The organism is Filomicrobium insigne, from assembly GCF_900104305.1.
In the GTDB taxonomy this organism is placed as follows: Bacteria; Pseudomonadota; Alphaproteobacteria; order Rhizobiales; family Hyphomicrobiaceae; genus Filomicrobium; species Filomicrobium insigne.
The window spans coordinates 401856-458814 of the sequence record NZ_FNJC01000003.1 but is presented as its reverse complement, the minus strand read 5'-3'; the positions used below and the strand labels follow the sequence as shown (position 1 = coordinate 458814).

Annotated in this window: 52 protein-coding genes and 4 tRNA genes (2 of these 56 only partly in view); 21 read left to right on the top strand and 35 right to left on the bottom strand. The window is 57.2% G+C overall.

Annotation, left to right across the window (positions count from 1 at the left end; translation table 11 throughout):
- Positions 1-780, top strand: the 3' portion of a protein-coding gene (locus BLS30_RS12325; RefSeq protein WP_244512425.1) for a L,D-transpeptidase. 21 nt of this gene lie to the left of the window's left edge; only the last 780 of its 801 coding nucleotides appear in the window; its start codon lies beyond the left edge, outside the window; the stop codon is at positions 778-780.
- Positions 781-787: 7 nt separating this feature from the next.
- Here BLS30_RS12325 and BLS30_RS12320 read toward each other — a convergent pair whose 3' ends face one another.
- Entirely contained in the window at positions 788-2053 is a 1266-nt protein-coding gene (locus tag BLS30_RS12320; protein WP_076605412.1) for a DUF1134 domain-containing protein, read from the bottom strand.
- 113 nt (positions 2054-2166) lie between these two features.
- Complete coding sequence (locus BLS30_RS12315) at positions 2167-3000, bottom strand: polysaccharide deacetylase family protein (protein WP_170832466.1); 834 nt, start codon at positions 2998-3000, stop codon at positions 2167-2169.
- A 499-nt stretch (positions 3001-3499) separates the two neighbouring features.
- Between BLS30_RS12315 and BLS30_RS12310 the strand changes: the two genes are divergently transcribed.
- A complete protein-coding gene (locus BLS30_RS12310; RefSeq protein ID WP_090229099.1) occupies positions 3500-3898 on the top strand; it encodes a hypothetical protein in 399 nt (132 codons plus the stop codon).
- 36 nt (positions 3899-3934) lie between these two features.
- Here BLS30_RS12310 and BLS30_RS12305 read toward each other — a convergent pair whose 3' ends face one another.
- On the bottom strand, positions 3935-5713 hold the full coding sequence (locus BLS30_RS12305; RefSeq protein WP_170832465.1) for a tetratricopeptide repeat protein: 1779 nt from the start codon (positions 5711-5713) through the stop codon (positions 3935-3937).
- 157 nt (positions 5714-5870) lie between these two features.
- Positions 5871-7358: an NAD(P)H-hydrate dehydratase gene (locus BLS30_RS12300; protein WP_244512424.1), complete on the bottom strand. Its 1488-nt coding sequence runs from the start codon at positions 7356-7358 to the stop codon at positions 5871-5873.
- A 252-nt stretch (positions 7359-7610) separates the two neighbouring features.
- Here BLS30_RS12300 and BLS30_RS12295 point away from each other — a divergent pair, with 252 nt between their 5' ends.
- On the top strand, positions 7611-7949 hold the full coding sequence (locus BLS30_RS12295) for a P-II family nitrogen regulator (RefSeq protein ID WP_046478891.1): 339 nt from the start codon (positions 7611-7613) through the stop codon (positions 7947-7949).
- A gap of 82 nt (positions 7950-8031) precedes the next feature.
- Entirely contained in the window at positions 8032-9441 is a 1410-nt protein-coding gene (gene glnA / locus BLS30_RS12290) for a type I glutamate--ammonia ligase (protein ID WP_046478894.1), read from the top strand.
- Between the two features lie 94 nt (positions 9442-9535).
- Here the strand turns inward: glnA and BLS30_RS12285 are convergent, their stop codons facing one another.
- Both BLS30_RS12285 and BLS30_RS12280 read right to left on the bottom strand, forming a co-directional pair.
- On the bottom strand, positions 9536-9850 hold the full coding sequence (locus tag BLS30_RS12285) for a hypothetical protein (protein WP_046478895.1): 315 nt from the start codon (positions 9848-9850) through the stop codon (positions 9536-9538).
- Between the two features lie 754 nt (positions 9851-10604).
- Entirely contained in the window at positions 10605-11897 is a 1293-nt protein-coding gene (locus tag BLS30_RS12280; protein ID WP_090229094.1) for an O-acetylhomoserine aminocarboxypropyltransferase, read from the bottom strand.
- Positions 11898-12685: 788 nt separating this feature from the next.
- Here BLS30_RS12280 and BLS30_RS12270 point away from each other — a divergent pair.
- The 5 genes from BLS30_RS12270 (at position 12686) to egtD (ending at position 18303) form a co-directional block, all read left to right on the top strand.
- The gene (locus BLS30_RS12270) at positions 12686-14272 is read left to right on the top strand and encodes an AMP-binding protein (RefSeq protein WP_090229092.1); all 1587 of its coding nucleotides are present in this window, start codon (positions 12686-12688) and stop codon (positions 14270-14272) included.
- Positions 14273-14480: 208 nt separating this feature from the next.
- Positions 14481-14699 (top strand): hypothetical protein, encoded by a 219-nt coding sequence (locus BLS30_RS12265; protein WP_152025012.1) that lies wholly within the window; start codon positions 14481-14483, stop codon positions 14697-14699.
- A gap of 334 nt (positions 14700-15033) precedes the next feature.
- Positions 15034-15792, top strand: a complete 759-nt coding sequence (locus BLS30_RS12260) for an arginyltransferase (RefSeq protein WP_090229090.1) — start codon at positions 15034-15036, stop codon at positions 15790-15792.
- 214 nt (positions 15793-16006) lie between these two features.
- Positions 16007-17320 (top strand): ergothioneine biosynthesis protein EgtB, encoded by a 1314-nt coding sequence (egtB, locus tag BLS30_RS12255; protein ID WP_090229088.1) that lies wholly within the window; start codon positions 16007-16009, stop codon positions 17318-17320.
- 2 nt (positions 17321-17322) lie between these two features.
- Positions 17323-18303: an L-histidine N(alpha)-methyltransferase gene (gene egtD / locus BLS30_RS12250; protein ID WP_046478907.1), complete on the top strand. Its 981-nt coding sequence runs from the start codon at positions 17323-17325 to the stop codon at positions 18301-18303.
- Between the two features lie 72 nt (positions 18304-18375).
- Here egtD and BLS30_RS12245 read toward each other — a convergent pair whose 3' ends face one another.
- From BLS30_RS12245 to parC, 3 genes are all read right to left on the bottom strand, one after another.
- On the bottom strand, positions 18376-19527 hold the full coding sequence (locus tag BLS30_RS12245) for a PcfJ domain-containing protein (RefSeq protein WP_170832464.1): 1152 nt from the start codon (positions 19525-19527) through the stop codon (positions 18376-18378).
- 468 nt (positions 19528-19995) lie between these two features.
- Positions 19996-20442 (bottom strand): hypothetical protein, encoded by a 447-nt coding sequence (locus BLS30_RS12240; protein WP_244464931.1) that lies wholly within the window; start codon positions 20440-20442, stop codon positions 19996-19998.
- Positions 20443-20691: 249 nt separating this feature from the next.
- On the bottom strand, positions 20692-22944 hold the full coding sequence (gene parC, locus BLS30_RS12235; protein ID WP_090229083.1) for a DNA topoisomerase IV subunit A: 2253 nt from the start codon (positions 22942-22944) through the stop codon (positions 20692-20694).
- Between the two features lie 180 nt (positions 22945-23124).
- On the opposite strand from parC, the gene BLS30_RS12230 reads away from it, so the two are divergent.
- Complete coding sequence (locus BLS30_RS12230; protein WP_090229080.1) at positions 23125-23823, top strand: CAP domain-containing protein; 699 nt, start codon at positions 23125-23127, stop codon at positions 23821-23823.
- A gap of 15 nt (positions 23824-23838) precedes the next feature.
- Here the strand turns inward: BLS30_RS12230 and recO are convergent, their stop codons facing one another.
- The 21 genes from recO to BLS30_RS12125 all read right to left on the bottom strand — a co-directional run bounded on the left by recO (position 23839) and on the right by BLS30_RS12125 (position 41652).
- Positions 23839-24576, bottom strand: a complete 738-nt coding sequence (gene recO / locus BLS30_RS12225; RefSeq protein ID WP_046478917.1) for a DNA repair protein RecO — start codon at positions 24574-24576, stop codon at positions 23839-23841.
- Positions 24577-24658: 82 nt separating this feature from the next.
- Positions 24659-25942, bottom strand: coding sequence for an NADH-quinone oxidoreductase subunit NuoF (nuoF, locus tag BLS30_RS12220; protein WP_090229078.1), 1284 nt, complete (start codon positions 25940-25942; stop codon positions 24659-24661).
- A 75-nt stretch (positions 25943-26017) separates the two neighbouring features.
- Positions 26018-26683: an NADH-quinone oxidoreductase subunit NuoE gene (gene nuoE / locus BLS30_RS12215; protein WP_090229451.1), complete on the bottom strand. Its 666-nt coding sequence runs from the start codon at positions 26681-26683 to the stop codon at positions 26018-26020.
- A gap of 322 nt (positions 26684-27005) precedes the next feature.
- Positions 27006-27341, bottom strand: coding sequence for a hypothetical protein (locus tag BLS30_RS12210; protein ID WP_046478922.1), 336 nt, complete (start codon positions 27339-27341; stop codon positions 27006-27008).
- Positions 27342-27473: 132 nt separating this feature from the next.
- Complete coding sequence (locus tag BLS30_RS12205) at positions 27474-27869, bottom strand: DUF4267 domain-containing protein (protein WP_046478924.1); 396 nt, start codon at positions 27867-27869, stop codon at positions 27474-27476.
- Positions 27870-27950: 81 nt separating this feature from the next.
- Positions 27951-29141 carry an NADH-quinone oxidoreductase subunit D gene (locus tag BLS30_RS12200; protein WP_046478926.1) on the bottom strand — a complete coding sequence of 397 codons (1191 nt, stop codon included), beginning with the start codon at positions 29139-29141 and terminating at the stop codon, positions 27951-27953.
- Between the two features lie 9 nt (positions 29142-29150).
- Positions 29151-29609, bottom strand: a complete 459-nt coding sequence (locus tag BLS30_RS12195) for a GFA family protein (protein WP_090229448.1) — start codon at positions 29607-29609, stop codon at positions 29151-29153.
- A 26-nt stretch (positions 29610-29635) separates the two neighbouring features.
- Complete coding sequence (locus BLS30_RS12190; RefSeq protein WP_090229076.1) at positions 29636-30085, bottom strand: thioesterase family protein; 450 nt, start codon at positions 30083-30085, stop codon at positions 29636-29638.
- Positions 30086-30090: 5 nt separating this feature from the next.
- Entirely contained in the window at positions 30091-30711 is a 621-nt protein-coding gene (locus BLS30_RS12185) for an NADH-quinone oxidoreductase subunit C (protein ID WP_046480592.1), read from the bottom strand.
- 63 nt (positions 30712-30774) lie between these two features.
- On the bottom strand, positions 30775-31350 hold the full coding sequence (locus BLS30_RS12180) for a NuoB/complex I 20 kDa subunit family protein (protein WP_046478930.1): 576 nt from the start codon (positions 31348-31350) through the stop codon (positions 30775-30777).
- On the bottom strand, positions 31341-31706 hold the full coding sequence (locus BLS30_RS12175) for an NADH-quinone oxidoreductase subunit A (RefSeq protein ID WP_046478933.1): 366 nt from the start codon (positions 31704-31706) through the stop codon (positions 31341-31343). Before BLS30_RS12175 ends, BLS30_RS12180 begins: the two co-directional genes overlap by 10 nt.
- 297 nt (positions 31707-32003) lie before the next feature.
- Positions 32004-32080: transfer RNA gene (locus BLS30_RS12170), tRNA-Asp, on the bottom strand.
- Positions 32081-32184: 104 nt separating this feature from the next.
- Complete coding sequence (locus BLS30_RS12165) at positions 32185-32382, bottom strand: hypothetical protein (RefSeq protein ID WP_046478935.1); 198 nt, start codon at positions 32380-32382, stop codon at positions 32185-32187.
- A 375-nt stretch (positions 32383-32757) separates the two neighbouring features.
- Positions 32758-32832, bottom strand: a tRNA-Val gene (locus BLS30_RS12160).
- 187 nt (positions 32833-33019) lie between these two features.
- Positions 33020-33292 carry an HU family DNA-binding protein gene (locus BLS30_RS12155; RefSeq protein WP_046480594.1) on the bottom strand — a complete coding sequence of 91 codons (273 nt, stop codon included), beginning with the start codon at positions 33290-33292 and terminating at the stop codon, positions 33020-33022.
- 267 nt (positions 33293-33559) lie between these two features.
- On the bottom strand, positions 33560-35989 hold the full coding sequence (gene lon / locus BLS30_RS12150) for an endopeptidase La (RefSeq protein ID WP_046478938.1): 2430 nt from the start codon (positions 35987-35989) through the stop codon (positions 33560-33562).
- Positions 35990-36340: 351 nt separating this feature from the next.
- Positions 36341-37594, bottom strand: a complete 1254-nt coding sequence (gene clpX / locus BLS30_RS12145) for an ATP-dependent Clp protease ATP-binding subunit ClpX (RefSeq protein ID WP_046478941.1) — start codon at positions 37592-37594, stop codon at positions 36341-36343.
- A 491-nt stretch (positions 37595-38085) separates the two neighbouring features.
- Positions 38086-38733: an ATP-dependent Clp protease proteolytic subunit gene (locus tag BLS30_RS12140; RefSeq protein ID WP_046478944.1), complete on the bottom strand. Its 648-nt coding sequence runs from the start codon at positions 38731-38733 to the stop codon at positions 38086-38088.
- Positions 38734-38945: 212 nt separating this feature from the next.
- Positions 38946-40304, bottom strand: coding sequence for a trigger factor (gene tig / locus BLS30_RS12135; protein WP_046478948.1), 1359 nt, complete (start codon positions 40302-40304; stop codon positions 38946-38948).
- A 135-nt stretch (positions 40305-40439) separates the two neighbouring features.
- Positions 40440-40524 (bottom strand) — tRNA-Leu (locus tag BLS30_RS12130).
- Positions 40525-40824: 300 nt separating this feature from the next.
- Positions 40825-41652 (bottom strand): outer membrane protein, encoded by an 828-nt coding sequence (locus BLS30_RS12125; RefSeq protein ID WP_046478951.1) that lies wholly within the window; start codon positions 41650-41652, stop codon positions 40825-40827.
- 242 nt (positions 41653-41894) lie between these two features.
- Here BLS30_RS12125 and BLS30_RS12120 point away from each other — a divergent pair, with 242 nt between their 5' ends.
- Both BLS30_RS12120 and sseA read left to right on the top strand, forming a co-directional pair.
- On the top strand, positions 41895-42944 hold the full coding sequence (locus tag BLS30_RS12120; protein ID WP_046478953.1) for a cysteine synthase A: 1050 nt from the start codon (positions 41895-41897) through the stop codon (positions 42942-42944).
- Between the two features lie 79 nt (positions 42945-43023).
- Positions 43024-43884 carry a 3-mercaptopyruvate sulfurtransferase gene (gene sseA / locus BLS30_RS12115; protein ID WP_082101132.1) on the top strand — a complete coding sequence of 287 codons (861 nt, stop codon included), beginning with the start codon at positions 43024-43026 and terminating at the stop codon, positions 43882-43884.
- A gap of 28 nt (positions 43885-43912) precedes the next feature.
- Here sseA and BLS30_RS12110 read toward each other — a convergent pair whose 3' ends face one another.
- Together BLS30_RS12110 and BLS30_RS12105 are read right to left on the bottom strand one after the other, a co-directional pair.
- Positions 43913-44794 (bottom strand): lysophospholipid acyltransferase family protein, encoded by an 882-nt coding sequence (locus BLS30_RS12110; protein WP_076605342.1) that lies wholly within the window; start codon positions 44792-44794, stop codon positions 43913-43915.
- Between the two features lie 150 nt (positions 44795-44944).
- Positions 44945-45868, bottom strand: coding sequence for a pirin family protein (locus tag BLS30_RS12105; protein WP_090229070.1), 924 nt, complete (start codon positions 45866-45868; stop codon positions 44945-44947).
- 504 nt (positions 45869-46372) lie between these two features.
- On the opposite strand from BLS30_RS12105, the gene BLS30_RS12100 reads away from it, so the two are divergent.
- From BLS30_RS12100 to BLS30_RS12090, 3 genes are all read left to right on the top strand, one after another.
- Positions 46373-47230, top strand: a complete 858-nt coding sequence (locus BLS30_RS12100; RefSeq protein WP_046478958.1) for a glycine/sarcosine N-methyltransferase — start codon at positions 46373-46375, stop codon at positions 47228-47230.
- Entirely contained in the window at positions 47227-48063 is an 837-nt protein-coding gene (locus BLS30_RS12095; protein WP_090229067.1) for an SAM-dependent methyltransferase, read from the top strand. The genes BLS30_RS12100 and BLS30_RS12095 overlap by 4 nt, the downstream gene beginning before the upstream one ends.
- A 203-nt stretch (positions 48064-48266) precedes the next feature.
- Positions 48267-48683 carry a response regulator gene (locus tag BLS30_RS12090; RefSeq protein ID WP_052743922.1) on the top strand — a complete coding sequence of 139 codons (417 nt, stop codon included), beginning with the start codon at positions 48267-48269 and terminating at the stop codon, positions 48681-48683.
- Here the strand turns inward: BLS30_RS12090 and BLS30_RS12085 are convergent.
- Positions 48680-49384, bottom strand: coding sequence for a cytochrome b/b6 domain-containing protein (locus tag BLS30_RS12085; protein ID WP_052743921.1), 705 nt, complete (start codon positions 49382-49384; stop codon positions 48680-48682). The two genes, BLS30_RS12090 and BLS30_RS12085, sit on opposite strands and share 4 nt — an antisense overlap.
- Positions 49385-49814: 430 nt before the next feature.
- Between BLS30_RS12085 and BLS30_RS12075 the strand changes: the two genes are divergently transcribed.
- Genes BLS30_RS12075 through BLS30_RS12060 form a run of 4 tightly spaced genes read left to right on the top strand, consistent with a single transcriptional unit; the run spans position 49815 to position 54416 of the window.
- Positions 49815-50267: a c-type cytochrome gene (locus BLS30_RS12075; RefSeq protein ID WP_046478962.1), complete on the top strand. Its 453-nt coding sequence runs from the start codon at positions 49815-49817 to the stop codon at positions 50265-50267.
- A gap of 14 nt (positions 50268-50281) precedes the next feature.
- Positions 50282-51631: a cbb3-type cytochrome c oxidase subunit I gene (locus BLS30_RS12070; RefSeq protein WP_046478964.1), complete on the top strand. Its 1350-nt coding sequence runs from the start codon at positions 50282-50284 to the stop codon at positions 51629-51631.
- A 46-nt stretch (positions 51632-51677) separates the two neighbouring features.
- The gene (locus BLS30_RS12065; RefSeq protein ID WP_090229445.1) at positions 51678-52493 is read left to right on the top strand and encodes a CbbQ/NirQ/NorQ/GpvN family protein; all 816 of its coding nucleotides are present in this window, start codon (positions 51678-51680) and stop codon (positions 52491-52493) included.
- Between the two features lie 6 nt (positions 52494-52499).
- On the top strand, positions 52500-54416 hold the full coding sequence (locus BLS30_RS12060) for a nitric oxide reductase activation protein NorD (RefSeq protein WP_090229062.1): 1917 nt from the start codon (positions 52500-52502) through the stop codon (positions 54414-54416).
- Positions 54417-54627: 211 nt separating this feature from the next.
- Here BLS30_RS12060 and BLS30_RS12055 read toward each other — a convergent pair.
- Positions 54628-54702 (bottom strand) — tRNA-Lys (locus tag BLS30_RS12055).
- A 201-nt stretch (positions 54703-54903) separates the two neighbouring features.
- On the opposite strand from BLS30_RS12055, the gene BLS30_RS12050 reads away from it, so the two are divergent.
- Positions 54904-55830: a DMT family transporter gene (locus BLS30_RS12050; RefSeq protein WP_244464932.1), complete on the top strand. Its 927-nt coding sequence runs from the start codon at positions 54904-54906 to the stop codon at positions 55828-55830.
- Between the two features lie 62 nt (positions 55831-55892).
- On the opposite strand, the gene BLS30_RS12045 is transcribed toward BLS30_RS12050, so the two are convergent.
- Entirely contained in the window at positions 55893-56267 is a 375-nt protein-coding gene (locus tag BLS30_RS12045; protein WP_046478970.1) for a hypothetical protein, read from the bottom strand.
- A gap of 410 nt (positions 56268-56677) precedes the next feature.
- Between BLS30_RS12045 and BLS30_RS12040 the strand changes: the two genes are divergently transcribed.
- Positions 56678-56959, top strand: partial view of a two-component system sensor histidine kinase NtrB gene (locus BLS30_RS12040; RefSeq protein WP_280140633.1) — the start only. It continues 1191 nt past the right edge of the window; only the first 282 of its 1473 coding nucleotides appear in the window; its start codon is at positions 56678-56680; its stop codon lies off the right edge, out of view.

Sequence of the window (56959 nt, the reverse complement as noted above, 5' to 3'; positions counted from 1 at the left end):
GCCTATGTCGCGCTCGTCACTTTAGGTTGCGGCGTTTCAGATGCGGCAGAACAGGTTGTCGCGAACGTTGCACCCGGTAGCGGTCTGTCCATTTCAGAGGACCCACCTGCTCCCTCGGGCAAGTCTTCCGCCGAGAGTAATGCGGTTACGGCGGTCATTACTCCGCCAGCGCCAAAGCCAGCGGATATCAAGCCGCTGCCCCCAAGCCTCAAGGTGGCCATCAACCTTTCAAGACAGCGCATGACCGTATCCTCGCATGGCGAAGTCATCCATAGCTGGCCGATCTCGTCGGGCCGCGAAGGCTACCGGACGCCGACGGGCACCTATAAGCCGCAATGGATGACGCGCATGCACTACTCCAAGAAGTATGACAACGCGCCGATGCCGCATTCGGTCTTCTTCCATCACGGCTACGCAATCCACGCGACCTATGCCACGGGCGCTCTTGGCCGCCCGGCTTCCCATGGCTGCATCCGTTTGGCGCCATCGCATGCGAAGACATTTTACAAACTCGTTGAGAAACACGGAAAAGCCCGCACGCGCATCTCGCTAAGTGGCGTTGCCCCGGCCTCTGTCGCGAAACGGCCGAGCACCACGCGGCAGGCTAAATCGACATGGAGTTCTGCCAGTCCCTCCGCCTCAACCGGCAGGCAGGCACGGCGTTCCGCGTCGCGGCAAGTCTACCGCGCGCCGTCTCAGGGCTACGTTTGGCCCGGCGATCCGACGCCGCGTTACTACAAACCGCGCTACGGCTCCCGAACCTATTCCTACGGGTACTAGAGGGCGATCAGAACGGGTTCCACGTCGGTTCAGACGTAAAGCGGACGTAGCCGACATTGGCGCCGACGCGGAGACCTAAACCGGTTCGGATCGGCGCCATGATCGTCGGTCCGCCCTTCAGTAGGGTGACGCCAACGCCGCCGACCAAATAGGCCGAGCCATCAACGCCGATGTACCTGCGGAACAACTTTGACGGATCGTGCATGTTGTAGATGAGGAACATGGTCCGCGAGGACTCTGCGCCGAAGTCATAGCCGAGCGAGGGACCGTGCCAGTGCACCGTCTGAGTTCCGCCCGTTCGCAGATAAAGCATTCCCTTGCCGTAGCGTAGTCCGGCGAGCAGAGCGCCCCCGCCCTCGGTTCCCAGAACGTAGGCTGTCGGACGCCCCCAGTTCCGGAACGTGTGCTCGATAACTGCTGCCAAGTTCGCAGAGATAGACCCGAAAAAACCACGGCTCGCATCGCGAATTTCTTCAATCGTGTAACCATCATCCGGATTTTCGAAGGCATCCGGTGGAAGTCCCGCCGGCGGCAAATTTTCTTGCGTGTATCCGGGTACACTTGCGTCCGGTCGGCGTTCCAGAAACGCGGTGTCCGGCACACGCGACGTGTCCCCGGCGGACGAGTGGGACGGATCGGATTGCGTTGTCGTGTTCCAGGGCGCCGGTGCCGCGCGCTCCTGCATCTTCGGCGCCGGCGCTTTTTCAGCAGTCCGCTGTTGCGGAGCAGCCCTCGGAGCTGGCTCCTGAGATGGTGCGATCAAAGGCGTACCCGTTTCGCCGCCTGCGACCAGTGGGGCGGAGGGTTTGGCTTTGGCGGGGTTCAACTCCCCATCAATCTTACCCAAAATGTATTTCGACTTTGCCTTCATGACCGCGAGCAATTCCAAGCTCGTGGCCTTTAGTTCGTTGAGCTTGCTACAGTCGGGGGCGACGTTTTCGTCGGTGCTACCAAGTTCATCGACCTTGGCAAGGAGATCGTTGGCTTTCTGATCGAGGCCCGCGATGCGCGCGTCATGCAGATAGTCCATCGCCATCTGCTCGTAGGCGGCATCCGTCCACCCTTTGCGAGCTTTGAGTTGGCGCAGCTTGGCCGACAGTTCCGGCGCGGCAGAGCTATTGTAGGACCGCATCGCCGCACCCGCCTCATCAACCGCTGAGGCGAAATCGTCTCTCGTGCATGTATTGGCGGAGCTCGCGCTCGGCACGATGCACACGAGCGCGAAGATAACGGTGGCGAGCCCGCCGCATACGCCACGCAGCAACTTCTTCATTGCCGTCAACTCTCCCATCCGCGCTCATTATAACGCCGACTTGTACTTAAAAGCGGCGCGGGTCGTCTTGCGCGTTTATTCCCAAGCGACCCCAAAACGCAGTGGAGGGGCCGTCAGTTGCCTGTAATTGTCCGGACCACGCTCGACACCGGGCGGCTCGATGCGGTGGGTCCGGCAAATTCCTTAGCGATCTCCGTATCATACTGTTCCAGCGACACCACTCGATCCTTCGCCGTCAAGTGAACGACGCGATAGCCCTTTTCCTTGAGCTTTTTCAAAAGCTCCGGCATCGCCTTTGCCGTCGACTTCTGGAAATCATGCATCAAGATGATGCCCTTGCCCTGCTTCTCGAGCTTATCGAGAACCGCCTTGATCACGCCCTCGGGCTTACGGTGCTTGAAATCGAACGAATCCAGATCCATCGAAAAAATGGCGATGTTACGCTCAGCTAGGTAGCCGACCATTTCCTTCGGGTCTTGAAGAAACGGGAAACGGAAGAAGGGGGACGGGGAGTCGCCCAGTGCGAACTTCGTTGCGCTTATCCCTTTTTCGATTTCAGCTTTCCCGGCATCCCCCTTCATTTTCCCTTTGGAGAGATTTGCGTGTGACCAAGTATGGGTCCCGATGGTGTGGCCTGCCGCCGCAACTTTTTTCAGGATTTCCGGATGCCAGACGGCGTGTTTTCCGATGATGAAAAAGGTTGCTTTGGTGCAATGGCTGGCCAGGGCATCGAGAACCGCCGGCGTGGTATTTGGCCATGGTCCGTCGTCAAATGTCAGGACGACTTCACCTGGTTCAAGAAAGTCGTAGATCTTATATTGAGCAAAGCCAAACCCCGGCCCTCCCTGGGTGTCTATTTCGACCGTACGTGAAACGCCAAGCGCTTGGTCATTCCCGGGGCACTGCTCGGCCGAGACTGGAGCAGAAATCGCCAAGGTGGCGGCCATGGAAATTACGGCGGATATGAAAATCTGTCTCACGTCTGGCTCCCAAAATATCGTGGCCGGATAAAATGCTGCCACGTCCCGTGGGGGATAATGCGCCGCGCGACCTAGCGAATTCAAGATGCCCCATGATGGCATACACAGCCAGCGCACTCTTAGTGTTGCAGCAATGCCGTCTATCGCATGCAAGGCGTTGAAAATTTAGGTGGCACCTGTTTCCCACGGAACAGAATGTCGATTGCTGCATTCTTAAGTTCCAGTGGCGAGCGCGTTAGCCCATCGTAACGTTTTGACGAACGGATCGCTGAGCTGGGTACTCGCCGACGCTCCACTTGTTCCCCAGAGCCTGACTGCCCCGAGACCGCGCGTTTCGGGGCATTTTTCGTTTTTTCGCAGCTTTGTACCCAGCCGCGATCTTCGCGCCGGAACATGCGCAACTGCCAGAGCGTTAGGAGATCAAATTCGGGAAACTTGACATCGGAATTTTGAGGGAGAAGCGATCATGGCTCGCATCGTTGGACTCATTGCGAGCAGTCCTGTTGCTCTTGCTACCATTCTTACCGTCTTTTCAACGTCCTCCGCGTCGGCCTGCTTCCGTCACACGTTCGACAAGTGTTCCTCTCAAGAAGCGCAGATCTATAGGCTGAGTTTGGATCGCAAGACTGGCAAAACCGAAATCGAAGAAGTGGTCGACGCACCTCTACCGCGTATGGCTCCGGAACGTTACCAACAGGTCGTCGACAACGTGAAGACCAAGGACGCGGAAGAAAACAGCAAGGGAAGAAAAACGGCTCCGATTACAGAGGGTTGGGACGCAAAAGTTACCCCGACAAAACCGCGAAAAAAGCCTGTCGCCACCGTGTTTGCGCAGTCTGAGGCCGTAAAGCACACGGTTCGCTAAAGCCTTCCCGATTGGCCGAGGCTACCGGCGTCAGGTCTAGTTGCCGAACAGTAGTTGGAAAAATGATTTCGGCTTCTTGGCCTTTCGGGCTCGACTCGCTGAGCGCGAACGGTGGGACGGGTCAGACGCCCACGGGCCTTCGTTCCAAGGTGCCCAATACGGATCCGAAGACTCGCCACGGTCTTGCTGTCGATAACGAGAAACGGTCGGCTCCTGTCTCACTTGACGCAGCGTGAATTCGTCGATCACACCATCAACGCTTGCGATCGTCACGCGGCCATTCTCTCCCCACGTCCAGTTGGAGACTTCCTTGCCTTGCCGATGTGGTTCGATAGCCACCACACTATTGGACTTCAAATCGATAATAGCGGCTAATTCGACTTCTTCCGGCTTCTCGCGGCCCTCAATCACGCCGCCATGATAGGTCAGCACACCAATATCGCGGAACGGTGCGTCCTTGAGCTCCCACGACAAAATTCGCGGTTGACCTTCTCCGAGTGGCTCGAGCGGCACGCGGATGTTGGGGTGATTGTCGCTCACAGCGTAAAAACGGCCACTGTTGGTGATCACCTGCCAGCCGAACCCACCAAGTCCTTTAACTGGGGTGTCACTTGCCGAAGCGAGCACAAAACCCAAACGTTGGAGAGAATCGGCTGCGCGTTTGAAGTCAGGTTTGATCGCCAGAGCGCGTCGCAAATGCTCGATAGCTTTCTCTGACCTGCCCTGCGCTTCTTCTGATTCTGCCAATGCCCAGAGGACTTCGGGGTTGTCCTTTTCCAACGCCGCCGCGGCGTCGAGATCACGTTGGGCGATGTCGGGTTGGCCGTTCCGAACATAGGCAAATCCGCGATACGCAAATGCCGTAGCGGAACGCGGATTGAGGCGGATAGCCTCATTAAGATCCGCAAATGCGGCATCGAACGCTTCGGCCATTGTATTCGCCAGCCCACGCGCCTCATACCCGATCGTATCGGAGGGCGCCAACTCGATGACGCGTGTGAAATCCGTGACAGCAGCCGGTGCGTCGCCAATCGCCAGATAGGAATGACCGCGCAATAGATAAGCCTCGGGGTTCGCCACATCGAACGCGATGGCCCGGGAAAGGTCCTCTATGGCTTCGTTGTAGTGGGCAACCTCAATTTTGGCTTCGGCGCGGTTGCGATAGCCTGTCGCGAATCGCGCGTCCGCACCGACGGCCCGCGAAAAGTCGCGGATTGCAGCGTGGGGGCGGTCTTGAGACAGATACGCTTTGCCGCGTCCGGCCAGGGGCGCCGGGCTCGATGGCATCAACTTGATCGCTCGCGTGTAATCGCGGATCGCATCATCGGCGTGACCGAGACGCGACTGGGCTCCGGCACGATTGTTATAGGCCGCAGCATAGCCTGGCGCCAAAGCGATGGCGCGATTGAAATCTTTCAATGCTTCGCCGTGGAGCCCAAGCGCCATCAGAAGATTGCCGCGGTTATTGTAGACCGCTGCATATTCGGGAAATAGGACAACGGCTTTGTTGTAGTCTTCAATCGCCTCGCGCGTCTTACCAAGACGAACATAGGCGACCGCTCGATCGTTCAGCAGAGTTGCCCGCCGGTCGTCGGGAATGTTCTCTTCAGCAAGAATTGCTGTGTAGTGATCAACGGCTGCAACCGAATCGCCACGAGAGAGCGCGATCGCCGCGTCGCGGGCGCGTAATTCGCTTATTTCCGAACGCGCCGGCAAAGCTGAAAACAAGACCGCCACAGCTGCAGATACGACTGCAGCTGTGATCGCCCGCGTCGTCGCGGCCCTTTTTTTAACTGACCTATCGGTATCCGACATTGTCATAAATCGCGGGTGCTCATCCAGATGGTCACGCGTCTGACGAACCGAATGCGTCGCGTTGGTTAAGTCGCGACGCGTCTTCAACTTATACAGCTAACACGTCCCGCCCGTCGATGTGTGACCGAGCTGCGGCAATCAGCATGTGCGTTTCGCTTCATAACACGTACCGCGCCAGCACTTTCGGTAGAACCTCCGGTAAATCTTCTGAGATCAGTCCGGGTCCGAACATATTGGCGCATTCGCCGTGGAGCCAAACGGCGGCACACGCAGCCTCGAACGCGGGCATGTGTTGCGCCAGAAGACCGGTCACGAATCCCGCCAACACATCGCCGGAGCCTGCTGTCGCCAACCACGGAGGCGCGTTTTCATTGATCGCAGCGCGTCCATCAGGCGCCGCAACGACGGTATCAGGTCCTTTGAGGATGATCAGCGCGCCGCTCAATACGGCTGCGCGGCGCGCGCGCTCTAGCTTGGAGACAACAGTCTGCGCCTTGTCAAAGAGGCGCGTAAACTCGCCTTCGTGCGGCGTCATGACGGTTGCCAAGCCGGGCCGACGTCGCCGGATCTGGTCGAAAAAGGCTACACGAAGATTAGAAAACGAAGTCAATGCGTCGGCATCGAGCACGACGCTCGCCTGCGACACGAGCGCAAGCTCCACAGTGCGCCTCGTTTGCTCCGAGACGCTCGCGCCGGGTCCAATCAGCACGGCATTGCGGCGGGTATCTGCCAGAACATCCGCTAAGCCGTCGGGAAACTCCGTTGGAATCAGCATAACGGACGTTAGATGCGCGGCATTGACGGCAATCGCGTCAGGCGGGCTCGCGACAGTGACGAGCCCTGCGCCGATGCGGAGCGCGCCCCGCGCGCCCAGGCGCGCTGCCCCGGTTGCATGCGCCTGCCCCGAAACGACGACGGCGTGTCCGCGAGAATATTTGTGTCCGCCCGGTTTCGGCCGCGGAAAAACGTGCGCCCAGAGATCGGGAGCGTTGGCAAACGCCTGGGGTTTAATCTCCTCCAGAACGTCGCTTGGAGTTCCGATGTCTGCGACGCTTGTCTCCCCGCAAAGGCTACGACCCGGCTCAAGCAAATGGCCGGGCTTACGGCGAAAAAACGTTACGGTTTCCGTTGCCTGGACCGTGCCCTCGAAAGCGCGTCCTGATCCGCCATCGAGGCCAGTGGGAACGTCTACGGCGACGACGGGTAGAGTGACGGAATTCATCGCGCCGGTCACCTCGGCGACTTCTTGTGTTAGGGGTCGGGCGAGACCGGAACCGAAGATTGCGTCTATAACGAGCCCAGCTCCTTCGAGAATCTGAGGCCCCCAGGGTTCGACATTTCCCTCCCAGCGCTGCGCCATCACTGCCGCGTCGCCGTGCAGGCGATCCCTGCTCCCCAACAACGCCACGCGCACCTCATAGCCGCGCTCGCGCAGCAAACGCGCGGCTACAAACCCATCTCCGCCGTTGTTCCCAGGTCCGCAGAAAACGCCGATCGGTGCGCCTGCGGCCAGCCGCTCTGCAGCGTCCGCCACCGCCCGACCTGCTTTTTCCATCAGGGCCGTTCCTGGCACTCCGCGTTCGATGGCAAGCCGATCCGCCTCCGCCATTTCGGAGTTGGTCAGTAATTCGAGGCCTTGGTGCATTGAGAACCAGCTCCTTTTGTAGTGGATCTTCTCGTCAGATATTTGAATCCGATCGTTTTTTGAGCAGAACGGCTAGTTATTGTGCAATCAAATAACGGCATTCTGCTCTAAATTTCGCCGCTCCGTCGTTACGCGATTGTTTTCTAATGACTTTATATGTCACTCACGAACTGGCATGCCGCGTGCTAACCAAGGCGGGTCTACCGTCCGCGTTCACGCTGACAGGCAGATGAAGGGAAGTCCGAGGAAATCATGAAAAAGATCGAAGCCATTATCAAACCGTTCAAGCTCGACGAAGTGAAGGAAGCTTTGCAGGAAATCGGCCTGCAGGGCATCACGGTAATCGAGGCCAAGGGCTTCGGACGGCAGAAGGGCCACACCGAGCTCTACAGAGGTGCCGAATACGTCGTCGACTTCCTTCCTAAAGTGAAGGTGGAAGTTGTGCTTGCTGACGAGATGCTGGACAAAGCGGTGGAAGCCATCCAGAAAGCCGCGAAAACTGGCCGCATCGGCGACGGGAAGATTTTTGTTTCCGCAATCGAGGAAGCTATACGCATTCGTACCGGCGAGACCGGCGCGGAAGCCATTTAGTAGCGCCTCGAGGTGCCCCGCCAATAGCGGGGCCAGACTTCAAATCAATGACCTAAAACTAGCCGCTCACAGGGGAGCCGATATGAAGACCGCAGGTGATGTAATTCAGTTACTCAAAGACAAGGACGTCAAGTTCGTAGACTTCCGGTTCTCGGATACGAGGGGCAAGATGCAGCACGTGACCGCCGATGTATCATGCATCGATGAAAGCGTGTTTACGGATGGCTATGCTTTCGACGGCTCCTCCATTGCAGGTTGGAAGGGCATCGAAGCCTCCGACATGCTTCTTATTGCAGACCCAACCTCTGCCCATGTCGATCCCTTCTTCGCCCAGACGACGCTGGCGGTCTTCTGCGACGTACTCGAACCCTCCACGGGCGAGCCTTATGAGCGCGACCCTCGCTCTATTACAAAGAAGGCCGAAGCCTACATGATGTCGACCGGCGTTGGTGACGCCGTCTACTTCGGTCCGGAAGCCGAATTCTTCATGTTCGATGACGTGCGCTTCACCGCCGATCCTTACAATACCGGATTCCGCGTAGACTCCACCGAATTGCCGTCAAACTCTGGCACTGAATATGAAATGGGCAACCTCGGACACCGTCCACGCATGAAGGGTGGCTACTTCCCGGTACCTCCCATCGACAGCGGACAGGACATTCGTTCTGAAATGCTCTCTGTCATGGCCGAAATGGGCGTGAAGGTTGAGAAGCATCACCATGAAGTTGCTTCGGCTCAGCACGAGCTCGGCATCCAGTTTGCGCCGATCGTTACGATCGCTGACCATCTGCAGATCTATAAGTATGCAATCCACAACGTGGCGCAGGCTTATGGCAAGACTGCCACCTTTATGCCGAAGCCTGTCTTCGGCGACAACGGCTCGGGCATGCACGTGCACCAGTCGATCTGGAAGAATGGATCGCCGGTGTTCGCAGGAGACAAGTATGCAGATCTCTCCGAGACCTGCCTGTTCTATATCGGCGGTGTCCTGAAGCACGCCAAGGCGCTGAACGCGTTCACGAACCCGTCGACCAACTCTTACAAGCGATTGGTTCCAGGCTACGAGGCTCCTGTGCTGCTGGCCTACTCGGCTCGCAACCGCTCCGCTTCATGCCGCATCCCCTACACCACCAGCCCGAAGGCAAAGCGCATCGAAATCCGCTTCCCGGATCCGACCGCGAACCCCTACCTTTCATTCGCTGCGTTGCTCATGGCTGGCCTCGACGGCATTCAGAACAAGATCCATCCGGGCGATGCGATGGATAAGAACCTGTATGACCTGCCACCTGCCGAACTGGCGAACATCCCGACGGTTTGCGGCAGCCTACGCGAAGCTCTGGACAGCCTCGACAAGGACCGCGCCTTCCTCAAGATGGGCAACGTGTTCACGGACGATACCATCGACGCTTACATCGAGCTGAAGATGGAAGAGAACATGCGTTACGAGATGACGCCGCATCCCGTCGAGTACGACATGTACTACTCTGTTTAATTCGACCATCTTCGTCTTTCGAGACGCCAACGGCCCGGGAGCAATTCCGGGCCGTTTGATTTTCAGGCGAATGGAGTGACGGAACCAGCCGACATCAGATGTAGATGAGGATGAGCAGTAGCGCGCCACAAGCGCAGATATAGCCGAAGTGGCCCATGTTCTCGTTCAGCCATTTCACTACGCGGCGAGGGATCTCTATCCAGCAAATCTTGGCCAACTGACACAGGGCGACCCCACCCAAAACGCCCGCGATAAACGATATCGGATCAATGTGTAGCTGAAATCCGTTTTGGGCGAGTTGTCGGCCGATGGCATCTGCCGAGTCCGGCTGAGAGAGCCCCGTTGAAAGAAAAGTTCCAGCAATCAGAACACCGGCGAAAATCGATAAGATACCGAGAACGCGCTCCATATCCTGCCTCGCAAAAATCTCCCCAAAACTCCAAGACTTGAGCCGCAGATCACCCTGTCAATCGGTCCACGGAAAGTCGGCGTTCGAGTAGTTTAATGCTTCAGATTTCAATACCGGGTTAACCACGACGAAGATCGCCAGTGACGGTTTTCGTAAAAATGAAAAATCAAAACTCTCGGGTCTTGCGAGGATGCCTCGGCATTGACACATAGATAATACGAGCGCAAGATTAGCGTCTCGAACAGAAGGAGGTTTAAGAAAATGCTCCCACCTGGTCAGATTATCGCCGCGCAACTTCTCGCCCAAACGCAGTAGTTTCGCGTGGCGTCTCAATAATCAAAATTTGAAATCTATGATCGAATTAGGTTTGTCTTTGCACGCTCTATCGTAGAGCTTTGCGACAGCATCGTGGGAGAAGGATTCGATGCGAACGTCCAACGATGGGCGAAGGCGCAGGGGCTCCGATCCAGCAAGCTGAGATGATCCGAATTCGAAAATGACCTGAAGTGTTCTGGTCGGACGCCCAAGGAGGATAGGACCAACTGGCGTGCGAGGTCGGCACCGCGTCAAACACCGAACGGAAACCGCGCTTAGTCGTGGTGCGGTTAGGCCCGGCAAACCGAACCCGCAATGCTTCATGTCCACCCCACCGCTGAAAGGTGCGCCCAAAACCGACACGGTTGAGCCCGGGGGTTTTTAACCCACCGGGCTCTGTCTTGCTTGCGATGATCCTCAGTCAGCAAAGCCCGAATGCTCACACCGCTTCGAGCGCTTGCTCCAGATCCGCGATAATATCAGCCTTGTCTTCGATGCCGATTGAGAGCCGCACGACATCGTCGCCAGCCCCAGCAGCAGCGCGCTGCTCGTCCGTAAGCTGGCGATGCGTAGTCGAAGCTGGATGGATCACAAGGCTGCGGGTATCGCCAATGTTTGCGAGGTGGCTGAACATCTTCAGCCCCGCAACAAACTTCACGCCAGCCTCGTAACCGCCTGCCAGCCCAAACGTGAAGACGGCTCCCGCCCCCTTGGGACAGATCTTGTGGTGTAGGGAGTGGTACTTGTTGCCGGGCAACCCCGCGTAGTTCACCCACTCGACTTTCGGATGGCGTTGCAGCCAGTCTGCGACTGCAAGGGTATTTTCGCAATGGCGCTGCATGCGCAGAGGCAACGTCTCTACCCCTGTTAGAATGAGAAACGCATTCATTGGAGAGATCGCCGGCCCCAGATCCCGCAATCCCATTACGCGTGCCGCTATGGCAAAGGCAAAGTCGCCGAATGTCTCGGCGAGGCGCATGCCATTGTATGAGGGATTTGGCTCAACCAGCGTCGCATAACGATGACGGCTTCCCAGCCAGTCATAGGTTCCACAGTCGACGAGCGCGCCACCGATTGAGTTCCCGTGGCCGCCCATAAACTTCGTGAGTGAGTGGATGATGATATCTGCGCCGTGTTCCTTGGGGCGGCACAAGTATGGGGTCGCCAAAGTGTTGTCGACAATGAACGGCACTCCAGCTTTCTTTGCGACCGCCGCAATGGCCGGGAGATCGACGATGATCCCGCCTGGATTTGCAATTGACTCGCAGAAGATCGCTTTTGTCTTAGGCGTTACAGCCGCCGCAAAACTCGCGGGGTCCGTAGCATCAGCCCAAACCACGTTCCATCCAAACTTTTTGAAGGCGTGATTGAATTGGTTGACGGAGCCGCCGTAAAGCTGCCGGCCAGCGATGAACTCATCACCCGGCTCTAGCAACGTTTGAAACGTGAGAAGCTGCGCAGCGTGACCTGATGCAACGGCCAGCGCGGCTGTACTATCCTCCAACGCAGCAATGCGGGCCTCCAGCACAGCTTGTGTTGGATTCATAATCCGCGTGTAGATGTTGCCGAAGACCTCAAGGCCAAACAATGCCGCGGCATGCTCGGCATCATTGAATACGTAGGACGTCGTCTGATAGATCGGCGTCGCTCGTGCACCTGTTGAGGGATCTGGTGCGGCGCCGGCATGTACGGCCAGCGTCGCGAATTTGGGGGCGCCTTGATCTTGCGTCATTGCGAATCCTAGTTGGTATGGACTGATACCAATGGATATACGCGAGGCACCGAACGACGGGAATACCGCAGGAAACCCTGGAACGTAGTCGGTGAGCAGATCAGGCCTTCGCCGTTTGCTTTACCCGTCCACACGTCCAGCGTGCTACGCGCCAATTGGGGTGGCCTTCTTGCCACCTAGCAATTTCGCTCTGCCCATGAAGCATGCACTGATACGGCGTGATGCTCCCAGCCATGTAACTTAGGTTTACATCTTTGCAATTCGCGGGTTCAGCGATCAAACAGACCGATAGTACAATCTCTATCATGGTTATGCTCCATAAGTCTCGATGGACCGGCGGCTATAGCCGGGCACATTCCACTTAGGCGCACTTCCCAACCTGGATTTTTTTGTTATCTATTCTCGCCAATATTTTCAGGTTAACTTTGCAACGACATCCTAGACAAGATAGAAACTTAGGCAGGATCTGGTTATCCGCTAGGCATTATCTGTGATTCGGCGATGTTCCTTTTCGGTCAATCACGATAATTGATGCTTTTACATCACTTATTGGTGCTTTTGCGCGACGCTTAGTTTATATGGTCGCATCTGAGCAGCTCGAAAGTTAGCCATCACTTTTCGAGAAACATGGGAAAAATTCCCGATGACACTCTTCTGAAGCAGTTTCTTCGGCCCGGATCGGTATCGAGTTATGAGTCGTGCATGACGGTATTTCTTCGTCCGCGCTTGCGCGGTATGGTACTTCTCAGACATCGTTCGAACTGGATCTTCATGTAAGTAGACGTGGCATGGCCGGTTCACCTGTCTCCAAGACTCAGATTGACACGCTGTTCGCTGGTCTTCTGGCGGGCCGGGATTTTTTCGGACCCGATAAGATCGCGGTTGAGGATTCTGAGGGGCAAAAACTCAGCTACAGTCGCCTTGTTCTCGCCAGCCTGATTCTGGGACGGCGACTGTGTAAAGGCTCTCGTCAGGGCGAAGCCATCGGGATTTTGCTCCCCAACGTTTCCGGCTTTCTCATTACGTTATTCGGCCTGAACGCCTTTGGACGGGTTGCAGCGATTCTCAATTACACATCGGGTTCGCGCAATCTGACATCAGCTGCCCAGACGGCTCTTATACGGACTGTCGTTACATCGCGCCGGTTCGTAGAGATGGCCAAACTTGAACCCGTTATCGAGGCGATAAGCGAAACGCGGACCGGCAGCGGCCAGATGGTGCGCATCGTCTATCTTGAGGACGTGAAAAAAAGTATCGGCCTCTTCGATAAAGCTCTTGGGGCGATGCGTAGTCTGTATGCTGGGTGGTTTCATCAAGGGCAAGGCAGCGGTCCCTCAAAAGCTGCCGCGGTACTCTTTACGTCCGGCACTGAGGGGTTGCCGAAAGGCGTCGTCCTGACCAACGCCAACCTGATGGCCAACTCTCGCCAAATGTTCGCGCATGCGGATGGAGCGCTTTCGACGGCCGATGTCGTGCTCAACCCACTGCCCATGTTTCATTCTTTTGGCCTCACGGCGGCGACGCTCATGCCGCTGCTCAACGGTTTGAAAGTCGTATTGTATCCAAATCCATTGCAGTATCGGCAAGTGGCGCGCGCCATTCACGCGAGCCGCGCTACCGTTCTGATGGCCACGGATACCTTCCTGCTGGGGTATGCGCGCGCGGCAGAACCAGGAGAGCTGGATAGCATCCGTTTGGTTGTTGCTGGGGCGGAACCCGTCAAGGAGGAAACGCGTCGCCGGTGGGCTGCTTTCGGAACTGAGATTTTGGAAGGGTATGGCGCAACTGAATGCGCGCCCGTTATCGCGTTCAACGTACCTGCTACCAATCGTTTCGGCACCGTTGGGCGGGCGTTGCCGGAAATTGAAACCAACCTCGTGCCGGTACCGGGACTTGCCGACGGAGGACGGCTGCGAATTCGTGGCCCCAATGTCATGGCTGGATATTTAGCCGCCGAAAATCCGGGTGTTGTTGTTCCTCCCGAAGGCGGATGGCATGACACCGGAGATATCGTCAGGATAGATGACGATGGCTTTATATCGATCCAGGGGCGCGCGCGGCGATTTGCGAAGATCGGCGGCGAAATGGTTTCGCTCGCTGCGATCGAACTCCTAGCACAGGGGCTATGGCCGGAATCGCAGCACGTCGTGGTGAGCCTGGCGGATGTCCGGAAGGGCGAACAGCTTGTGCTGGTTACGGACGCTCGGGAAAGTTCCGCCGAAAAGTTGCGTGCTTGCGCACGGGAGCAGGGCTTTCCGGAGTTGTGGGTGCCCAAGATGATTTTGGTCGTCCCGGCGATCCCCGTTCTGGCTACAGGCAAGGTAGATCTCCCAGCCACAATCGCCATGGTACATCAATGGCGCGATGTCTCCTGAGGGTGTCGTCATAAATGCATTGTTTGGTAGATTCAGGGATCGTGATCAGGCAGCAACGGCGCTCTGCGAAACGCACAGAAACGCTTTCGGCCTATTGACCAGAAACCCAACCTCTTCCATCAAAAGCCTATAGTTAACCCTCGGGGTTCAGCAGTGCCCCAGGATGCGTTTGAAGGCCGGTGTTGGCCTTTTCTTTGGGGCATTTGTCATGAGCATGGGTTCGATTCCCGAACAAGCCGCCGAGGCTGGTTTCGGGGCACCTAAATTCGGTCTCGTGTGGGCGCTTAAGCGCGCCCTTCTTGGTATTATTATTTTAGTTGTTTCTCTTGGCAGTCTAGCGTGGCTGACGCATGCCGCCATCGATCCGAATCTTGAAGAGGCTGACGGCCTTATCCCGACGATCGGGCGCGTCGTTGGTAATTTTTGAACCTGCCCCGCGATCGCAGGCCTAATACTTTCGAATAGCAGCCGGTTGCGTTTTGCTGTGCTTGCACAGTGTGCCACCTGGTTTCATCGCCTTTGAATGTGTGCGTCGGGAGATGCCTTGTTTCCTTGAAACCGGCTCAATACGAGCGCATGTCCAGTCTTTACCGCGCACACGACATTTATTCAGATCTGCGAAACCCTTCGCACTGCAGGGCGGCCGCGCAGTACCGCAAGTGGCTTGATCAGCCCAGCGGTTCACATAAGATCATCATTTGCCTCCGTTTATCGTGACGGCGGCACACGCCGGTGGTCCAGCCGGCTGTCGAGGGATACAGATGTCGGAACAAGGTAAAACGTTTCCCGAGTTCTACATTACCTCACCCCAGCCCTGCCCTTACCTGCCTGGCCGGCTGGAGCGGAAGCTTTTCACGCATCTCACTCGCGATAAATCGCCAGGCCTGATCGACAATCTCTTGAAGGGCGGTTTCCGGCGCAGTCAGAATATCGCCTACATGCCTTACTGTGACGGCTGCAACGCATGTGTTTCCGTGCGCGTCCTGGTCGATGAATTTGCTCAGGGCCGTTCGATGCGGCGCATCGTAGACCGCAACCGCGACCTCGCTTCTCGTTGCGTTGCACCGGTTTCTACGAGCGAGCAATACCGCTTGTTCCGGCAGTACATCGATACGCGGCATGGCGATGGAGGGATGGCTGACATGACCGTCCTCGACTACGCGATGATGGTCGAAGACAGCGTTGTTGACACGTTCTGCACGGAGTATCGCCTCAAGCCCGAGGATCCTCTCAGTTCAACTCAAGTGTCCGACTGGCCGTTGATGGCTATGGCACTTTGTGACCGGCTGTCTGACGGGATTTCTATGGTGTATAGCTACTTTGATCCTGACGCACAGAGCCGCAGTCTCGGCTCCTACATGATCCTCGATCACATCGATCGGGCCCGGCGTCTTGGCCTACCTTATCTTTATCTCGGGTACTGGATCGCAGGGTCTCGAAAGATGTCTTACAAAATGCGTTTCCAGCCGCAGGAGCATCTCACGCCCCAGGGATGGCTTCCCTTATCGCCCCGTAGCTAAACCATAAGTCTTTACCGTCTCACGGACATTTCCAGCCTCAACCTATTGTGAACAAGAAAAAGGCGTTCTCGCCCTTTTCTCGATACAGACGGTCTGTTCGTATTGGCGCGCATCGTTTGCCGGTGAACCATTCCGGTCTATCGCGCGTTGACGCATGACGTCGGCGCTTAGCCTCCCAATCCGTTCATAGCTACTCCAAGAAGGGACTTTTTTCATGCCAGCGTCCCCCGAGGATTCGGCGCAACGCCATCGCTTTTCCGATACGTCCGTCTCCCTAGGAGAACGGCTTCACGCAAGCCGAGAGCTCTCCCTCACATTGGCCCGGCCACTCACGGACGAAGATCAGACTGTGCAGGCCATGGATGATGCCAGCCCGACGAAATGGCATCTCGCGCATACGACTTGGTTTTATGAAGCGTTTGTGTTGCGCAACCACATGCCAGGCTACCAGCCATTTTCCGATCGGTTTGAGTACTGCTTCAATTCCTACTACGAAACGCAAGGCCCCCGACATCCTCGTGCGCACCGCGGATTGCTGACCCGCCCCTCGGCGGAAGAAGTTCGCCGCTATCGAAGCCACGTCGATGAAGCGCTCATGGGGCTTATGAGTGACGAGGGCTCTCTTGCCCCCGAAGTTAAGGAATTGATCGAGCTCGGAATCAATCACGAGCAACAGCACCAAGAATTGCTCTTAACTGACATCCTCAGCCTTTTCGCGGCTCAGCCTCTGCGTCCCGCTTATCAACCTCTGACGCTCGTAACAGAAGCCAACAGTCTCGCCTCAGAGACACGTTGGATTTCTTTCGATGGTGGCATCAAAGAGGTGGGCCATGACGGACAGAGTTTCTCCTACGATAACGAACTGCCCCGCCACGACGAACTGATCCGTCCATTCAAGCTTGCGCATCGCTGTGTCAGTAACAGCGAATGGCTCGAATTCATCGAGGATGGCGGCTACGTTAACCCGCTCTTATGGCTTGCGGACGGCTGGGGCGCAGTCAAATCAAATGGCTGGCAGGCACCTGGCTACTGGGAGGAAACGGCTGACGGCTGGCGGCAAATGACTCTGCACGGTCTCGTCCCACTCAATCCAGCGGCACCCGTAAGTCACGTCAGCTATTATGAGGCTGATGCTTTCGCTCGCTGGGCAGGAAAGCGCCTCCCGAGCGAATTTGAATGGGAGCGCGCTGCGCAGACAACCGATGCCGCAAACAATCCCGCTAATACGCTTGGTAGCGGCACGCTTCGCCCTTGCCCGGCTAGTGCCGATGCTCCGGTGGACCGCGTCCAACAAATGATGGGCGACGTGTGGGAGTGGACGGGGAGCGCTTACCTACCTTACCCGGGCTACCGTCCGCCGCCCGGTGCTGTTGGCGAATACAATGGCAAGTTCATGTGCTCGCAGCACGTGCTGCGCGGCGCATCATGCGTTACGCCTGACGGGCATTCGCGCATTACGTATCGCAATTTCTTTTACCCCCACCAGCGTTGGCAATTCATGGGCCTAAGGCTCGCGGAGGATGCGTGATAATGTTTGAAGAGATCGACGACAATCTCCAGGATGATTTCGAGGTTTCATCAACCCAGCGCGATAATGATTTCGCGCAGGCGCTGCTCGCCGGATTGTCCAAGAAGAAGAAATCGATTCCCTGCCGCTTCTTTTACGATGGGCGTGGCAGCGAGTTGTTCGAGGAAATCACGCGGCAGCCCGAATACTATCCGACGCGGACGGAGACCGCGATTTTACGCGCCTGCGCGCCCGAGATTGCGCAAGGCACACCGTCGGGTGCGGTCCTTATCGAGTTTGGATCGGGTTCGAGCCTCAAGACCGAACTCCTGCTAACGGCACTCGATAAACTTCACGCGTATGTGCCGATCGATATTTCACATGATGCGTTGGCGGAAGCGAAAGCCCGGCTTTCCAAAAAATTCCCGCGTATCGCTGTTCGCCCGATTGCAGCCGACTTCAGCCGTCCTGTGAAACTTGATCCGGATCTGGCGAAGCGCTCTCTGCTCGGCTTCTTCCCAGGCTCTACGATCGGTAATCTGGAGCCTGACGCTGCGATCGACCTTCTCAAAACAATGCGCCGCGTTCTTTCACCTGAGGGTCGACTGATCATCGGGGCAGATCTCCGGAAAGACGAAAAGCGCTTGCTCGCAGCCTATAACGATGAGGCCGGCGTCACAGCGGCGTTCAACCGCAACGTCCTGGTGCACGCTAATCGAGCTCTTGGCACGCACTTCGATCCTGATCGTTTTGAGCATTCTGCCACCTACGACTCTGAACATGGCCGCATCGACATGCACCTCGTCAGCGCACGTTCTCAGACGGTGCGTGTTTTAGGGCACGACATTCATTTCAAAAAGGGCGAACGCATCCATACGGAGCATTCGCACAAATATACGATTGAAGGGTTCCAGGCGTTGGCTCGGAAAGCAGGATGGTCCCCCGATAAGGTTTGGACGGACCCCGACCGACTCTTTTCGGTGCACGAACTGCGCTGTCCCTAATCGCGCTGCGCTACGAACGCAAACAGCAGAGCCCAACGTTTTCCGTCGGGCTCTGCCTATTTTTGGTGTCGATCACCGCGAGCTAGAGGCGATGATCTGCTGCAAGGCGTCGGCGTCGCGACGCAGCCTGTTCAAGGTCGCAGCTTCCGCCGAGAGCCCTATCACGCCCTTCGCCGTCACGTAGGGCCGCCAGATCCTTTCCCACCGCTCGGGCGAGATAACGAACTCGTCGCCCACCCCGAGCATGGCATGCGGGTCTGCCGGTTGGACCGCGAGCCACTCCAAGACGGCACGCCAGATCTGCTCAGAGACCCGGGTGTTTCCCGGCCCCTGAAGCTGAACGATGGCATAGCCACCCCCAGGCGTGCCCCGTGGTCGAATCTCAACCGTAGCCACGCGCTTATCCTGGACGCGAACCGAGAGGATCGTGCAGACACCCTGTGCCACTAGCGCGGCATAAGTCGCCACGCAGTGGTTCATGATACTGCCCTCTTGGTGCAGCTGGGCCGCCGTGCGAAGCGGTACCACGCGATAGCCATTTCGCACCCGCTGACGGCTGTAACGCCCAGGACCACGCCGTCTGATACGCGGAGCCTCGAAGCACGCCACGATCTTTTCGATCCATGCGATCGTGGCGGTCGCAGCGACGCTGAACGGCATGCGACGGTTCCACGGTTCATCGATCAACTCGCGTGCCGCGCCTTCCTCGACACCGGAGTACCAAGCGTAAGCGGCAAGCGGCAGGAGCGGAAATCCGAGGCCCAGTTCGCGCTGGAAGAACTTCTGGCTGGCCAGCCACATGGCGAACTCGGAGTTCGCCGCGCAATGACCAAACTGCACCCACTGCAACCAACGCCTAGCCGCTTCCGGGTTCTTCGGCACGAGTTGCGCCATGCGTCCCTCGAAATTCGAACCCACCGGCAAGGCGTTCAACGGCTGCGCCAGAACTTCCGGAGGCAGACGCCGTGCCCAATACGGTACGCCCAGCACACGAGAGACCTCACGCAGGCTCTCACCGTCCTTGGCCATACGCGTAGCCGTTCCCCTGGCGCTCGCATTGAGCTCAGGAGAGACGATCGCCACCACCGCCGCGGGGAAGCTCGTCACGAGGTCCGCGAGGCGGGGAGACAGGCCAGCGTATTGGCGCACACGACGGCGAAAGCTCGGGTGGTATCGCCGGATCTGCCGTTCAATGGCTTCGTTCTTTTGAAGCGTCTGTGCCATGGTCTTTAAGTCCTGCTGCATCAGACGCACGTGCAATGGCGCAGCCGGAAACGCTCAGGGCTTAGATGAGGCCCTTCGTGGTTCAGGTTTGGCCGTGCTTCCTCTCGGAAAACCGGTGTCCACTTTTCCGGAAGCACTCTGGCCAAATCAGCCGGAAATCACGTACGTCGTACCTGCTCGCGCTCCACGCTCATGCGGGGAACGTGCCTGTCGTCATCGAAGGCAACGAAGTTCGGCTCAGAAGCCGAGGTCGAGCGTTGGCAAATAATCGCCAATGACGCGCGCAAGCTGCCACGCGCCAATTACTGGCGTGTCGAGTAAATCTCGTTGGGCTTCGCGCATGGGGTTCTCACAACAGTAGAAAAAATGATTGGCAATGGCGCGGGCTTCTAAACAGAGAAGTCGGCAAAGTAAAGGCCGTAGGGTGAGAAATTATTCAGAGGCGCGTTTAACGCAGCTCCGTGTCGGCTATTTCTTCAAAGCTGTCTCAAGTTTTGAGAACATGTATTTCCATTTTTCGGTCTGCGTTTCGACCAGCACCGTCATCCTGGCTTTGAGTTCGGAAAGCACTGCGCAATCGGGCGTGCTCGCTTCTGCGCCTTCCTGCCCCAACGTCGCGATCGCCGCGAGCAGATCCTGCGATTTTGTATCGTAGACCGCAATGGTGTCGTCGCGAACGAACGGTGCGGCTGCGACCATGAACTGATCATGATCCCACCCGTTTTTCTCTTTCAGCTCGCGTAGCTTTTCCTGAAATACAGGCCGATTTGCATTGTTCAGATCGCGCAGGGCGGAAGCGGCGTCATCAACCACAGCTTCAAAATCACCGCGCGCGCAATTCGTCTCCTGAGCCTGTGCCGGGGTCCGGACAAGCATCAAAAATAACGCAAAAAGGATGAGTGCCCACTTCCCCATCAGGGGTCTTTCCCAGCCTATCAATGCCCAATCGAACGATACCCATGACTTAGTTGTGAGCCAAGTTCAAGGCATGGGACGCGGCTGTTCCAGCAGATGGGTGTTGAAAGCCACACCGCTGCGGTATTCAAGTGACGCCTACCGGAAGAGCGCCCGGCAGGCATTTGGTACGCCAGGCATCCGGACGGACTGGCTTTGTTGCGCCGTGCTTCTTATCGGAAAACCGGTTCTCACTTTTGCGGAAGCACGCTAGCCGAACGCTGGACCGAAGGAGTTGGACCGCGGGAATCTCGGCGGCACCGTGCGGCCAGCCTGCGCCCGCGCCCCGACCCAATCAGCGAGATCATCCAGCGACATCGTGAACGTGCGGTTGGCGCTGTCGACCCAGGTCAGGCCCGTCTCGGCATCGAAAGCCTTAACATCTGAAAGACCACCATCACGGAACCGCTGCAGGATCACGCCCTTGCCGCGCGTCATCTCATTGACTTCCTGCGTCTCAAAAATGAGAAGCCTGCGGTTATCTCCAACCGTTGCAATTCGGTCGCCTTCGACAGGAACAACAAGCTTCGCCTCATCCGGCTCGCTGACATTCAGCACCTGCTTGCCCTTGCGGGTTGCGGCGACGACTTCATCCTCGGGCACAATGAATCCGTAACCCGCCGTAGACGCGACGAGCAAACGGCGTCCCGGCTGATAGACAAACGCAGTGACGATGTCGTGATTATCCTCAAAATCGACCATAAGACGGACCGGCTCACCGTGTCCGCGTCCGCCGGGCAACTGGCTTGCTTCCAGCGTGAAGAATTTACCGTTGGTCGCGAACATCAAAATCTTGTCGGTGGTGTGCGCGTGGAAGGCCCGCTTGAGCTTATCGCCCTGCTTGAAGTCCAGCTTACTCAGGTCGTCAACATGGCCCTTCAGAGTCCGCACCCAGCCCTTTTCGCTGAGGATGACGGTGACGGGCTCCTTCTCGACAAACGCCTGATCCAGATCGACCTCAATGGTGGGCGTTTCCGCGAACGAAGAGCGCCGACGTCCGAGGTCAGTTTTTTTCGAATAGCGCTCGCGCGTCTCCTTGATCTCTTCGGAAACTTTGGTCCACTGCAGATCTTCTGAGGCGAGCAACGCCTTCAGGCTATCGCGTTCCGCCGACAGCTTGTCGTGCTCGGCACGGATCTGGATTTCTTCAAGCTTGGAGAGAGCCCGCAAGCGGAGGTTCAGAATGGCTTCGGCCTGCACATCGGTAAGCTCGAAGGTCTCGATCAGTTTCGCCTTCGGTTGGTCCTCGAAGCGAACGATACGGATGACCTCATCGATGTTCAGGAATGCGATCAGATAGCCCGCGAGTACCTCGAGGCGGTGCTCGATCTTCTGCAAGCGATGGTTCGACCGCCGGACCAACACTTCAATGCGATGTTCAAGCCATTGCCAGAGCACATCGCGCAAGGACAGAACGTTGGGAATCTGTCCGCCGGACAGAACGTTCATGTTGAGCCCGAAGCGGATTTCGAGCTCGGTGAGCTTGAACAGGCTCTCCATAAGCAGGATGTGATCCACCGTGCGGGTTTTGGGCTCCAGCACGAGCCTGATCTCTTCCGCCGACTCGTCACGCACATCGCCCAAGAGCGGCAGCTTGCGCTCACTCATCAGTTCGGCAATTCGCTCCACGAGCTTCGACTTCTGAACCTGGTAGGGCACCTCTGTAATGACGATCTGATAGCCGCCGCGGCCGAGGTCTTCTCGCTCCCACTTGGCGCGCAGCCGGAACCCACCCCGTCCCGTGCGATAGGCCTCAAGAATCTGCTCACGAGGCTCGACTATGACGCCACCCGTCGGGAAGTCGGGTCCTGGAATATACTCGACGAGCTTCTCGATCGTGGCGTTGGGATGCTTGATCAGATGCAGGAGTGCGTTGCAGAGTTCCTCGGCATTGTGCGGAGGAATGTTGGTCGCCATGCCCACAGCAATTCCGGAGGAGCCGTTCGCGAGCAAATTGGGGAACGCAGCCGGGAGAACGACGGGTTCATTATTCGTGCCGTCGTAGGTCGGACGGAAATCAACCGTATCGTCATCGATGCCGTCCAGCAGCAGCGTTGCGGTCTCGGTCAGACGGCTCTCGGTGTAACGCATCGCCGCCGCGTTATCGCCGTCTATATTGCCGAAGTTGCCCTGGCCGTCGACCATCGGGTAGCGCACGGCAAAGTCCTGCGCGAGACGGACGAGCGCATCATAGATCGCCTGGTCGCCGTGCGGGTGATAGTTACCCATCACTTCGCCGACAATCTTCGCACACTTCTTGTAGCCAGAATCCGGGTCGAGCTTCAGCTCGCGCATCGCATAGAGAATACGCCGATGCACAGGTTTGAGACCGTCGCGCACATCTGGCAGCGCTCGGCCCATAATGGTTGAGAGCGCGTAGGCGAGATAACGCTCTTCGAGCGCATCGCGCAGGTTTACGGGCTCGATCGGACTGTCGTCGGGTAGAATCGGTTTTTGGCTCATGGAGATCGGTTACTGCGCCGGACCTGCCGGCTCAAGTGCTGCAACGCCACAGGTTGCAGAAACACACTTAATTGAAGGGCTGCGCGCTGCAAACGGCGCACTTCGGTTATTTTACAAAGTCTTGCCGCAACAGGCGAGCATAACAATGCGTCACGCTCCCCCAATCGAGAGACGGTCCACATGACACCCGTTGCTCCGGATGTTCCGGCGGTTGAAGTCCAAATTATCGAGATGACCAATGCCTACCGCGCCAAAAATTCGCTAGGTGCGGTCCACCGCAACGCAGCTTTAGACAAGGCGGCCCGGGCCTATGCGGAATATTTGAGCCGCACCAACACCTTCGCGCACGATGCCGATGGCCGACAGCCATCGGCTCGGGCTGAAGCGGCGGGCTATACCTACTGCCAGATCGCAGAGAATCTCGCGATGGCGCTCGATAGCCGCGGCTTCACCACTTCCGCCCTCGCGAACCAAGCTGTGGAGGGATGGATCAAATCTCCTTCGCATCGCAAGAACCTGCTTGCTCCCTACGTCAAGGAAATCGGTGTCGCCGTCACGCGCGTCCCCGATAAGCATCCGAAATACGTCTCCGTGCAGCTTTTCGGTCGGCCTACATCCGAGATGTACGCGTTTCGCATTTCCAACCGTGCCCGACAGAGCGTTGACTACACATTCGGCGGCGAAACGCACGAAATCGGACCGGGATACTCCGTGCAGCATAAAACCTGCGAACCAGGCGACATCGCCTTTGATATCGCAGGAAAAAGTGCAGGGAAGGTCCAGAGTCGTTATACGGCCGCCGATGGGCAATCCTATCGCCTGAGTCAGGATCGCTCCGGCCAGATTCGCATCGAGATCGAACCCGTGAGCGGACGTTGATCACCTGCTGGTCTGTTACGCCTCGGCCTGCGCGCGCCGCTCAATCAATTCAACCATGCGGTGGCGCACATCCGGCACCTTAGCGTCCCTTGGTGCGAAGACGCGCGTTTGCAGAAAATGCCCAGTCAGCGCCAAGCCGGCACGCACATCCTCGGATGTAACGGGTACTTTTCGCCCCTTGATCAGGAAGGCCGGGAGCGCCAGAAGCTTGTCGCGATAGGGTTCGCCAGCGGACGCGGATACCGCGCGGCCCGACTTAGGCGAGACGTAGATCAGATCATCATTGATGCCGGTTGCAGCACAAGCTGTGAGGTCCAAGCCGAACCCCATTTCATCGAGCAGTGCCAATTCCCACCGCACCATCAAGGCAGGCCAAACGCTATCGTCGTCGAGGAAGCCTAGAACAAAGAGAGTGATCTCATAGAGATTGGGGTGAGGGTCGCGCTCCGGCATCAGGTGCAGCAGCGTACAGAGGGATGACAGCGCGGCGAGCGAGCCGGGGTCAGACATGGCCGTTGCGGCAAAGCCCCGACGCAGTTCGATTTGCATATGGCCCAACTGATCCGCCAGACGGGCCTTCCAGGTTGCATCGACGTGATTGCCGATTTGCAGCACGGGGCGTAACCGACGAGAGCGGCCGCCATGGACGAGACCGAGATGGCGCCCATGGGAGCGGCTGAATAGCTCCGCGACCGCCGCCGTCTCACCGTGCGCACGGACCGCGATGACAATGCCTTCATCCGTCCATTGCATAATCGAGCGTAACCGGGCTCCTACCCATGTTTCGGCGATGCGATCCACCCAACTCCGCCGACAGACGTATCGCGCTGACCCCTTATTCGGCAGCCTCGCTCATCGCAGCTTGATTGGCGTCGATACGCGCCTCTATTTCGTGGCGGAAGTGGCGAATCAAGCCCTGGATGGGCCAAGCGGCAGCATCACCCAGCGCGCAAATGGTGTGGCCTTCAACCTGCTTCGTGACATCGAGCAGGAGATCAATCTCGCGTTTTTGAGCCTCGCCCTTTACCAACCGCTCCATCACGCGCCACATCCAGCCTGTGCCTTCGCGACAAGGCGTGCACTGGCCACAACTCTCGTGTTTGTAGAAATACGAGATGCGGGAAATCGCTTTGATCACATCGGTGGACTGGTCCATCACAATGACGGCAGCGGTGCCGAGACCAGACTTCACCTTCATCAAGGCGTCGAAGTCCATGGTCAGATCTTCACACAGATCCGCAGGCACGAGAGGGACTGACGATCCGCCGGGGATCACAGCCTTCAGGTTCTTCCAGCCGCCACGCACACCGCCAGCGTGTTTCTCTAGGAGTTCGCGAAGCGGAATGCCCATTTCCTCTTCGACGACGCAAGGCCGTTCGACGTGACCGGAAATCTGGAACAGCTTGGTGCCGGTGTTATTCGGCTTACCCAGCGAAGAAAACCAGGTCGCGCCTCGGCGGAGGATTTCCGGCACAACCGCGATCGACTCGACGTTGTTGACCGTCGTCGGCGCGCCGTAGAGGCCGCAACCTGCCGGGAAGGGAGGCTTCAGACGCGGCTGGCCCTTCTTGCCTTCCAGGCTTTCGAGCATCGCGGTTTCTTCGCCGCAGATATAAGCCCCCGCGCCGTGATGCACGACGAGGTCAAAATCCCAGCCGTGAATGTTATTCTTGCCGATCAGTCGTGCCTCGTACGCTTCATCCACCGCAGCTTGAAACCGCTCACGTTCGCGAATGTATTCGCCACGAAAATAGATGAAGCACTTGTGCGCGCGCATCGCGAAGGAGGCCAGGAGCGCGCCTTCAATGAGTAGATGCGGATCATGCCGCGTAATCTCGCGGTCCTTGCAGGAGCCGGGCTCAGATTCGTCGGCATTGATGACGAGGTAAGACGGCCGTGGATCGCTCTTGGGCATGAACGACCATTTAAGCCCCGTTGGAAAGCCCGCACCGCCGCGACCACGCAGGCCTGAGTCCTTGACCTGATCGATGATCCAATCGTGCCCTTTATCGATAAAGGCCTTGGTCCCGTCCCAGCCGCCGCGCTCCCGTGCGCCAGCAAGCCCGGCATCGTGGAAGCCGTACAGGTTTGTAAAGATTCGGTCCTTGTCTGCGAGCATCGCTTGTATTCGCTCCCGGTATCGTCTCGGCTTGCGGCGAACGGTGATCGCGTCTAGGGGCGCGACCGGCCTACCTTAGTTCTTCGTTCCTTCGCCAATATTGCCGTCAGAAACATTCCTGCGCTGCGTCATGACGTGCGCAACATCCTTCAAAGTTGTTGGACCACCTGCTGGGCACGAAGCCGTGCGGCCAATCTGCGACCCCGGTTTCGGAGGATTTCCAGCAGCAAAGCTATCCAACAGATGTTCAAGCAGTTCCGGAGTGAGGTCTTCATAGGTGTCCTTGAAGATCTGCAGCATCGGCGCGTTCGCGCACGAGCCCAGGCATTCGACCTCTTCCCACGAAAAGCGACCATCCGCTGTCAGCGTATTTTGTGTCGGGGAAATACGCTGTTTGCATACTTCCATGAGAGCCTCAGCCCCCCGCAGCATGCACGGTGTCGTACCGCACACCTGGAGATGCGCCGTTGTTCCAACCGGCGAGAGGTGGAACATCGTGTAGAACGTCGCAACCTCGTAGACGCGGATGTAGGCCATACCGAGCATTTCCGCGACGTAACGGATAGCCGGCTCCGGCAGCCAGTTCTCGTGCTGTTCCTGAGCGCGCCACAAAAGCGGAATAACCGCGGACGCCTGCTTGCCTTCCGGGTACTTGGAGATGGTCTCCTTGGCCCAGGCAAGGTTCTCTTTATTAAACTCGAATGAAGCTGGCTGAACGGGGTCTAAGCGTCGGACGGCCATCGGGGCTCCTTCATCGATTGCCAGCGTACGGTATCCGGCCGCCTTGCCGTCATCATACCCGTGCGCACACGCGTCGACCAAACCTAGTGTCGCCGCGCCCTCTTCGGAACTTCTCAAACATCCGCGCCTACCACGTTTCAGCCGTTTCGGCCCAGCGGCGCAGTTAATGCCGATAAGGCTCTAAGGTGTGCCGCGCTGCAACGCAAGAGGCAGGGTGAGGTCCCCTAGGGATGTAATCGCCCGCCCGCCCTCTACCAAGAGACCACGTGCCACAGCGTCACACGCATGATTGCGGCTCGCCAGCCTGCCACATTGTTTCACGTTAAACGCTGCCAAGCCAACCCAACACAAGGAGTAGTGCTGCTGCCGGCGCCAGAAAGAGCGCTATTTGGGATCCGACACGTAAGAAGCCGGTCCAGAAGGCGGCCAGCAACAGGCCACAACCAAGGATAATCCAGCCTCCCTCCGTTGCGCGCGTTGCAGCGAAGGTGACGCCCAGTAACAGCGCCACTGTGCCGATCGTTATGGGTATCAGCGGTTGCGAGACATGTACCGCGCCCATGGGCCAGCCGTAATGGGTGGCAATAAGCCGGTAGGTGGCAAGGCTCAGGCCCAGGCCCACGGCAAACAGGGCAAGGAGAAACAGGCCGTCGATCATCTGATCGGTCCTCACACAAACTCACGGCTGCGCTCGTTCTGCGCACAGGTCACGTAGTATAGCCAAACACTCTGCCAAATTCAGCAGTTAGGCGTTTTTGCCAACTTATCGTGGAAGGCGCCAGTGTGATCGCTAGCCGGCGTGCGCTTCCTTGTTGGACAGACGCCATGCGGCCACGCCTAAAACCAGGCAAAAGACGCCTGAGCCCGTATGGAAGGCGATGGCCAGCCGTGGACCTCCGGACGTCGCCACGATGGCCGCGTCGGCCCAGCAGACCAGGACACCGAACAAAAACCACAAGGCCAACGCACGCCACTGGCCAAGCAGGGCGAAAGCGATGGCAAGTGCTCCGAGCCAGATGTCCCGCAGACCAATAATGGCGTGGAGTTGAGCGCCCGCCATTGCCGGGGTTAGCCCAAAGGTTTTGGCCGCGCTATCGGGCACTAGAAGGAAGCGGATGCCAATTAACGTCAGGAGAGCCCCGGCAATGACCGCCAGGGCCACAATAGGTTTGCGTCTTGTCAGCATCGGGCCATTCCCTTCACGTGTGCCGGGTGAAGGATGGCGGAAGAGCAGGGCGTGCGCAATGCTGGCCCCCCCCTACATCTGCTAACGGTCGATTTCGCCGAAGACGATGTCGAGAGAGCCCAGAATGGCCGATACGTCTGCAAGCATATGGCCTCGGTTCATGAAATCCATGGCCGCCAGATGCGGGAAGCCCGGCGCCCGGATTTTGCAGCGATAGGGCTTATTGGACCCATCTGACACGAGATACACGCCGAACTCGCCCTTCGGAGCTTCGACGCAGGCGTAGACCTCGCCTTCGGGTACACGATGACCTTCGGTGTAGAGCTTGAAGTGATGGATGAGGGCTTCCATCGAGCGCTTCATTTCCGGGCGCTTAGGCGGCACCACCTTTTTGTCATCGGCGACATGCGGCCCAGCCCCTTCGGGCGAACGCAGTTTCTCGCAGGCTTGCTTCATGATGCGCACCGACTCGTGCATCTCGCGCATGCGGATCAGATAGCGGTCGTAACAATCGCCGTTTTTGCCTACGGGAATGTCGAAGTCGAATTCCTCATAGCGCTCGTACGGCTGGGATTTGCGTAGGTCCCACGCTGCGCCGGACCCGCGTACCATTACGCCTGAGAAGCCGCGATCGAAGCAATCGTCCAGGTCCACGACGCCAATATCTACGTTCCGCTGCTTGAAGATCCGGTTGTCTGTCAGCAGGCCTTCGATATCGTCGCAGACCTTCAGGAACGGATCACACCAATCGTAGATATCGTCGATCAACTCTGGCGGCAGATCCTGGTGAACCCCGCCGATCCGGAAGTATTTTGCGTGCATACGGCTGCCCGAAGCTCGCTCATAAAACACCATCAACTTTTCGCGCTCTTCAAAGCCCCAAAGTGGAGGCGTCAGCGCACCGACGTCCATGGCCTGTGTTGTGACGTTCAGGAGATGGGACAGGATGCGGCCGATCTCCGAATACAGGACACGAATGTAGCTCGCGCGCGGAGGAATGGTGAGTTCAAGGAGGCGTTCGGCCGCGAGGCAGAAAGCGTGCTCCTGATTCATCGGGGCAACGTAGTCAAGGCGATCGAAATACCCGATCGCCTGAAGGTACGTCTTATGCTCGATCAGCTTTTCGGTACCGCGATGCAAGAGTCCGATATGCGGGTCAACGCGCTCGACCACTTCGCCGTCCAGCTCCAGAACGAGCCGGAGCACGCCGTGCGCGGCAGGGTGCTGCGGACCAAAATTGATGTTGAATTGGCGCAGTTCGGTTTCAGCCATTTATGCGTCTCAATCGTTTGTTGCGTCACCGGTGAATAGCGCGAAAAGCTCTGCGCCGGTCATCTTTTCGGTGTCGTTGGCGAACTCATAATAGGGAGGCTTTTGGTCGATAAAGACTTCGGTCTTGAAAACCAAGCCTTCATCCGAGTCGAGCGCGCCGACAGAAATGACAGCGTGGCTACCGTCCTGAGTGCGCCAAAACAGCGAAGCCCCGCAATCGCGGCAAAAACCGCGTTCTCCCCAGTCGGACGAGCGGTAGACGCCGAGGCTTGCTTCGCCCGACGTAATCTCGATCGGCATGCTCGTATCGACACCGAGGAACGGGCCGGCCGCCCAGCGCCGGCACATAACGCAGTGGCACGTGCCAATTTCCGGCTTGCCTATATGCGCTTTGAATTGCACTGCGCCACAAAGGCACCGCCCCGTTTTTTCAACATCTGGCGCTGTGCTTGCTTCCGTTCCGCTCATGGATCTTATCCACTCCGCTTCGCCGTTCATTCCTTCACGGGCGCCAGTGGCGCGACGCCTGCGGCTTTCGCCTTCTTACCCAGAATCGCCTCGAAGCGATTCCAGGCCATAACGATGCGTTCGTGCCGCCCCTCGCCGATCGTCTCGATTCCGTCGTGGGCACGAACATAAAAGCCAATACGGCGGCCTTGTATCGACGTGCACTCCGCATCCACCGTGACCGTCTGGCCGGGCAGCGTCGCAGCAGAATGCGACACGTCGATGTGAACCCCCAAGCTTCCCTCGCCTTCGTCCAGATGACCGGCAAGAACTTTCATGCAAGTCCATTCCATCAGGCCGACCATGAAACCCGTGGCGAAGACCGCTGGCATTGCGGAGAACTCTTTCGCTTCCGGATAAAGGCCCGGAACGGTTTTCGATGCCGGCACCTCGTAGGCAAACTGAACCCGATCGCCGACCTTCAATGTGTCCCGCATCGATACTAGCTCTTATTGCCAGGCGCTTGGCTGGCTTTTTCGTCTCCGGGAAGGATGTACTCCGTGCCTTCCCAAGGGCTCTCGAAATCGAATGCGCGAAATTCCTGAGTGAGCTTCACAGGCTCATAAACGACGCGCTTCTTGGAGTCGTCGTAACGGACCTCGACATACCCTGTCAGCGGGAAATCCTTGCGCATCGGATATCCCTGGAAGCCGTAATCCGTCAGTAGACGGCGCAGGTCTGGATGGCCTGAAAACAGGATGCCATACATGTCGTAAGCTTCGCGCTCGTACCAGTCCGCGTTGGAGAATACTTCTACTGCGCTTAGAACAGGTGTTGTCTCATTGACCTCAAGCTTGACGCGGATGCGCTGATTATTGCGCGGCGACAGCAGATGGTAGACGACGTCAAAGCGGTTAGCGCGCGCTGGCCAGTCCACGCCGCAGATATCGATCAACACTTCGAAACGGCAGCGGGCATCGTCGCGCAGAAACTTGAGGACACGCAGGATGTGCTCACGCGCGATATTGATCGTGAGTTCGCCGTAAGCGACGTTCGTACTCAAAAGCGCGGTTACCATCTTGGAGTTCAGGTAATCGCCCAGATCGTCGTTGGTTTCGTCCATTTTCATCCGCACTTCTCAGATGTCGTCGGTCGCATGGTCGTCGTCGACGACTAGTTTTAGCAACTAGCGCGCGATCGTACCCGTGCGCCTAATCTTTCGTTGCAGCAGCAGGATACCGTAGACCAGCGCCTCGGCTGTCGGTGGACACCCGGGAACATAAATATCGACAGGTACAATCCGATCGCAGCCACGCACGACGGCATAAGAGTAGTGATAGTAGCCGCCGCCGTTTGCGCATGACCCCATGGAAATGACGTAACGCGGCTCAGGCATCTGATCGTACACTTTGCGAAGTGCCGGCGCCATTTTGTTGGTCAGCGTGCCCGCAACGATCATCACGTCGGACTGTCGCGGCGAAGCGCGAGGGGCGAAGCCAAAGCGCTCTACGTCATAACGCGGCATCGATGCCTGCATCATTTCGACCGCACAGCAGGCCAGCCCGAACGTCATCCACATCAGCGAGCCTGTACGTGCCCAGTTGATCAGATCGTCCGTGCTCGTGACGAGGAAACCTTTGTCCGCCAGCTCATTGTTGATGTCGGTGAAAAAAGGATCTGCTGCACGCTCGACGGTGGTTGCTCCGCCTGCGCCTTCGCGCGGCGTATCACGGACGAACTCAGGAGGCAGGATCAATCCCATTCCAGGGCTCCCTTCTTCCATTCGTAAATGAAGCCGATCGTGAGAACGGCGAGGAAGATGATCATCGACCAGAAGCCGAACAACCCGATGTCGCGGAAGGCCGCCGCCCACGGGAACAGAAAGGCGATCTCAAGGTCGAAAATGATGAACAGCAGACAGACGAGGTAAAACCGGACGTCGAACTTCATGCGGGCGTCATCGAACGCATCAAATCCGCATTCGTAAGCCGAAACCTTTTCCGGGTCCGGATTGCGCACCGCGATGATGAAGGGCGCGATCATCATAGCTAACGCGATCGCGAGTGCGACAGCCAGGAACACCGCAATTGGAAGATATTCGAGCAAGAGCTGCGTCATGAAGTCAGATCCCTTTGCCGCATTTGGCCTCGTCCAGCCGGGATACGGCGGCGTCCCAGCTTTTAGACTGGGCTAGGATGGTCGAAGCGGCTACGGCCGTTCGCCTGTTCGATCAGGTGTTAGCTTAGCCTTCAGGCCCGCGCAACTGCGCCAGCGAGGGTGCGCCTATTCTTTTAACGTGGAGGCCTCTTGTGCTGGGGACAAGACCGGCGAGGTTATCCGCGGCACAGTAGACGTCACCCCCCTCAAATTAGGGGGCGCGCATCACATCAAAAATGGGCTGAGTGAAAGAAAGGATGGCGCGAGAGACGGGACTTGAACCCGCGGCCTCCGGCGTGACAGGCCGGCGCTCTAACCAACTGAGCTACTCCCGCAATCCTTGCGCTCGGCATCTCGTTGATGCCTGCGTTGCAGAGCGCTGGATGTACGTGTTCGTGACGCTTAAGTCAAGCGGGAGAAACCGCCTTTTCACACACGTTCAAGCAGCGTCGCGTTCTGCTTTTAAACTGGCGAGATCGCTGGCGCGCAAAAGGGAATCGACGTTAGCGCGGACTTTGCGCAATTCTGCGACCAATGCGTCAGCCTTGGTGTCGAGTTCGCGCTTATCGTTCGCCTTTGAAACGAGATCGAGGGTGCGTCGCTGTGCCATCGACGTATCTGCGATTGCGTTGCTCATGAGAACGTCTCCTGATCTTTACCCTGGTCGCTGTAGAGGTCGCCACCATGCCAACGCCGCCACACCACACACAGTGGCAATCCTGTCTTGTCCACCTCTCAAGTGATTCGGTGGAGAGATCGTGGCGGGCTCTTTGACGTGGCGTAAACTCCCCACGGCAGGTTCCACGGGATAGCATAGGCAACGCGCAAAACCTGTTACCTCAGGAACAACATTGGGAAACTATTGGTTCCGTGCGTGCGCTCAGAGAGCGGGGATAAAGCTCACCGAGTGATTCGCTCGTAGAGGGCCCCGGGCCGCTGTCAGATCGACAGAGCGTGAGGAGCCGCAAATCGGGCCCCTGCGGGGAAGAAGAGCGTAGCTTAATCGGAAGAATGGTGGGCGGTGAGAGGGTCGAACTCCCGACATCCTCGGTGTAAACGAGGCGCTCTACCACTGAGCTAACCGCCCACAACATGAGCCGCAGACATTAGCGGGCTGAAGCCAGCCGCGCAATGAGGGCGAATTGCCGCTTATACGAACGATGCGACAAGAAATCGATTTTGTGTCCCGCTCCTATGAGGTGGAGGGACACGAAAGAGGGGCGTAGTGCGCCCCTCTTCATTATGTACTCTCAGCAAATGCCGAGCACCTGCTCTTAGTTGAGCAGATCCTTCAGGCCCTTCGAAGGGGTGAACTTGGCCACCTTCGAAGCCTTGATCTTGATGGTCTCGCCGGTAAGCGGATTGCGGCCGTCGCGAGCCGCGCGCTTTGTTACCTTGAAGGTTCCAAAATCAGGGATGCGTACCTCTTCGCCCTTCTTCATTGACGACTTGATGTGCGAAAGCATCGCGTCGACAGCCGAGCCCGCCTTCTCCTTGGTCAAATCACATTCTTTGGCGATGGCGTCGATGAGGTCTTTCTTGCTCATTGCTTTCCAATCCCTTGATTCACGCTGCACCCGAATTGCGATCAGGACATTACCGATGACTTCGCCTGGTGCTTCTTGATCTGTACGTGACAGAGGTCGCAAAAAGCGCTGAAAATAGGCGGTCGTCAAGAGGTAATACACGCTGAAAAGCCCGAAAATACAGGGAAAATCGCCTGATAAGGTGTATAGGACGACATAAAGACGCCGCCCGAGGCAATCCAGGGGCGGCGTCCTTGACTTTATGGCACGGTTGGTGCTGGCGTCAGGTCAGTGCGCAACCGGACGTTCGTCCGTGCTATCAGTGCCTTTTTCGGCCACCGCAGCGGCCTGCTGGGCATCCTCATCCCACGTGATCGGCTCAGGCATGCGATCGAGCGCCTGCTTCAGCACTTCTTCGACTCTTGAGACCGGGACGATTTCAAGTTTCGTCTTAATCTCATCGGATATGTCAGCGAGATCTTTGACGTTTTCCTCTGGGATCAGGACTTTCTTGATGCCGCCGCGCAGCGCTGCCAGGAGCTTTTCCTTCAGACCACCGATCGGCAGCACGCGACCACGGAGCGTGATTTCGCCGGTCATAGCCACATCCTTGCGGACAGGAATCTGTGACAACACGGAGACAATCGCCGTCACCATCGCAACACCAGCAGATGGACCATCTTTCGGCGTCGCACCTTCCGGCACGTGTACGTGGATATCGAACTTTTCAAAGATCTTCGGAGAGATTCCGAAATCGACCGAACGCGACCGCACGTAGGCGTTCGCGGCCTGAATCGATTCTTTCATCACATCGCGCAGGTTGCCCGTGACGCTCATCTTGCCTTTACCGGGCATACGGATGCCTTCGATGGTCAAGAGCTCGCCGCCGACTTCTGTCCAGGCCAGTCCCGTGACGATACCGATCTGATCTTCGAGTTCGGCCTGGCCATAACGGTACTTGGTCACACCCAGGTAATCGCCGACGTTCTCTTCCGTCACCGTTACCGAGGTATTTGACGATGTCAGGATCTCCTTCACCGCCTTGCGGGCCAGCTTAGCTAGTTCCCGCTCCAAGGAACGAACCCCAGCTTCGCGGGTGTAACGACGGATGATCTCGAGCAACGCGCTATCTTCGACAATCCACTCGCCTTCTTCCAGCCCGTGAGACTGACGCTGCTGCGGCAGCAAGTGCCGCTTGGCGATTTGCAGCTTCTCGTCCTCGGTGTAGCCGGCGAGACGAATGATCTCCATACGGTCCATAAGAGCCGGTGGAATATTCAGCGTGTTGGCCGTCGTGACGAACATCACATTCGAGAGATCGTAGTCGACCTCAAGATAGTGATCGTTGAACGAAGCGTTCTGCTCGGGATCAAGAACCTCAAGCAATGCCGCTGCCGGATCGCCGCGGAAATCAGAACCCATCTTGTCGATCTCGTCGAGCAGGAAGAGCGGGTTGGTCCGCTTCGCCTTGCGCATCGACTGGATGACCTTCCCCGGCATCGAGCCGATGTAGGTCCGACGGTGACCGCGAATCTCAGCTTCGTCGCGAACACCACCGAGGCTCATGCGAACGAATTCGCGTCCGGTCGCATTCGCAATCGATTTGCCAAGCGAGGTCTTACCGACACCCGGGGGACCAACGAGGCACAGAATCGGGCCCTTGAGTTTGTTTGTGCGGTTTTGGACGGCGAGATATTCAAGGATGCGTTCCTTGACCTTCTCCAGTCCGTAGTGTTCCGCATCAAGGATCGACTCGGCTTCGTTGAGGTCTTTCTTTACCTTGCCCTTGACGCCCCAGGGGATCGACAACAACCAGTCCAGGTAGTTGCGGACGACGGTTGCCTCAGCGGACATCGGGCTCATTTGCTTGAGCTTCTTCAACTCAGCGAGCGCCTTGTCGCGGGCTTCCTTCGACAGCTTGGTGTTTTCGATCTTCTCCTCGAACTCAGCGATATCATCGCGTTCGTCCGTGTCGCCGAGCTCCTTCTGAATGGCTTTCATCTGCTCATTCAGATAGTACTCGCGCTGCGTCTTCTCCATCTGACGCTTGACGCGCGAGCGGATCTTCTTCTCGACCTGGAGAACGGAGATTTCGCTTTCCATCAAGGTGTAGACGCGCTCAAGGCGCTCGGAGATCGTCGTGACCTCGAGAACCTCCTGCTTGTCGGAGATCTTGATCGCTAGGTGTGACGCAATCGTATCGGCCAGCTTCGAGTAGTCCTCGATCTGGCTAATCGTGCCGAGCACCTCTGGCGAAATCTTCTTGTTGAGTTTCACGTACTGCTCGAACTGGGACACTGTCGAGCGTGCGAGAGCTTCAATCTCCTCTTCGGCGCCGACTTCCTCTTCGACGCGCTCGATTTCAGCTTCGTAATATTCGGCGTTCTCCGTGAATCGCTTGATGCGCGCACGCGTCGTGCCTTCGACCAACACCTTAACGGTGCCGTCGGGCAACTTCAGCAGCTGCAGCACAGAGGCGAGGGTGCCCATTTCATAGATTGCGTCGGATGCCGGATCATCATCGCCAGCGTTCTTTTGGGACGCCAAGAGGATATGCTTGTCGCTGCGCATCACCTCTTCGAGGGCGCTAATCGACTTCTCGCGGCCAACGAACAGCGGCACGATCATGTAGGGGAAGACCACGATGTCGCGCAACGGCAGGACCGGATACAGCTCCGTGCCGTGCTCGGGGGACCGTGTCTCGTTAGTTTCGCTCATTCTATCACCTGTCCATCAAAGTCGAGCACCGAAGGGCATTCGACTGGAGTTTGCAGTCCCTTGCGACCAAGGCCGGCGCCCCTTGATAAAAGGCAGCGATGCCTCGTCAGTCTTGGACTGCTTTCGGAGGTCACTTTAACATCTTCGCGTACTCATACGATACCGCTTGCGGTACCCCCGCCCGACTTGAGCGAGCCATCGTATCACTTTTGGTAACCTTAGCACGCACAGCCGACGTAATGTGGTGGCTCACCAGATCAGATCAAGTCTGCACCGACGCTGTCTGTCGTTGCTCTGCGACGTGCCGATATTGTGCATCAGCAACGCCGCAGAACAATTTTCTGATCGCGATCAGGACGCAGTGGAGCCCTTTTCTTCGGCGCGGTCAGCGTAGATACGCAACGGACGCGCGCCGCCCTCGACAACCTCCGGACCTATTACAATCTCTTCGACACCCTTCAGCGCTGGCAAATCATACATTGTGTCGAGAAGAATGCCTTCCATGATGGATCTCAATCCACGGGCACCAGTCTTGCGCTCGATCGCTTTCCGGGCAATTGAACGTAGAGCCTCGTTGGTGATGTTGAGATTGACATCTTCCATCTCAAACAGCCGTTGATACTGCTTGACGAGCGCGTTCTTGGGCTCGGCAAGGATCTGCACCAAGGCGTCCTCGTCCAAGTCCTCGAGTGTTGCGATCACTGGCAGACGACCGATGAATTCGGGGATGAGGCCGAACTTCAGGAGATCTTCCGGCTCGACCTCACGGAGGACTTCACCGGTACGACGCTCCTCGGAACTGCGCATCTTCGCGCCAAAGCCGATAGACGATCCTTTCCCGCGGCCAGAAATGATTTTCTCTAGGCCCGCGAACGCACCGCCGCAGATGAAAAGTATGTTGGTCGTGTCAACCTGCAGGAATTCCTGCTGGGGATGCTTGCGTCCCCCCTGTGGTGGCACGGATGCAACCGTCCCTTCCATGATCTTCAGCAGCGCCTGCTGAACGCCTTCGCCTGACACGTCGCGTGTAATCGAAGGATTGTCAGACTTGCGCGAGATCTTGTCGACCTCGTCGATATAGACGATGCCGCGCTGTGCGCGTTCGACGTTGTAGTCAGCGTTCTGCAGGAGCTTGAGAATGATGTTTTCGACGTCTTCGCCGACATAGCCGGCTTCGGTAAGCGTCGTGGCATCAGCCATCGTGAAGGGCACGTCGAGAATACGCGCCAGCGTTTGCGCCAGCAGCGTCTTACCGCAGCCTGTCGGACCGACCAGCAGGATGTTCGACTTGGCGAGCTCGACGTCATTGTTCTTGGACGCGTGATTGAGACGCTTGTAGTGGTTGTGGACCGCAACAGAGAGCACACGCTTAGCGTGATACTGGCCAATGACGTAAGAGTCCAGAACCTCACAGATTTCCTGTGGTGTTGGAACGCCGTCACGCGACTTTACGAGGGTGTTCTTGTTTTCCTCGCGGATGATATCCATGCAGAGTTCAACGCATTCATCGCAGATGAACACGGTTGGCCCGGCAATCAGTTTTCGAACCTCGTGCTGGCTCTTTCCGCAGAAGGAGCAATAAAGGGTGTTCTTCTCGTTCGCCATTCTCTTATCTCACCCGTAGTCGAGGAACGCGATCTGCGCGCCTTAGCCAGTTTCGGTCTGTTATCGGCCGCCCAGCGATCTGGGGGACGAGGCCTTTGAGAAGGCACGGGATCCGAATAAGCCGATCTGAGCACGCTACCCCAGCGCAGATCAAGATTGGATTAACGGCCCGTACACCACCTTGGCCCGCATGAAGACCAGATTGCCACAAAACTGTGACGTCGAACGCCTAACATAGGCAGGTTGTAAGCCGCTTGTAATGCTTCGTCCCCAGCCTAATCGAAAAATTGCTGAAAACGGGCGTCTAGCTGCCAATAACCCTACCGCCACGTAGGCATGGTTGTCCGACAAGGCGACGGCAATAGGGCTTCTAAGCGTCAAAGCAGCGAAATATCCGCAAATGAGATCCTAAGTATCTCTTGCGCCGTCATTTATCTTTGAAAAACCGGCGCGGCTGAATCGCCGCGCCTAGAGCACAAACTATAGCGCGCTCAGCTTTCCTTTGGAGTTGAATCTTCTGTCTCCACGTCAGCGCGTTTCGTTAATACTTGGTCAACGAGACCAAATTCCATCGCTTGCTCCGCAGTCATAAAGTAGTCGCGATCAAGCGTTTTCTCAATTACCTCGTAGGGTTGAGATGTATGCTTGACGTACACTTCATTCAATCGACGCTTCATCTTGATGATATCTTCAGCGTGGCGTTCAATATCTGAAGCCTGACCCTGGAAGCCGCCGGAGGGTTGATGCACCATGATGCGCGCATTGGAGAGCGCGTAGCGCATGCCCTTATCCCCAGCGCACAGCAGGAGCGAGCCCATAGAGGCCGCTTGACCGATACAAAGAGTCGCGATCGGCGGACGGATGAACTGCATGGTATCGTAGATCGCCATGCCGGCCGTGACCACGCCACCGGGCGAATTGATGTACATAGAAATCTCTTTGGTCGGGTTCTCCGATTCGCAATACAGCAGCTGCATGCAGATGGATGCAGCCATGTGGTCTTCGATCGGTCCGGTCACAAAGATGATGCGTTCTTTAAGCAGGCGGGAGGGCAGATCGTAGCCGCGCTCGCCGCGATTGGTCTGCTCGACGACCATCGGCCAAAAGGTATTCGTCAACGTTGCGATGGGGTCGCGCATGGGGTCGTTTCTCCTGCTTATCGAACGGGCGGGCGCCCGAAATGGGCTATCGGTGGGCGGACGGTAAGACGTCCAGTCATGTTGTCATGGAGCCAGAATCGTCCGCCGCACGCAATCTGCCTGTTTCATCACCCGACGCCAATGCCGGGCGAGCCGGATATCACCCGCCGGTCGTGGAATATGGGGAATTAAGCCTGCCCAATAAGGACACCTTAAGACTGAACCGCCTCGTCCTCATCGGGCTTTAACAGCTCTTCCTTGGTGACAACCTTCTCGGTTGGCTTCGCCAACTCCAAGATATAGTCGACGACCTTGTCCTCAAACAGAGGGGCACGAAGTTCGTTCAAAGCGCCGGGCGTCTTTTCGTAATATTCGTAGACGAACTTTTCCTGACCGGGATAGCGGCGGGCCTGCTCCATGAGAGCCTTGCGCAATTCGTCCGACGTGACGTCAATTTTGTTCTTGTCGCCAATCTCGCCGATTACCAGACCAAGCCGCACGCGACGTTCGGCGATGGCGCGGTATTCCTTGCGCACTTCCTCCTCGGGCTTTCCCTCATCCTCGAACGTCTTGCCTTCCTGTTCGAGGTTGCGGGTCAGCTGCCCCCAGATCATGTCGAATTCGCGATCCACCATTGAGGGTGGAAGCTCAAACTCGTGGGCTTTTTCAAGTTGATCGAGAAGTTTCCGCTTAAGCTTCAAGCGCGAGGCCTCGCCGAATTCGCTCGTGATGCGCTCACGCAGCAGCTCTTTCAGCTTTGCCAAGTCTTCGATGCCCAACGTCTGGGCAAATTCGTCACTGGCTTCGGGTTGCTTAGGCTTGGAAACCTTGTTGACCTTGACCTCGAACTCAGCAGCCTTACCGGCCAGATGGGTCGCCGGATAATCCTCTGGGAACGAGATATTCAAGGTCGGCGTGTCACCTGCCTTCGCCCCTGTCAGCCCTTCCTCGAAGCCGGGGATGAACTGGGCCTGTCCAAGGACGAGATCAACACCTTCTGCCGATCCACCTTCAAATGCTTCGCCGTCGATCTTACCGACGAAATCGATGTTGATCTGATCGCCTGCGGATGCAGCACGACCCTCTTCCTCTTCATAAGCGACATTACGCTCAAGAAGCTGGCCAAGCGCATCCTCGATGTCCGCATCAACCACCTCAGCGACCGGCCGCTCAAGCTGCAACTTTGCAAGATCGGTCACCTGAATATCCGGAATGACCTCGAAGGTCATCGAATAGGCGAGATCAGCCTCACCGTTGATGATCTTCTCGATTTCCTGCTGGTCTTCAGTCAACGCGATAGCTGGCTGGAATGCAGGGCGCTCCTCGCGATCCTTCAGTGCCTTGACGCTGGTTTCCTTGACCGCCTCTTCCAGGACTTCGGCCATCACCGCCTTGCCATACACCTTCTTCAGATGTGCGACGGGGACCTTGCCCTTGCGAAACCCCTTGAGGTTCACGCGATCCTTCATGGCGCTCAAGCGGGCGCTGAAGCGCTCGTTAAGCTCATCGACGCCAACGACCACCTGAAGCTCGCGCTTCAATCCTTCCGAACTGGTTTCCGTGACCTGCATTGATAATTCTTACCTACGATCAATTTCGATTGTCATGCGACAGCGTAAAGCCACCTTCAGCGCAAATGCAGCGGCTCGCAACGAGCAGGTTGCAGCCTCGGTGACGCGAAATCGGATTGCGGTCGCGGGTCATGTTGGTGCGGGCGGAGGGACTTGAACCCCCACAGCCGAAGCCACCAGAACCTAAATCTGGCGTGTCTACCAATTCCACCACGCCCGCATTCGACATCGGCCCGAGAAGGCAAGGGCGCGTTCCAATTACGCCAGTAACAGGCTCTCGCGCCGCGGTCCAGTCCTAAGGTCCGGCGGCGGAGCGCTCGCGCGCATCCCGGGAGTTCACAGGACAAGCATATATCGGGTGTTTCGCAATAAGATCAATCGCAAATCAATCAGTTGCTTCAGCACTTTCTGCAAGCGCGACAAAACAGACTGTTGGTCACAGAAAAAGAGGCCGAACCCTATTAGGAGTTCGACCTCATCTATCCCACGGTCGGCTGCACGAAGCTTGCCCTCCAGGGCACTACTTCATTGCATATTGGCAGCAGTTATCGCGGCCACCAAAATGGTAGCGCAGACCAACCTTGATTTCATGAGCATACAGATCGTCGATGTAGACTCGCGGATTCACGTAACCAGCATTGTCGAGATATCCCGACTTGGCTTGCCCCAGGTCGATGAAACGGTAGCCGAAGTCCAGAATCATGCGGTCGGAGATCTGGTAGCCGACACCTGCCATGACGGCCCATGCAAACGAAGTTTTACTGGCACCGTCGATGGTATTCACCAAGTTTGGATTCTCGGTGAAGTATGCGTACCCCGTCTTATTGAAACTAACGCCGATGCCTGCGCCGACATAAGGCACAAAGCCATAATAACGACCGAGGTCGTAGAAGGCATTGAACATTAATGTGTGGGATTCGACGTTGGTGTGCAGAGGATCCTCGTCGAGGGGTATCGGATCCCAGAGACCTGGCTCGCCATCAATGTCGCGCTTGCCTCGATAACTGTACGTGAACTCGCCACGAAGCCCTCGCGAACCAGAGCCGCAGCCGACACCGACCTCGCCCAGCCACGTGTTCTCCATAGAGACGTTGGTGACATCGTCGGTTATGAATTCGCCTGTGACATCGTCAGTGACCAGCCAGTTGACCTGGGGCGTTTGCGAGATGGAGTAGCCCGCATCAGCGCGCAAATAACAAGGACCTGCAGGCCGATGCACGACCGGCATCGGAGCGATATAGCCGTCCTTTAAGGAACCACCTAGATCGGCGGCGTTTGCCGGGACGCACAGCACAGCAAAAACCGCCACGGCCGCCGAACCTAGCGCCGCTTTCACGACTGAATACATCGAATACCCCTCCTGCGCAGGCACACTGACTTGGCCGCCCGCCACCCTCTCGTTTGCATATTGACATTAGGGAGGAGGGGTTAAACGGCAGTTAAGTGTTGTTTCGCTCCGCGACAGCGCGCCTTGGAAACCAGCTTCATGCCGGTTGCAGGCAGCAAGGGTCGGCTTTACTTTGTGCGCCCAACCTAGAACGACATAAGGGCGCCGCTGAGCGCTTCACACGCCTTTGGAGGGCGCTTCTCTTGAATTTCAAAGCCAGCATTGTCGATGCGGTCGGCAAAACGCCTCTCATCAAGTTGCGCCGGGCCTCGGAGATGACGGGCTCTACGATCCTGGGCAAAGCCGAGTTTATGAACCCGGGCCAGTCAGTTAAAGATCGTGCCGCGCTTTATATCATCCGAAACGCTGTTAGCTCAGGCGCCCTTAAGCCAGGAGGCGTGATCGTTGAGGGTACAGCGGGTAACACTGGCATCGGACTAACGGTCCTCGCCAATGCCATGGGCTTTCGTTCGGTCATCGTCATTCCCGAAACGCAATCCCAGGAGAAGAAGGACACGCTACGCCTGCTGGGAGCGCAACTCGTAGAAGTGCCGGCGGTCCCTTACAAGAATCCCAACAACTATGTGAAGTATTCACAACGGCTCGCCGCCGCCCTCAATGAGCGCGAAGCGGCAGGTGCGATCTGGGCCAACCAGTTCGACAACGTCGCCAATCGCCAAGCGCATATTGAGACCACGGCAGAAGAGATTTGGGCCGACACGGATGGCGAGGTCGATGGCTTCATCTGCGCAGTGGGGTCCGGCGGTACACTTGGTGGTGTGTCTCTTGGGCTCAAGGCGAAGAACAACGCCATCACCATCGGACTTGCTGATCCACCGGGCGCGGCGCTCTTCAGCTACTACTCGAGCGGTGAATTGAAGGCAGAAGGCTCATCGATCACCGAGGGTATCGGACAAGGTCGGATTACAGCCAACCTGGAAAATGTCGTCGTCGACAAGGCCTACCAGATCCCCGATGCGGACGCCGTTTCGACGGTCTTCCAGCTCCTTCAGGAAGAGGGGCTTTGCCTCGGAGCGTCCTCGGGCGTCAATGTCGCCGGGGCCGTTCGGCTGGCGCAGGACATGGGCCCCGGTCATACCATTGTGACCGTTCTGTGCGACTACGGCACACGGTATCAGTCGAAACTGTTCAATCCAGAATTCCTACGCGGAAAGGGCCTACCGGTGCCACCTTGGCTCGATGGCAAACAGGCTGACGTTCCGGATGTGACGGAAACCGTGGCCAACTCGTAAGCCTTTTCGTTCCTATCGTTTCTGACCTAGCCGGCCACCCCTCAACCGTTGCCGGAAGATAAAAATTGGGAGGATCGCGGTGTCGATCGAAGCCAGTAAGTGGATTGTCGAGACAGATTGGCTGGCGGAGCATCTGGACGCTCCAGATCTCGTAATTTTTGACGGCTCGTGGCATCTGCCAACGCAGAACCGCGATGCAAAGGCTGAATTCGAGGCCGAACACATCCCAGGTGCGCTGTTTTTCGATATCGACGAGATCGCGGATGACGCGACCGACCTACCCCATATGTTGCCCGATCCAGCCAAGTTCGCGAGCCGCATGAAGCAAGCCGGAGCGGGCGATGGTGTCAGGGTCGTCGTCTACGATTCCGTCGGGCTTGTTTCTGCACCGCGTGTGTGGTGGATGCTCCGCGCGATGGGGCATGAGGAAGTTGCCGTCCTCAACGGTGGCCTGCCGAAGTGGAAAGCAGAGTCTCGCCCCCTTGAGGATGGCCCCGCGCAGGTCCGAACGGCGCGTCACTTCACCCCGCGCGTCAATGCAAATCTCATCCGCGATATCGACGACATGCGCGCGATGCTTACTACGCCTAACGCACAAGTTGTGGATGCTCGTCCCGCGGCGCGTTTTGAGGGGCGACAAGCGGAACCCCGCGCAGGCCTTAGGTCCGGGCATATGCCAGGCGCTCGGAACGTACCATTCAATCAGGTCCTCAACTCTGACGGGACGTTGAAATCACCGGAAGAGATCCGGGCGATTTTTTCCGGGGCTGGGATCGATGCCGTGCGCCCCGTTGTTACGACCTGTGGGTCGGGTGTCACGGCCGCTGTGCTGGCGTTAGCGCTCGCCATATCCGGCAACCCCGACGCGTCCGTCTATGATGGGAGTTGGGCGGAGTGGGGACAGGACAACGGCTTACCGGTTGCCACTGGGCCTGCTTGACTACACCGGCCCGTGGGACTTTCCCTCGTCAGTCCCATGCATATCTGATCCGGCTCCCGAGCGGCGGAGGCTTTAGATCTTCGTCGCTCAAGTTTTCGGCTCCCGGTCGCAGACGCTGCACCATCAGATAGAGTTCATCGTTGAGCGCTTTGCGGTCCTCGCGATGTTTTAGTTCGTTGAAAGGCGTCACCGCACCAACGCGTGCGGTATAGGGCTTACCTGGGAAATTTCGGAATTCTGAAACCAACAACGACAGACGCAGCGTCAAACTGAAACGGCTGACGGCATGAAACAGCGCTGAATTCTGCCCCTCGAAGTAAACCGGCAGGACCGCCGCTTCGGCTAACTGAACAAGGCGCGCAGCGAACGTCTTCCAAGGCAATTCTTGGGCCCGTCCGAATGGGTTTGGAGCAGTCGCAACACCGCCGGCCGGAAAGATTATAATGGTGGTGCCTTCCTTGAGCAGGCGACGCGCCTCCGCCCTTGAGCGCAGGTTCATCTCGGTCGCTTCGCGCGTCTCTGAAAAATCGATCGGCAGAGAATATGGCCGTATCTCCGGGACCTTCAGCAGATCGTTGTTTATCAGCACACGATATGGCCGCCCGAGTTGCTCCGCCAGGGACAATGCCACCATGCCGTCGCCGATCCCGAAGGGGTGGTTCGCAATCATGACCAACGGCATCCCGTCGGAGATTTTCGGCGGCCACGGCCACTTCGATTCTATACGCAGATCGACGTCAATCAGCTTAAGGCAGTCCCCCATAATCTGATGTGACGTGCCGACAACTTCCTGGCGCCACTTTTGATACAGCGGCAGATAGCGTTGACGACCTGAGAGATCTTCAATCGCCCCAATTGTCCAGCGCTTCCAGGCAGGATCGCCGGGTGAAACGTAGCTCAGTTCGCGCATCGGCTCATGACAGCTCTCGTTACCGGCCCTTTTGTTGGCCTTCCGCACATGTTTCCGTGCGCACGTGCGCACGGCATGCACGTTCACAAACTATCATGGCGTGACGTGATCAAGCCAGAGGGGCATCCTCTGGAAAACCGGAGCGGCAGATCAGGGCCACTCGGGCAAGGGGATAAACTCCTTCTCGTCGCCAGGAACGGGAGCGAAATTTCCTGTTTTCCAATCCGACTTCGCCGCTTCTATCCGGTCCTTGGAAGAAGAGACGAAATTCCACCATATATGACGCGGACCATCCATCGGCTCGCCGCCAAGCATGATCACGCGCGCTTGGCTTAACGCGAGGACAGAAACCCGATCGCCCGGATGAAGTACGAGAAGCCTACCAGGGCCGAAGACGTCGCCGGCGATGTCGATTTCACCTGAAGCGATATAAATCGCTCGCTCATCGTACTCAGGATCGATGGGCAGGATGGCGCCAGGAGCCATCACCGCTTCGGCATAGAGCGATGGGTGCGGAAATTCTGCCGGGGACGTTTCGCCGTATAGCGCGCCCATGACGAGTCGGACGCGTTTGCCGTCCCCCTCTATCCGCGGGAGCTCATCGAGCCCGTGATGCGCAAATTGCGGTGCTTTTTCCTCATGTGCTTTAGGGAGAGCCGCCCAGGCCTGTATCCCGAAGATGCGTCCTCCTACACGGCGATCTGTTTCGCTTGTCCGTTCGGAATGAGCAATTCCACTGCCTGCGATCATCAGATTCAACTCGCCAGGCCGAATTGCCTGCGCCGTTCCCAGGCTGTCGCGGTGAAGGATCTGGCCGTCGAACAAGAAGGTGACGGTCGCCAGACCGATGTGGGGATGCGGCCGAACGTCGAGTCCCTCGCCCAGCAGGAACTCTGAAGGTCCCATCTGGTCGAAAAATATGAAAGGGCCGACCATCTGGCGACCTGCAGCAGGCAACGCTCGCCGGACTTCAAACCCGCCAATGTCGCGGGCTCGGGGCACGATCACCTGTTCAATGAGATCACATGCACGCGCATCGCCTAACTTAGGATCGTCGCAGGGTTGCCAGCTCATGGGGCGTTTCCTCGCTTGCAGGGGGCGCTTTTGAAACGTGCATGCGCCACCGAGGGGGCCTGTAGATCTTAAAGTAGATGATCCGCGCGAGACAGCCCGCCAGCGGCCGCAACCAATCACAAAATGGGTAGGCCATTCACTGCACTGCGCAATCGGATGGATGCGGAAAAACTGACTTGTGACGGCAAGATAGCGGTATTTTTCCGTGCAGATTTCAAGCGTCGCCAGATCCGCATTTCCAAATTATTTCGATGATACTGTTGAGTCATTCGGCTCATGCGTTTACAAGAAGCCAGTCTCCGATTGGCGTTCGCCTTATATCGGGACAGCACGCCACGCCATCTCGGCATTGCGCCTGCGCACATGTATTTGCATCATTCAACAGCTAATCTTTGACTTTTTGTAAGTCTTAATGCGCGCGCGATCCGAAATACATATGAACAACACGATTGTACGGGTAGATATACTTTTGCGCGTCAATCTCTTTCAAAATGGGAGTCGAGAATGACCGTAGCGAATACCGATCAGGAGGGGAAACTCCGTACAAGCTCACAGGCAGCTCAGGATTTTGGAGATGACCCTCTGGCGGTGCGCGAAACCAGCCACTACCAGATGGAGTATGTGGAATCTTTCGTCGACAAATGGGACGCGCTGATCGATTGGGACCGGCGCGCGAAAGCAGAAGGCGAGTTCTTCATCGAAAAATTGCGGGACCTCGGCGCCAAGAAGGTGCTCGACGTCGCGACTGGGACTGGGTTTCACTCGGTCATGCTTCTCAAGGCTGGCTTTGAAGTCACCAGCGTCGATGGCAATGAGGAGATGCTTGCCAAGGCGTTTTCCAACGCACGCGACCACGGTCATATGCTGCGCACGATCCACGCGGACTGGCGATGGCTAAACCGGCATGTGCACGACCTTTACGACGCCGTCATCTGCCTGGGTAACTCCTTCACGCACCTGCATAAAGATAACGACCGGCGCAAGGCACTTGCTGAGTTCTATGCGACTCTACGTGCCGAAGGGACCCTCGTCCTAGACCAGCGCAACTATGATGCGCTTCTCGATCACGACGTCGAGCCGACACACAACTACTACTACTGTGGCCAGGACGTTCGCGCTTTCCCCGAGCACATCGACGAGAGCCTCGCCCGCTTCTGTTACGAATTCAACGATGGCGCGCAATTCCACCTCAACATGTTCCCGCTACGCAAAGCGTACGTTCAGAGGCTCATGAAAGAGGTCGGCTTCCAACGCGTGTCGACGTATGGGGACTTCCAGGAGACTTTCCGCGAAAAGGAACCAGACTTTTTCATTCATGTGGCTGAGAAGGCCTACCGCGACCTCGAGGATGACAACGCGTGACACAGGCTTATTCAGAAACCGTGCAGACGGCGCGGGAATACTACAACAGCGAAGATGCCGATAACTTTTACTTCCACGTGTGGGGCGGGGAAGACATCCATATCGGCCTCTACGAACGTGAGGACGAGCCGATTGGCGTCGCCAGCCGACGGACGGTTGAACGGATGGCGGATCACTTGCCTCCGCTCAATGCTAATTCGCGGATTCTCGACATCGGATCGGGCTATGGTGGCGCCGCGCGCTATCTTGCTGAACGGTTTGGCTGCAACGTCACTGCGCTCAATCTTTCAGAGAAAGAGAATGAGCGGAACCGGGAAATGTCGCGGGCAGCCGGACTGGCCTCGCGCATTACCGTGGTCGACGGATCCTTCGAGGATATCCCGCTGGAAGACGCCAGCGTCGATGCCGTCTGGTCACAAGACGCCATTCTGCACTCGGGTCAACGGGAACGCGTTATTGCCGAAGTCGCACGCGTCCTGAAACCAGGGGGGCACTTTATCTTCACGGATCCCATGGAGAGCGGACGGTGCTCGCAAGGCGACCTGGAGCCTGTTCTTGCGCGCATCCATCTCGACACGTTGGGATCGCCGGATTTCTATAAGAAGACCGCCATCGCAAACGGTCTTGAATTCGTCGAGTGGCTCGATAAGACGGATCAATTGATCCGTCACTATTCGCGCGTTCGCGAGGAACTCCTGTCGCAACGGGCGATTCTCACGAAGGGCATCTCAGAGACCTACATCGACCGAATGGCGACTGGTTTGTCGAACTGGGTCACTGCTGGACAACGTGGCTGTCTGGCGTGGGGTATCCTGCACTTCAAAAAGTCCTAAGGCTTATGTCTGCACTTTAAGACATTGAGTTTGAAGTGAACTTTCAGAGCCCGGTGACACCTGTCACCGGGCTCTTTGCGTTTCTATCCGACTTTTCTCGGAGCCTCCCTTTAGCAGTGGACAGCTTTGCGCAAGTCCTTTCTGGCACCCAATCTAGCCTAGTCGGTACGGCGTTGTGCTCACCTAGCAGGGGTTATCGAAACGTGACTGCGCAATCTGTGTCCGTGCTCATCGTCGAAGATCGTATCGTTATGCAGAAAATACTCTGCAGACTTTTGGCTCAGCTCGGCTTTAAACGTATCGATACAGCGCTGAATGGCCAACTCGCGCTGAACCTCGTCTCCAGCAAGCATTACGATCTCATATTGTCAGATTGGAATATGGACGAGATGAATGGCCTCGAACTCTTAAAGGCCGTTCGACAAAACAAAAAGAGCGCAGACACACCCTTCGTTCTCATTACGGCCGAAGCAAAGTCAGCCAACATCCAAGCAGCCGAACTCGCCGGTGCCAACGGTTACCTGATCAAGCCATTCAAGCTGATCCAGCTGCAGAAGACGATTGAACAGATCCTGGGTCCGATTGATCTTCCGGATGAGTCCTACGCCCCCACCGCCTAGATCAGGCGCCCACCTAACGCCCATATCGCCCCGAACACCATCATCGATGCCGCAATGAGCAGCAGAACGGCCTTTAGCGCCAGATGTGACGTGATGCCCACTGAGGCATCAGCATAGTCGCGGCGCGGCTTGCGGCCGGTAATCATCGCTGTAATCAGCGGCTCTCGCTTGAAGAGCTGGTAGATCAGATTTGCCCCGATGTGCAGAAGGATCAGCGGCAGAATCAGTCCCGTAAAGGACCAACGGTGCCATCGTGAGATATCCTTGACCGTGCCACTCCCAACCAAGCGGTACAACGGGCCTGCGGTGAGATCGTTGTGTTCGACAGTGAAAAGACCAAGCACTGCCTGTATCGCTACGATGCAAAGCAATCCGATGACCATCAACGCTCCGAGTGGGTTGTGGCCGAGGTAAGGCTGTGCCTTCCCGAACAGCGTGTCCCGTGCATGTGCCATGGCGCCAGCAATGCTGGGGATAAAGTTCCCGAAGCGGGATGTCGATGAACCAAACACGCCCCAAAGCAAGCGCCAGACGATGAGAACCAGGATCGCGTAGCCGTTCCAGCGGTGCCACTTCAGAAGTGGATCACCAAGCGCTTCGGCGTACTCGAAACTCACCCAAGCGCTGATTATCAGAATGACGAGTGTCCAATGGAAGACTCTGGTCGGCCAGTCCCAGACCGCTACGTATTCCTGCTTCACGTTCCGTTTCCCTCCAGACATCATGCACGAGTAAACGCACTCAGGGGTTCGCACCCGTCGCGATGCTGTCGTTGACAGCCGCATACAGGGGTCAGATTGCCCCTTCGACGACATCACGTTGGATTGCGGAGATCCTCCCCGATCGTCACACTGCGCTCGGACCTCAATAACCCCCGACGCGCAATATGAGCACGCTTCCTGCCCCTCTCAACTGCGCAATCCATGTCCTGCCAAAAGGCTGACAGTAAGCGACCGGCCGTAAAGCTTACGAGGTCCTCGCATCTCACCCCATCTTCGAATCCACCCCTCCCCGTGACGTCACGCCTCATGGGGAGGCGCGGAACATAAGCATAAAGATGTATTTCTCGCGCACCTTTCAATCGGTGAGCAGAGGGAAAGCTGTCTTGATCTCGGCAATTGGAGCGGTTTCATGAGCGAACGCTTTACCAAGGCTGCGGCTCGCAACATTTTTTATGGCGGCTCGGTTTTCTTCTTCGTGCTTTTCGTGGCTCTGACAGTCCACAGCCACGTTTTTATCGTCAACACCAGCAGCAACTCCGACACGCTCAACGCCAATGTCGCGCGGGGTAAGCATGTCTGGGAGAAAAACGCGTGCATAAACTGCCACACGCTTCTTGGCGAGGGTGCGTATTTCGCGCCCGAACTCGGCAATGTCTGGGTGCGCTATGGCGGTCGCGACGACGCTAAGGGGGCTCGCGATACCCTCATCGCTTGGATGCAATCGCAGCCGAGCGGCGTCGAAGGTCGTCGGCAGATGCCCGACTTCAAACTGAACGATCAAGAGCTCAACGATCTCGTCGATTTTCTGGAATGGGTTAGCCGGATTGATACGCAAGGCTGGCCGCCGAACGATGCTGGCTGAGGAGTACGATCCCAATGAAATACGCAACGCAGCGGGTCGCCTACCCGTACTTCATCTGCGCGATGGTGCTATTCCTGGTCCAGGTGCTGTTTGGCGCTCTCGCCGGGACCGTCTACGTTTTTCCAAACTTCCTATCCGAAACACTGCCTTTCAACATTCTTCGCATGATCCACACCAACGCGCTGATCGTGTGGCTGTTAATGGGGTTCTTCGGGGCGGCCTACTATTTGATTCCTGAAGAGGCAGAGCGAGATCTTGAGAGCCCGCTCCTCGCTTATGTTCAGCTCGGGCTCTTGATGTTCGGTGCTCTGGCCGCCGTGATCGGCTACATGTTTGGGATCCACGAGGGCCGCGAATTTCTTGAACAACCGCTTTGGATCAAGATCGCCATCGTCGTCGTCGCCCTGATCTTTCTCTACAACGTCTCGATGACCGTATTGAAGGGGCGCCGAACAGCAGTCACTAACGTGCTGCTGCTTGGAATGTGGGGCATCGCGGTATTTTGGCTGTTCGCATTTTACAATCCAGCCAACTTAGCACTCGACAAAATGTACTGGTGGTACATCGTCCACATCTGGGTCGAGGGCGTGTGGGAATTGGTCATGGCGTCGGTTCTCGCTTTCCTTCTGATCAAGATGACGGGCGTCGATCGCGAAGTTATCGAAAAATGGCTCTACGCCATTGTCGGCCTCGCCTTGTTTTCCGGATTGCTCGGCACCGGTCACCACTACTACTGGATCGGAACCCCGGCCTATTGGCAGTGGATCGGCAGCGTCTTTGGGGCTCTCGAGGTGTTGCCCTTCTTTGTCATGGTGATCTTCGCTTTCACCATGGTCTGGCGGGGACGTCGCGACCATCCAAATCAGGCCGCGATGCTATGGTCTCTCGGATGCACGGTCGGCGCGTTCTTCGGCGCTGGCGTCTGGGGCTTCATGCATACGATATCGTTCGTGAACTATTACAGTCACGGAACCCAAGTGACGGCTGCACATGGGCATCTCGCCTTTTACGGTGCCTACGTGATGTTGAACCTCGCCATCATCACCTATGCGATGCCCTATTTGCGCAACCGAAAGCCGTATAACCAGGTACTCAACATGTGGAGCTTCTGGATCATGAGTTCCGGCATGGCCTTCATGACGTTCACACTAACTTTCGCAGGCGTTGTCCAAACCCATCTGCAGCGCATCCTCGGCATGTACTACATGGAAGTGCAGGATCAGCTCGCCCTGTTCTATTGGATGCGCCTTGGAGCGGGTGTGTTCGTCGTCCTGGGTGTCTTGCTTTACCTCGTAGCGATATTTGGTCCGACACGGGAAGAAATTCCGGGACGGATGAAAGCAGTGGCTCAGCCGGCAGAGTAACGTTTGCATCGGTGACGAGCGGGCGCCGTTACGGGAAAGATTCATGATGCCCAACGCTTCTTCAAAAGTTGCGGCGATCACTATGGGTGATCTGCCGTTCTATTCCCCTGCAGGTTCCGAATGCGAGTTGTTCGAGCGTGCCTATCGCAATCAGCTCCCCGTCCTTTTGAAAGGACCAACGGGCTGTGGCAAAACACGCTTCGTTGCGCATATGGCTGCCAAACTCGGGCGGCCGGTTTACACCGTGTCGTGCCACGATGACCTGACAGCCGCGGACCTGACGGGTCGCTACCTTCTCAAAGGCGGCGACACGGTCTGGGTCGATGGCCCTTTGACCCGTGCGGTGCGCGAAGGCGCGATCTGTTATCTCGACGAAGTCGTGGAAGCCCGCAAGGACGTGACAGTTGTGGTGCATCCACTTACGGACGATCGTCGCATATTGCCGCTCGAACGTACTGGCGAGCTGTTGCAGGCCCCTGCCGAATTTATGCTCGTCGTGTCCTACAATCCTGGCTATCAGAACGTCCTGAAAAGCCTCAAGCCAAGCACACGTCAGCGTTTTCTAGCCCTTGAGTTCAGCTTTCCTTCTCCCGACATCGAGGCGTCAATCGTCGCCCGAGAAAGCGGTCTGCCGAGGGATCGCTGTGTGCCGCTCGTGCGCATCGCCAATGCCCTGCGTGATCTCAAACAACAGGATTTGGAGGAAGGCGCGTCGACCCGGCTTCTCGTATATTGCGCCGTTCTAATCCGTGATGGTGTCAATCCACAAACTGCAATCGAAGCGTCGCTCATAGAGCCCTTGAGCGACGACGCGGACGTGAAGCAGGCGCTGTTACGCGTCGCAGACATCGCTCTGGGCTAACACGCCATGTCGATCTTCGAGCCCGAAGAGACTATCGGCATCTACTGGCATCGCATGATCGGCGGCGCTAGCACTTACCGCCATTATCCGCAGGCTGCAGTTTCTCTTGATGCTCTACGCCGCCGCCTCGCTATCCTGTTTCACGCACTGGGCGGGAGTGGCGCGGTGCGAATTTCTGCTGGAGCCCCGTTCGACACCGGGCATCGGCTGAGCCTGAAGCAGCGTATCGGTCTGGGGCGCGAGCGTATTGAACATGCCGTACTCGATACGAGTACGTTGCGCTTGCCGACGTCGATCGACATTTTTCCGACGCGCTCCGACAATGAAGCGCTCTACGAGTGGCTTGCGGCCTGGTTCGCCCACGCCGTCCCACCTACCGCAATCTCTAGCGATCCATTGCAAAGCGATATTGTAAGACTGCGTGCCTGCCTCGCAACCACGGAAGCGACCATCACGGCCTGGCCCGGTCTGAGACCGATTTACAGACGACTAACGGGCGAACTCATCAGCGCTTGGCCTCAACGTTCGCTGCCACGGACCGAAGCCGCTATCGACGCTTCCATTCAAACGCTGCTTGATGGCGCCCCACGGCCGGCCACCGACGCCGAGCTTCTCCGTGCTATTCGCGATCCGACCGTTCCACTCGAAAACATCCGTGCCCCGCGCGGTTACAGGAGATTTCTTCCAGTTCCGCTCTGGGGCGATTTGCAAGTCGATGCTGAGGGCACACAGCACGACGACATCGATGAGGGCACAGGTATTTCGGCCCCGGTCGACAATCGCCGCCGCCACGCGTCGCGCCGAGAGACCGACCGCAGCCAACGTGACGACCCGCTGCTACTCCACCGGTTCGAGACAATTTTTAGCTTGTCAGACATGGTCAACGTCAATCGCCCGGTGGAGGACGACGATGAGGATTTAGCCCGCCAAGCCGCTGACGATTTGAACGACCTTACAATTGGCTCAAATCAAAAGCGCGCCTCGACCCGGCTCAAACTAGATCTCGACCTGGCCCCGCCGGCCACGGAGGATGGCGCGATTGTCGCTGACATCACTTATCCCGAATGGGACTGGCGCCGAGGGAGCTATCGGCCTGACTACTGTCGCGTTGTCGCTGGAATGGCTTCCGAGGAAGGTGAGGACTGGGCACCGGACGCAACCATGCAACGCTGCATAAAACAGGTACGCCGCCAGTTCGAAGCGCTTCGCCCCAAACGCCAAACCTTCTACAGTCAGCCGGATGGCGACGAACTCGATTTGACGGCGTTGGTTCAGGATGTCGCTAACCGGCAAGCCGGGGCTCCTGCTACCGAACGAATCTTCCTTCAAGCGCGAAGTGCTGCACGGGATGTGTCTCTCGCCGTCCTTTTGGACGTCTCGCTCTCAACGGACGCTTGGCTACAGGATTGCCGTGTGCTTGACGTTGAAAAGGGCGCGTTACTGGCTCTTACGCACGGCTTGGCCGCCTGCGGAGACGAGCATGCGATCTTTACCTTCACGTCGCGTCGTCGCCACTGGGTGAACGTCCAGACCGTAAAGGATTTCGGCGAGGACGTTGGACCTAGGGTAAGCCGTCGCATCCAAGCTTTGAAACCCGGTCAGTACACACGTATCGGGGCCGCTATACGCCACGTTTCGATTGCGCTTCAAGAACGTCCACAACGTCATCGGCTGCTGCTTGTTATCACCGATGGAAAACCGAACGACATTGATCATTATGAGGGCCGTTACGGCATTGAGGACACGCGGATGGCTATCCGCGAGGCCCACCGTGCTGGATTGCGTGTCTTTGGCGTCACGGTGGACGAACAAGCCCGCGATTATTTTCCCTACATTTTCGGACGCGGTGCCTACGCGATCTTTCCAAACATCTCTCGACTACCTACGGCCCTACCCGCCATCTATCGGCAGATAACGAAATAAAACATCGCCCGACGCCGTGGCGCCAATCGGCCGGCAGACGTAGCAGCCAAGTATCGAATCGGCATCCGAGACGCTTATGGTGCTTTGGAGAACAATCGCCTCAAACACATGTTAAGCAGGATATTAAACAGCTCTGCATAGCATGGGCGCACATAGGGCGCGATTTTGAGAATTTTTTGAGGGGGTTACCGTATCTTGTCAAAATTGCATATGGTAGACGGGGAGGGGATCGAACCCTCGACCATTCGATTAAAAGTCGAATGCTCTACCACTGAGCTACCCGTCCAAACCAATGAAAACGGGCCCCTCGGGGCCCACGTTGTTGATTAGCCGATCAAAGCCACAGGATCAACGCCTAACGTGACGCGGCCTTGAGACACGAGCGGAAGACCGGCAGCAGATATTTCTTGCCTGCTGCATGGCCATCAATCCGTACGCGATCCAGGTTTGAGCCGAACCTTGAAGATCCTCGCGAACACAAAGTCTGATGACGCATCTGCCGCCGCCTGTCCAGTACCCTGCGACACATATCCGAGATTTTGGCAGAGCAATCGCCATGATGGCGGTCGCGCTGATCCTATTTTCATGCCTTGATGCGACAGCGAAATACCTAGCTGGGCGGGTTGGGGTTCCGGTAACTCAGATCATTTGGGTCAGGTTTCTAGGTCAGTTTTTCCTGATGCTCACGTTTGTACCGTTGCTTGGCCTCATGGACGTGCGCTCGATGTTCAGGACCAGGCGGCTTCCCTGGCAGCTCGCGCGATCGACGCTTATGGTGACGGTCACTGCGCTAAATTTCCTCGCGCTCAAGTACCTCAGGCTCGACCAAACCGTCACGATTACCTTCCTGGCCCCCCTGGTGGTGGCCTTATTGGGGGGGCCTCTCCTCGGCGAATGGGTCGGCTGGCGGCGGCTCATTGCCATTCTGGTAGGGTTTGGCGGCATACTTATCGTCGTGCGGCCTGGCTTTGCCGAGATTCACCCCGCGGTGGGCTTTTCGTTCGCAAGCATGCTGGCCTATGCGCTGTTCATGCTAATCACGCGACACATCGCCGGCGAGGATCCGCCGATCGTGACGCTCTTTTATTCAATGTTTGTAGGAGTTTTTTTGGGAGCGCCTTTCGCCATTTCAGAATGGCAGTGGCCGCAGCAGCCCGAGGTTTGGCTGATGCTGCTCTCGCTTGGCGCGTTTGGGGGCGCCGGGCATTACCTGTTCATCCTGGCCTATAAGCTGGCTCCGGCGAGCAGAATCACGCCCTTTCTTTACTTGCAGATACTTTCAATGGCAGGGCTTGGATATCTGGTCTTCGGTGATCTGCCGGATATCTGGACGGCCGTGGGCTCCTGCGTCGTCGTATGTTCAGGTATCTACCTGATAGACCGGGAGCGGCGCGTGCGTGCAGGTGAACGCTAGAAAGGCGCTGCCCGACGCGATGCGTCGGGCGCCACGTAAGTGAAACACGGACTGCAGTCCCATTACTGATTGGCGGGGGCCGGTTCGGCAGCAGGTTCGCTGGCTGGCTCAGAGGCAGGCTCAGTAGCGGGTACTGTTGTGACGGGAGACGGGTCAGCTGCCGGCGCTTGTGCCGCAGGCTCCGCGGCAGGGGCCGCAACGGCGGGGTTCACTGTCTGACCTGAGACATGAGTTTGGCCAACGTCGATGCCGTGCGGATAGTAATTCCAGCCAACATACCCCACCGAAAACAGGATTGCGGTCAAGATCGCGGCAAAAAGCAGCGTATCACCCAGGGCTCTGTTGATCCCCATGCCGATGAGGGACGCAATAAATGCCAGTCCGGCATACACGCCGACATCGATCCAATTCACTTGCGACCAATCTATAATGTCCATACTTCTTCTCCATTGGCGGCTAGAGCGAATGACTCTAGACTAGAATTCGATCCAACCTGGTAAGTTGCGCAGAGCCGGGACGGCTTTGTTTGGCAACCGTCTTGGCACGAATTAACCAAATACGCCATGATTTGCGACGGGAGTATGATGGCAAGGCAAGATCAATGTCGCGCTGCAGTTGCTTTATATGCCATCCATCTACCTAGAAACGTCCAAGCGCTCACAGCGCAGCTGCTCCGGCACCAATGCCCTCAGATGCGCGTGCCCGCACTACCCGCCTCCCGCTATTGGATTGGGTTCGCAGCAGGTATAGAAGCGTCTTTCCAGCCGTATGGGGTAGGCCAGTGTGTCGCTTCAACAGCTACCTGAATTCGGGTTTGAAGTCCTCAAACCCGCAAGAAATCAATTGTTTGACCGAACCTGCGGCCTCTGCGGACGTGCTCGGCTTTATCGTTGCGCTCGTTGGCATTCCAGCAGCTCTCGTAATTCAGTCGCTTTGGAGCTCGTTCGGTAGCCACTGGTTGATCGTTCTGCTGCCGCCCATTGCTCTCGCGGCTGCTTATCTCGGTGGGCAGCGCGGCGGGTCTTTGGCGCTTTTGCTTTCGATCGGAGCTCTCCTCGTTGCAAACGCCTTCAAGCTCCAACCCAATGTGACACTAGGTGAGATACTGCTGTCACTGGGTCTCACTGCA

Excerpts from the sequence above, each read along its gene's own strand:
- BLS30_RS12140 (WP_046478944.1), bottom strand. The coding sequence starts at position 38,733 with ATGCGCGACCCCATCGCAACGTTGACGAATACCTTTTGGCCGATGGTC.
- clpX (WP_046478941.1), bottom strand. The coding sequence starts at position 37,594 with ATGGCGAACGAGAAGAACACCCTTTATTGCTCCTTCTGCGGAAAGAGC.
- BLS30_RS12280 (WP_090229094.1), bottom strand. The coding sequence starts at position 11,897 with ATGACGCAAGATCAAGGCGCCCCCAAATTCGCGACGCTGGCCGTACAT.
- BLS30_RS12295 (WP_046478891.1), top strand. The coding sequence starts at position 7,611 with ATGAAAAAGATCGAAGCCATTATCAAACCGTTCAAGCTCGACGAAGTG.
- BLS30_RS12050 (WP_244464932.1), top strand. The coding sequence starts at position 54,904 with ATGACGCATCTGCCGCCGCCTGTCCAGTACCCTGCGACACATATCCGA.
- BLS30_RS12265 (WP_152025012.1), top strand. The coding sequence starts at position 14,481 with ATGAGCATGGGTTCGATTCCCGAACAAGCCGCCGAGGCTGGTTTCGGG.
- BLS30_RS12300 (WP_244512424.1), bottom strand. The coding sequence starts at position 7,358 with ATGCACCAAGGCCTCGAATTACTGACCAACTCCGAAATGGCGGAGGCG.
- BLS30_RS12125 (WP_046478951.1), bottom strand. The coding sequence starts at position 41,652 with ATGTATTCAGTCGTGAAAGCGGCGCTAGGTTCGGCGGCCGTGGCGGTT.
- BLS30_RS12305 (WP_170832465.1), bottom strand. The coding sequence starts at position 5,713 with ATGTCGGATACCGATAGGTCAGTTAAAAAAAGGGCCGCGACGACGCGG.
- BLS30_RS12320 (WP_076605412.1), bottom strand. The coding sequence starts at position 2,053 with ATGAAGAAGTTGCTGCGTGGCGTATGCGGCGGGCTCGCCACCGTTATC.
- nuoE (WP_090229451.1), bottom strand. The coding sequence starts at position 26,683 with ATGGCCGTCCGACGCTTAGACCCCGTTCAGCCAGCTTCATTCGAGTTT.
- lon (WP_046478938.1), bottom strand. The coding sequence starts at position 35,989 with ATGAGCGAAACTAACGAGACACGGTCCCCCGAGCACGGCACGGAGCTG.
- BLS30_RS12190 (WP_090229076.1), bottom strand. The coding sequence starts at position 30,085 with ATGCGGGACACATTGAAGGTCGGCGATCGGGTTCAGTTTGCCTACGAG.
- BLS30_RS12245 (WP_170832464.1), bottom strand. The coding sequence starts at position 19,527 with ATGGCACAGACGCTTCAAAAGAACGAAGCCATTGAACGGCAGATCCGG.
- BLS30_RS12240 (WP_244464931.1), bottom strand. The coding sequence starts at position 20,442 with ATGGGGAAGTGGGCACTCATCCTTTTTGCGTTATTTTTGATGCTTGTC.
- BLS30_RS12100 (WP_046478958.1), top strand. The coding sequence starts at position 46,373 with ATGACCGTAGCGAATACCGATCAGGAGGGGAAACTCCGTACAAGCTCA.
- BLS30_RS12155 (WP_046480594.1), bottom strand. The coding sequence starts at position 33,292 with ATGAGCAAGAAAGACCTCATCGACGCCATCGCCAAAGAATGTGATTTG.
- BLS30_RS12075 (WP_046478962.1), top strand. The coding sequence starts at position 49,815 with ATGAGCGAACGCTTTACCAAGGCTGCGGCTCGCAACATTTTTTATGGC.
- tig (WP_046478948.1), bottom strand. The coding sequence starts at position 40,304 with ATGCAGGTCACGGAAACCAGTTCGGAAGGATTGAAGCGCGAGCTTCAG.
- BLS30_RS12310 (WP_090229099.1), top strand. The coding sequence starts at position 3,500 with ATGGCTCGCATCGTTGGACTCATTGCGAGCAGTCCTGTTGCTCTTGCT.
- parC (WP_090229083.1), bottom strand. The coding sequence starts at position 22,944 with ATGAGCCAAAAACCGATTCTACCCGACGACAGTCCGATCGAGCCCGTA.
- BLS30_RS12230 (WP_090229080.1), top strand. The coding sequence starts at position 23,125 with ATGACACCCGTTGCTCCGGATGTTCCGGCGGTTGAAGTCCAAATTATC.
- BLS30_RS12180 (WP_046478930.1), bottom strand. The coding sequence starts at position 31,350 with ATGGGATTGATCCTGCCTCCTGAGTTCGTCCGTGATACGCCGCGCGAA.
- BLS30_RS12070 (WP_046478964.1), top strand. The coding sequence starts at position 50,282 with ATGAAATACGCAACGCAGCGGGTCGCCTACCCGTACTTCATCTGCGCG.
- BLS30_RS12270 (WP_090229092.1), top strand. The coding sequence starts at position 12,686 with ATGGCCGGTTCACCTGTCTCCAAGACTCAGATTGACACGCTGTTCGCT.
- BLS30_RS12175 (WP_046478933.1), bottom strand. The coding sequence starts at position 31,706 with ATGACGCAGCTCTTGCTCGAATATCTTCCAATTGCGGTGTTCCTGGCT.
- BLS30_RS12060 (WP_090229062.1), top strand. The coding sequence starts at position 52,500 with ATGTCGATCTTCGAGCCCGAAGAGACTATCGGCATCTACTGGCATCGC.
- BLS30_RS12185 (WP_046480592.1), bottom strand. The coding sequence starts at position 30,711 with ATGGACGAAACCAACGACGATCTGGGCGATTACCTGAACTCCAAGATG.
- BLS30_RS12260 (WP_090229090.1), top strand. The coding sequence starts at position 15,034 with ATGTCGGAACAAGGTAAAACGTTTCCCGAGTTCTACATTACCTCACCC.
- BLS30_RS12315 (WP_170832466.1), bottom strand. The coding sequence starts at position 3,000 with ATGGCCGCCACCTTGGCGATTTCTGCTCCAGTCTCGGCCGAGCAGTGC.
- BLS30_RS12165 (WP_046478935.1), bottom strand. The coding sequence starts at position 32,382 with ATGAGCAACGCAATCGCAGATACGTCGATGGCACAGCGACGCACCCTC.
- BLS30_RS12285 (WP_046478895.1), bottom strand. The coding sequence starts at position 9,850 with ATGGAGCGCGTTCTCGGTATCTTATCGATTTTCGCCGGTGTTCTGATT.
- BLS30_RS12110 (WP_076605342.1), bottom strand. The coding sequence starts at position 44,794 with ATGCGCGAACTGAGCTACGTTTCACCCGGCGATCCTGCCTGGAAGCGC.
- BLS30_RS12200 (WP_046478926.1), bottom strand. The coding sequence starts at position 29,141 with ATGGCTGAAACCGAACTGCGCCAATTCAACATCAATTTTGGTCCGCAG.
- BLS30_RS12195 (WP_090229448.1), bottom strand. The coding sequence starts at position 29,609 with ATGAGCGGAACGGAAGCAAGCACAGCGCCAGATGTTGAAAAAACGGGG.
- BLS30_RS12065 (WP_090229445.1), top strand. The coding sequence starts at position 51,678 with ATGCCCAACGCTTCTTCAAAAGTTGCGGCGATCACTATGGGTGATCTG.
- BLS30_RS12105 (WP_090229070.1), bottom strand. The coding sequence starts at position 45,868 with ATGAGCTGGCAACCCTGCGACGATCCTAAGTTAGGCGATGCGCGTGCA.
- egtD (WP_046478907.1), top strand. The coding sequence starts at position 17,323 with ATGTTTGAAGAGATCGACGACAATCTCCAGGATGATTTCGAGGTTTCA.
- BLS30_RS12205 (WP_046478924.1), bottom strand. The coding sequence starts at position 27,869 with ATGCTGACAAGACGCAAACCTATTGTGGCCCTGGCGGTCATTGCCGGG.
- egtB (WP_090229088.1), top strand. The coding sequence starts at position 16,007 with ATGCCAGCGTCCCCCGAGGATTCGGCGCAACGCCATCGCTTTTCCGAT.
- glnA (WP_046478894.1), top strand. The coding sequence starts at position 8,032 with ATGAAGACCGCAGGTGATGTAATTCAGTTACTCAAAGACAAGGACGTC.
- BLS30_RS12210 (WP_046478922.1), bottom strand. The coding sequence starts at position 27,341 with ATGATCGACGGCCTGTTTCTCCTTGCCCTGTTTGCCGTGGGCCTGGGC.
- BLS30_RS12045 (WP_046478970.1), bottom strand. The coding sequence starts at position 56,267 with ATGGACATTATAGATTGGTCGCAAGTGAATTGGATCGATGTCGGCGTG.
- recO (WP_046478917.1), bottom strand. The coding sequence starts at position 24,576 with ATGCAATGGACGGATGAAGGCATTGTCATCGCGGTCCGTGCGCACGGT.
- nuoF (WP_090229078.1), bottom strand. The coding sequence starts at position 25,942 with ATGCTCGCAGACAAGGACCGAATCTTTACAAACCTGTACGGCTTCCAC.